Source organism: Burkholderia sp. MSMB1588, assembly GCF_001546925.1.
Taxonomy (GTDB): domain Bacteria; phylum Pseudomonadota; class Gammaproteobacteria; order Burkholderiales; family Burkholderiaceae; genus Burkholderia; species Burkholderia humptydooensis.
Genome location: NZ_LNJS01000001.1, coordinates 1,191,427 through 1,247,344, shown reverse-complemented (window position 1 = coordinate 1,247,344; position 55,918 = coordinate 1,191,427). Strand labels below are relative to the sequence as shown.

At 68.1% G+C, this 55,918-nt stretch carries 55 protein-coding genes and 2 pseudogenes (1 of these 57 cut by a window edge); 18 read left to right on the top strand and 39 right to left on the bottom strand.

Annotated elements, in window-relative coordinates; all coding sequences use genetic code 11:
• The first annotated feature begins 179 nt into the window (after positions 1-179).
• On the top strand, positions 180-623 hold the full coding sequence (locus WS92_RS35870) for a hypothetical protein (RefSeq protein ID WP_009911936.1): 444 nt from the start codon (positions 180-182) through the stop codon (positions 621-623).
• Positions 624-728: 105 nt separating this feature from the next.
• Here the strand turns inward: WS92_RS35870 and ppx are convergent, their stop codons facing one another.
• Positions 729-2,243: an exopolyphosphatase gene (gene ppx / locus WS92_RS17410; protein ID WP_059929544.1), complete on the bottom strand. Its 1,515-nt coding sequence runs from the start codon at positions 2,241-2,243 to the stop codon at positions 729-731.
• A gap of 275 nt (positions 2,244-2,518) precedes the next feature.
• On the opposite strand from ppx, the gene ppk1 reads away from it, so the two are divergent.
• Entirely contained in the window at positions 2,519-4,579 is a 2,061-nt protein-coding gene (ppk1, locus tag WS92_RS17405) for a polyphosphate kinase 1 (protein WP_006026357.1), read from the top strand.
• Positions 4,580-4,690: 111 nt separating this feature from the next.
• On the opposite strand, the gene phoR is transcribed toward ppk1, so the two are convergent.
• From phoR to WS92_RS17350, 11 genes are all read right to left on the bottom strand, one after another.
• Positions 4,691-6,001 carry a phosphate regulon sensor histidine kinase PhoR gene (phoR, locus tag WS92_RS17400; RefSeq protein WP_006026356.1) on the bottom strand — a complete coding sequence of 437 codons (1,311 nt, stop codon included), beginning with the start codon at positions 5,999-6,001 and terminating at the stop codon, positions 4,691-4,693.
• Between the two features lie 68 nt (positions 6,002-6,069).
• Positions 6,070-6,771, bottom strand: a complete 702-nt coding sequence (gene phoB / locus WS92_RS17395) for a phosphate regulon transcriptional regulator PhoB (protein ID WP_059929628.1) — start codon at positions 6,769-6,771, stop codon at positions 6,070-6,072.
• Between the two features lie 28 nt (positions 6,772-6,799).
• Entirely contained in the window at positions 6,800-7,504 is a 705-nt protein-coding gene (gene phoU / locus WS92_RS17390; protein WP_006026354.1) for a phosphate signaling complex protein PhoU, read from the bottom strand.
• Between the two features lie 20 nt (positions 7,505-7,524).
• Positions 7,525-8,373, bottom strand: coding sequence for a phosphate ABC transporter ATP-binding protein PstB (gene pstB, locus WS92_RS17385; protein WP_015602404.1), 849 nt, complete (start codon positions 8,371-8,373; stop codon positions 7,525-7,527).
• A 15-nt stretch (positions 8,374-8,388) separates the two neighbouring features.
• Positions 8,389-9,282, bottom strand: coding sequence for a phosphate ABC transporter permease PstA (pstA, locus tag WS92_RS17380; protein ID WP_059929546.1), 894 nt, complete (start codon positions 9,280-9,282; stop codon positions 8,389-8,391).
• On the bottom strand, positions 9,279-10,265 hold the full coding sequence (pstC, locus tag WS92_RS17375) for a phosphate ABC transporter permease PstC (protein ID WP_041861723.1): 987 nt from the start codon (positions 10,263-10,265) through the stop codon (positions 9,279-9,281). Before pstC ends, pstA begins: the two co-directional genes overlap by 4 nt.
• A gap of 106 nt (positions 10,266-10,371) precedes the next feature.
• Positions 10,372-11,400: a phosphate ABC transporter substrate-binding protein PstS gene (pstS, locus tag WS92_RS17370; RefSeq protein WP_006026351.1), complete on the bottom strand. Its 1,029-nt coding sequence runs from the start codon at positions 11,398-11,400 to the stop codon at positions 10,372-10,374.
• A gap of 424 nt (positions 11,401-11,824) precedes the next feature.
• Positions 11,825-13,183, bottom strand: a complete 1,359-nt coding sequence (gene glmM, locus WS92_RS17365) for a phosphoglucosamine mutase (RefSeq protein WP_059929549.1) — start codon at positions 13,181-13,183, stop codon at positions 11,825-11,827.
• A gap of 25 nt (positions 13,184-13,208) precedes the next feature.
• Positions 13,209-14,099, bottom strand: a complete 891-nt coding sequence (gene folP / locus WS92_RS17360) for a dihydropteroate synthase (RefSeq protein ID WP_006026349.1) — start codon at positions 14,097-14,099, stop codon at positions 13,209-13,211.
• Between the two features lie 112 nt (positions 14,100-14,211).
• A complete protein-coding gene (gene ftsH / locus WS92_RS17355; RefSeq protein WP_009911931.1) occupies positions 14,212-16,098 on the bottom strand; it encodes an ATP-dependent zinc metalloprotease FtsH in 1,887 nt (628 codons plus the stop codon).
• Positions 16,099-16,265: 167 nt separating this feature from the next.
• Complete coding sequence (locus tag WS92_RS17350) at positions 16,266-16,928, bottom strand: RlmE family RNA methyltransferase (protein WP_009911930.1); 663 nt, start codon at positions 16,926-16,928, stop codon at positions 16,266-16,268.
• A 192-nt stretch (positions 16,929-17,120) separates the two neighbouring features.
• Here WS92_RS17350 and WS92_RS17345 point away from each other — a divergent pair, with 192 nt between their 5' ends.
• Positions 17,121-17,666: a YhbY family RNA-binding protein gene (locus WS92_RS17345; protein ID WP_006026346.1), complete on the top strand. Its 546-nt coding sequence runs from the start codon at positions 17,121-17,123 to the stop codon at positions 17,664-17,666.
• A 67-nt stretch (positions 17,667-17,733) separates the two neighbouring features.
• Here WS92_RS17345 and WS92_RS17340 read toward each other — a convergent pair whose 3' ends face one another.
• From WS92_RS17340 to gloB, 8 genes are all read right to left on the bottom strand, one after another.
• On the bottom strand, positions 17,734-18,237 hold the full coding sequence (locus WS92_RS17340) for a DUF4149 domain-containing protein (protein WP_059929551.1): 504 nt from the start codon (positions 18,235-18,237) through the stop codon (positions 17,734-17,736).
• Complete coding sequence (gene greA / locus WS92_RS17335) at positions 18,237-18,713, bottom strand: transcription elongation factor GreA (RefSeq protein WP_006026344.1); 477 nt, start codon at positions 18,711-18,713, stop codon at positions 18,237-18,239. The genes WS92_RS17340 and greA overlap by 1 nt, the downstream gene beginning before the upstream one ends.
• 119 nt (positions 18,714-18,832) lie before the next feature.
• Positions 18,833-22,087, bottom strand: coding sequence for a carbamoyl-phosphate synthase large subunit (gene carB, locus WS92_RS17330; protein WP_059929553.1), 3,255 nt, complete (start codon positions 22,085-22,087; stop codon positions 18,833-18,835).
• Between the two features lie 51 nt (positions 22,088-22,138).
• Positions 22,139-22,798, bottom strand: coding sequence for a leucine efflux protein LeuE (gene leuE, locus WS92_RS17325; protein WP_006026342.1), 660 nt, complete (start codon positions 22,796-22,798; stop codon positions 22,139-22,141).
• 31 nt (positions 22,799-22,829) lie between these two features.
• Positions 22,830-23,975, bottom strand: coding sequence for a glutamine-hydrolyzing carbamoyl-phosphate synthase small subunit (gene carA / locus WS92_RS17320; protein ID WP_009911923.1), 1,146 nt, complete (start codon positions 23,973-23,975; stop codon positions 22,830-22,832).
• A gap of 415 nt (positions 23,976-24,390) precedes the next feature.
• A complete protein-coding gene (locus WS92_RS17315) occupies positions 24,391-25,620 on the bottom strand; it encodes an MFS transporter (protein WP_059929555.1) in 1,230 nt (409 codons plus the stop codon).
• A 147-nt stretch (positions 25,621-25,767) separates the two neighbouring features.
• Positions 25,768-27,363 (bottom strand): transglycosylase SLT domain-containing protein, encoded by a 1,596-nt coding sequence (locus WS92_RS17310; protein WP_059929630.1) that lies wholly within the window; start codon positions 27,361-27,363, stop codon positions 25,768-25,770.
• A gap of 152 nt (positions 27,364-27,515) precedes the next feature.
• Positions 27,516-28,322, bottom strand: a complete 807-nt coding sequence (gloB, locus tag WS92_RS17305; protein WP_059929557.1) for a hydroxyacylglutathione hydrolase — start codon at positions 28,320-28,322, stop codon at positions 27,516-27,518.
• Positions 28,323-28,342: 20 nt separating this feature from the next.
• Between gloB and WS92_RS17300 the strand changes: the two genes are divergently transcribed.
• From WS92_RS17300 to dnaQ, 3 genes are read left to right on the top strand one after another with little or no spacing between them, the layout of a single operon-like run.
• Positions 28,343-29,155 (top strand): class I SAM-dependent methyltransferase, encoded by an 813-nt coding sequence (locus WS92_RS17300; RefSeq protein WP_009911917.1) that lies wholly within the window; start codon positions 28,343-28,345, stop codon positions 29,153-29,155.
• A complete protein-coding gene (gene rnhA / locus WS92_RS17295; protein ID WP_006026336.1) occupies positions 29,152-29,598 on the top strand; it encodes a ribonuclease HI in 447 nt (148 codons plus the stop codon). Before WS92_RS17300 ends, rnhA begins: the two co-directional genes overlap by 4 nt.
• A gap of 56 nt (positions 29,599-29,654) precedes the next feature.
• Positions 29,655-30,380, top strand: coding sequence for a DNA polymerase III subunit epsilon (dnaQ, locus tag WS92_RS17290; RefSeq protein WP_015601831.1), 726 nt, complete (start codon positions 29,655-29,657; stop codon positions 30,378-30,380).
• Between the two features lie 45 nt (positions 30,381-30,425).
• On the opposite strand, the gene WS92_RS17285 is transcribed toward dnaQ, so the two are convergent.
• Positions 30,426-30,758: a YnfA family protein gene (locus WS92_RS17285; protein WP_059929559.1), complete on the bottom strand. Its 333-nt coding sequence runs from the start codon at positions 30,756-30,758 to the stop codon at positions 30,426-30,428.
• A 521-nt stretch (positions 30,759-31,279) separates the two neighbouring features.
• On the opposite strand from WS92_RS17285, the gene proP reads away from it, so the two are divergent.
• A complete protein-coding gene (proP, locus tag WS92_RS17280) occupies positions 31,280-32,764 on the top strand; it encodes a glycine betaine/L-proline transporter ProP (protein ID WP_059929561.1) in 1,485 nt (494 codons plus the stop codon).
• 160 nt (positions 32,765-32,924) lie between these two features.
• Here the strand turns inward: proP and WS92_RS17275 are convergent, their stop codons facing one another.
• The 13 genes and pseudogenes from WS92_RS17275 to madL all read right to left on the bottom strand — a co-directional run bounded on the left by WS92_RS17275 (position 32,925) and on the right by madL (position 43,063).
• The gene (locus WS92_RS17275) at positions 32,925-33,554 is read right to left on the bottom strand and encodes a glutathione S-transferase family protein (protein WP_059929563.1); all 630 of its coding nucleotides are present in this window, start codon (positions 33,552-33,554) and stop codon (positions 32,925-32,927) included.
• Between the two features lie 220 nt (positions 33,555-33,774).
• Positions 33,775-34,656 carry an alpha/beta hydrolase family protein gene (locus WS92_RS17270; RefSeq protein WP_015601011.1) on the bottom strand — a complete coding sequence of 294 codons (882 nt, stop codon included), beginning with the start codon at positions 34,654-34,656 and terminating at the stop codon, positions 33,775-33,777.
• Positions 34,657-34,667: 11 nt separating this feature from the next.
• Positions 34,668-34,955 carry a hypothetical protein gene (locus WS92_RS36640; RefSeq protein ID WP_082743526.1) on the bottom strand — a complete coding sequence of 96 codons (288 nt, stop codon included), beginning with the start codon at positions 34,953-34,955 and terminating at the stop codon, positions 34,668-34,670.
• A pseudogene (locus WS92_RS32505) lies at positions 34,912-35,211 on the bottom strand (hypothetical protein). The gene WS92_RS36640 and the pseudogene WS92_RS32505 overlap by 44 nt, the downstream one beginning before the upstream one ends.
• Positions 35,212-35,281: 70 nt before the next feature.
• Complete coding sequence (gene mdcH, locus WS92_RS17265) at positions 35,282-36,220, bottom strand: malonate decarboxylase subunit epsilon (protein ID WP_059929565.1); 939 nt, start codon at positions 36,218-36,220, stop codon at positions 35,282-35,284.
• Entirely contained in the window at positions 36,217-37,326 is a 1,110-nt protein-coding gene (gene mdcB / locus WS92_RS17260; protein ID WP_162486748.1) for a triphosphoribosyl-dephospho-CoA synthase MdcB, read from the bottom strand. The genes mdcH and mdcB overlap by 4 nt, the downstream gene beginning before the upstream one ends.
• Entirely contained in the window at positions 37,323-38,057 is a 735-nt protein-coding gene (mdcG, locus tag WS92_RS17255) for a malonate decarboxylase holo-[acyl-carrier-protein] synthase (RefSeq protein WP_059929567.1), read from the bottom strand. Before mdcG ends, mdcB begins: the two co-directional genes overlap by 4 nt.
• Positions 38,032-38,757 (bottom strand): biotin-independent malonate decarboxylase subunit gamma, encoded by a 726-nt coding sequence (mdcE, locus tag WS92_RS17250; RefSeq protein ID WP_015600737.1) that lies wholly within the window; start codon positions 38,755-38,757, stop codon positions 38,032-38,034. The genes mdcG and mdcE overlap by 26 nt, the downstream gene beginning before the upstream one ends.
• The gene (locus tag WS92_RS17245) at positions 38,744-39,691 is read right to left on the bottom strand and encodes a biotin-independent malonate decarboxylase subunit beta (protein WP_059929569.1); all 948 of its coding nucleotides are present in this window, start codon (positions 39,689-39,691) and stop codon (positions 38,744-38,746) included. The genes mdcE and WS92_RS17245 overlap by 14 nt, the downstream gene beginning before the upstream one ends.
• Complete coding sequence (gene mdcC / locus WS92_RS17240; RefSeq protein ID WP_006026324.1) at positions 39,688-40,005, bottom strand: malonate decarboxylase acyl carrier protein; 318 nt, start codon at positions 40,003-40,005, stop codon at positions 39,688-39,690. The genes WS92_RS17245 and mdcC overlap by 4 nt, the downstream gene beginning before the upstream one ends.
• A 13-nt stretch (positions 40,006-40,018) precedes the next feature.
• Entirely contained in the window at positions 40,019-41,665 is a 1,647-nt protein-coding gene (gene mdcA / locus WS92_RS17235) for a malonate decarboxylase subunit alpha (protein WP_006026323.1), read from the bottom strand.
• 221 nt (positions 41,666-41,886) lie between these two features.
• Complete coding sequence (madM, locus tag WS92_RS17230; protein WP_006026322.1) at positions 41,887-42,654, bottom strand: malonate transporter subunit MadM; 768 nt, start codon at positions 42,652-42,654, stop codon at positions 41,887-41,889.
• 13 nt (positions 42,655-42,667) lie between these two features.
• On the bottom strand, positions 42,668-43,063 hold the full coding sequence (gene madL / locus WS92_RS17225; protein WP_059929571.1) for a malonate transporter subunit MadL: 396 nt from the start codon (positions 43,061-43,063) through the stop codon (positions 42,668-42,670).
• Between the two features lie 247 nt (positions 43,064-43,310).
• Between madL and WS92_RS17220 the strand changes: the two genes are divergently transcribed.
• Positions 43,311-44,171 (top strand): LysR family transcriptional regulator, encoded by an 861-nt coding sequence (locus tag WS92_RS17220; protein WP_171845225.1) that lies wholly within the window; start codon positions 43,311-43,313, stop codon positions 44,169-44,171.
• Positions 44,172-44,359: 188 nt separating this feature from the next.
• Positions 44,360-44,620 (top strand): DUF4148 domain-containing protein, encoded by a 261-nt coding sequence (locus WS92_RS17215; RefSeq protein ID WP_009911898.1) that lies wholly within the window; start codon positions 44,360-44,362, stop codon positions 44,618-44,620.
• Between the two features lie 41 nt (positions 44,621-44,661).
• Here WS92_RS17215 and WS92_RS17210 read toward each other — a convergent pair whose 3' ends face one another.
• Together WS92_RS17210 and WS92_RS17205 are read right to left on the bottom strand one after the other, a co-directional pair.
• Positions 44,662-45,579: a 3-hydroxyacyl-CoA dehydrogenase NAD-binding domain-containing protein gene (locus WS92_RS17210; protein ID WP_059929632.1), complete on the bottom strand. Its 918-nt coding sequence runs from the start codon at positions 45,577-45,579 to the stop codon at positions 44,662-44,664.
• A gap of 247 nt (positions 45,580-45,826) precedes the next feature.
• Positions 45,827-47,692, bottom strand: coding sequence for a phosphoenolpyruvate carboxykinase (GTP) (locus tag WS92_RS17205; RefSeq protein WP_059929574.1), 1,866 nt, complete (start codon positions 47,690-47,692; stop codon positions 45,827-45,829).
• Between the two features lie 33 nt (positions 47,693-47,725).
• On the opposite strand from WS92_RS17205, the gene WS92_RS36635 reads away from it, so the two are divergent.
• From WS92_RS36635 to WS92_RS17190, 3 genes are all read left to right on the top strand, one after another.
• Entirely contained in the window at positions 47,726-48,166 is a 441-nt protein-coding gene (locus WS92_RS36635) for a hypothetical protein (protein ID WP_242425359.1), read from the top strand.
• A gap of 154 nt (positions 48,167-48,320) precedes the next feature.
• Positions 48,321-48,758 carry an Hsp20/alpha crystallin family protein gene (locus WS92_RS17195; RefSeq protein WP_015602170.1) on the top strand — a complete coding sequence of 146 codons (438 nt, stop codon included), beginning with the start codon at positions 48,321-48,323 and terminating at the stop codon, positions 48,756-48,758.
• A gap of 31 nt (positions 48,759-48,789) precedes the next feature.
• Positions 48,790-49,191: an Hsp20/alpha crystallin family protein gene (locus tag WS92_RS17190; RefSeq protein ID WP_015601859.1), complete on the top strand. Its 402-nt coding sequence runs from the start codon at positions 48,790-48,792 to the stop codon at positions 49,189-49,191.
• Positions 49,192-49,203: 12 nt separating this feature from the next.
• Here the strand turns inward: WS92_RS17190 and WS92_RS32490 are convergent.
• Positions 49,204-49,443, bottom strand: a pseudogene (locus WS92_RS32490) (GSCFA domain-containing protein); the annotation flags it as partial.
• Between the two features lie 225 nt (positions 49,444-49,668).
• Between WS92_RS32490 and WS92_RS17185 the strand changes: the two are divergent.
• Positions 49,669-50,511 carry a class I SAM-dependent methyltransferase gene (locus WS92_RS17185; RefSeq protein ID WP_242425358.1) on the top strand — a complete coding sequence of 281 codons (843 nt, stop codon included), beginning with the start codon at positions 49,669-49,671 and terminating at the stop codon, positions 50,509-50,511.
• Positions 50,512-50,548: 37 nt separating this feature from the next.
• Positions 50,549-50,707, top strand: a complete 159-nt coding sequence (locus WS92_RS36630) for a hypothetical protein (protein WP_006026310.1) — start codon at positions 50,549-50,551, stop codon at positions 50,705-50,707.
• Between the two features lie 15 nt (positions 50,708-50,722).
• Here WS92_RS36630 and WS92_RS17175 read toward each other — a convergent pair whose 3' ends face one another.
• A complete protein-coding gene (locus WS92_RS17175; RefSeq protein WP_231755882.1) occupies positions 50,723-50,863 on the bottom strand; it encodes a DUF2970 domain-containing protein in 141 nt (46 codons plus the stop codon).
• A gap of 335 nt (positions 50,864-51,198) precedes the next feature.
• Here WS92_RS17175 and WS92_RS17170 point away from each other — a divergent pair, with 335 nt between their 5' ends.
• Together WS92_RS17170 and WS92_RS17165 are read left to right on the top strand one after the other, a co-directional pair.
• Positions 51,199-52,083 (top strand): class I SAM-dependent methyltransferase, encoded by an 885-nt coding sequence (locus tag WS92_RS17170; protein ID WP_006026309.1) that lies wholly within the window; start codon positions 51,199-51,201, stop codon positions 52,081-52,083.
• A gap of 252 nt (positions 52,084-52,335) precedes the next feature.
• A complete protein-coding gene (locus WS92_RS17165; protein WP_059929580.1) occupies positions 52,336-53,409 on the top strand; it encodes a DUF2242 domain-containing protein in 1,074 nt (357 codons plus the stop codon).
• A gap of 149 nt (positions 53,410-53,558) precedes the next feature.
• Here WS92_RS17165 and WS92_RS17160 read toward each other — a convergent pair whose 3' ends face one another.
• Positions 53,559-54,332 carry an SDR family oxidoreductase gene (locus tag WS92_RS17160; protein ID WP_015601248.1) on the bottom strand — a complete coding sequence of 258 codons (774 nt, stop codon included), beginning with the start codon at positions 54,330-54,332 and terminating at the stop codon, positions 53,559-53,561.
• A gap of 250 nt (positions 54,333-54,582) precedes the next feature.
• Here WS92_RS17160 and WS92_RS17155 point away from each other — a divergent pair, with 250 nt between their 5' ends.
• Positions 54,583-55,482, top strand: a complete 900-nt coding sequence (locus tag WS92_RS17155) for a LysR family transcriptional regulator (protein ID WP_006026306.1) — start codon at positions 54,583-54,585, stop codon at positions 55,480-55,482.
• Between the two features lie 181 nt (positions 55,483-55,663).
• Positions 55,664-55,918, top strand: the 5' portion of a protein-coding gene (locus tag WS92_RS17150; RefSeq protein ID WP_059929582.1) for a DUF2239 family protein. 414 nt of this gene lie beyond the right edge of the window; the window shows 255 of its 669 coding nt (coding positions 1-255); its start codon is at positions 55,664-55,666; its stop codon lies off the right edge, out of view.

Genomic DNA, 55,918 nt, shown 5'->3' with positions numbered 1-55,918 from the left:
GCGTTTTCGCTATCATCGGGCAAACGGCGCCGGCAAGCCGCGCCCGAACCGCAAGGTTCGAAAGAAAAGCCGTTCGAAAGGACCGCGCCTGCAATGCCGCGCCTTTCCCGCCCGACTCCGACCGAACGGCCCGCCTCGGGCCGTCGACAACCCGCCGCCTGCCCGGCGAGCGCCATCGCATGAACCACTCACTCCGCCCGATTGTTCGATTGCTGATCCCGATCGCGACGCTTGCGACCGCGTCGTCCGCGTACGCCGACTCACAAGCGCTCGACGCCGCACTCGACTGCTCATCGACAGGCCACGCGTTCGTCGCGCCGCTCGTCGCCAGCGGCGCGATCCGCTCGCAGCCGATGCACGTCGAAGCGAACTCGATGAATGCATTCCGCACGAACCGTTCGCTGACCGCCTACGGTTTCCCGATCTACGTCGTGCTCGGCTATCAGGAGAACGACCCGCTCTTCACGCATGGCGACGGCGAGCCGATCGGCGACTGGGCATATGGCGTCGTCGTCCGGGGCTCGATGCAAGCGGTGGAGGCGAAGGTGCGCGAGGCGGGCAGCCGGGCGGTCGTCAAGGATGCGTTTCCGTTTCTGACGGCGATCGTCTGCACGTCGCCGTGAGCGCGCCGGCATACGACGGCCGACAGCCCAATGCGCGGGCCGGCCCGCCGCGCGGCCTGGCCGCGCCGCCCGCCGTGCGGAGGCGCCGCGGGCGGCGCAACCGGATCACGCGCCCGTATAGACGACGCGATACGGAATGCCGACCTTCTCCCACTCGGCAGCCTCCTGACTGAGGCTGTAGTCGGTGAGCGGATTCTGCTGGACCCACGCGCTCGGCAGGTGCACCTCGTAGCCGCCCTTTTTCATCTGCGCGACGCTGATGTCGGGCAGGCCGGCGTCGTTCCGGCGCCGGCACAGCAGCGACGCGAGGCGCAGGCAGAACAGCAGCGGCCATTCGACTTCGCGCGACTGCGACAGCTTGCCGAGCTTGCCCGCGTGCCCGAGCACGAGCGCGGCGAGCCGCGCCTGGTCGGTGCGCGAGAAACCCGGCATGTCGGCGTTGCTCGCGATGTACGCCGAATGCTTGTGGTACGCGCTGTGCGAAATCGACAGCCCGATCTCGTGCAACGCGGCCGCCCAGCCGAGGAACGTGCGGCTTTCGTCGCGAGCCTCGCCTTCGGGCTCGTCGAGCTGGTCGTAGAAACGCGCGGCGAGCGTGCCGATGCGCGCCGCCTGCGCGCGATCGACGCCGTAGCGGCGCGTGAAGCCGTCGACCGTCACCGCGCGCATGTCCTCGTGCTGCGTGCGGCCGAGCAGGTCGTACAGCACGCCCAGGCGCAGCGCGCCGTCCGTCGTGTCGACGTAGTCGATGCCGAGCTCCTCGAACACCGCGAGCATGATCGACAGCCCGCCCGCGAGCACCGGCACGCGATCGGGCTTCAGCGCGACGAGCTTCAGCCGGTTCACGTTCTCGGCCTTGATGAGCGCGCGCTTCAGGCGCTCGAGCCCGCCGCGCGAGATGCCGTGCGACACGCCCGCGTCGTTGAAGCCGTTCGCCTCGACGAGCTCCGCGAGCGCGCGCGCGGTGCCGGACGAGCCGATCGCCTGATCCCACCCCGCCTTCTTGTATTCGCCGGAAATGATCTGGATTTCGCGCTTCGCGGCGAGCTCGGCCTGGCGCATCGTGTATTCGTCCACGTTGCCGGCCGGAAAGAACGCGCGGCTGTGACTCACGCAGCCAATGTAGAGGCTCTCCATCACGAGCGGCATGTAGTGCTGGCCGATGATGAACTCGGTCGAGCCGCCGCCGATGTCGACGACGAGCCGCTTGCCGGTGTTCGCCGGCACCGAGTGCGCGGCGCCCGCATAGATGAGGCGCGCTTCCTCGCGGCCCGCGATCACCTCGATCGGAAAGCCGAGCGCCGCCTCCGCCTCGGCGAGAAACTCGCCGGCGTTCTTCGCGACCCGCAGCGTATTGGTCGCGACCGCGCGCACGTGATCGGGATGAAAATCGCGCAGCCGCTCGCCGAAGCGCTTGAGCGCCTCCCACCCGCGCTCCTGCGACGCGCGATCGAGCATCTTGTCGCGGGACAGGCCCGCCGCGAGCCGCACGGGCTCGCGCAGCGCGTCGACGGGATAGATCTGGCTGCCGGCGGGCGTCTCCTCGACGCGCCCGACAATGAGCCGGAAGCTGTTCGAGCCGAGATCGACGGCAGCCAGTAGATGCGGGGATGTAACCATCGAGGGGGCTCCGTTCTCGCCTGGTGCGTGCAGGCGATGCTGCGCGCACCGAAAAGATCAAAGGCGCCATTTTAAGCGCTGCGCGCCTTCCGGTGTCGGCCGCGAGCCGGCCGACACATGCTTTCATTGTATCCAGAGGACGCTTTTATGAAATCCCAGGTTTTCGAGCGTATGATTTGCCGACAAACATCAAACTGTCATCAGCACGTCATCGCACCGTGAGAATTTCCGAGCGACCTTTCGAGTCTGCGCCTGACCTTCCGTATTCTCTGCCGATGTCCCTTCGTTATCCGCTTCTGAATCGCGAGCTCGGCATCCTCGGCTTCAACGAGCGCGTGCTCGCCCAAGCCGCCGATCCGCACGTCCCGCTCCTCGAACGCCTGCGCTTCATCTGCATCACGAGCAGCAACCTCGACGAATTCTTCGAAGTCCGGATGGCCGGCCTTCAGGAGCAGATGCGCGACAATCCGGGCGCGCTCGCGCCGGACGGCATGTCGCTGCAGCATGTGTACGACCTCGTCGTCGAGCGCGCGCAGCGGCTCGTGCACCGGCAGTACACGATGCTGCACGAAACGATCCTGCCCGCGCTCGAACAGGAAGGCATCTATTTTCACGGCACCGAGACATGGAGCGACGCGCAGATCGAATGGGCGCGCCGCTATTTCTTCGACGAGCTGCTGCCCGTTCTCACGCCGATCGGCCTCGATCCCGCGCATCCGTTCCCGCGCGTGCTGAACAAGAGCCTGAACTTCGTGATCGAGCTCGAAGGCCGCGACGCGTTCGGCCGTCAGGCGGTGATGGGCATCGTGCAGGCGCCGCGCGCGCTGCCGCGCCTCGTGCGCGTGCCGCAGGAACTGTCGGGCTTTCAGCACGGCTTCGTGCTGCTGAGCTCGCTGATGCAGCGCTTCGTCGGCGAGCTGTTTCCGAAGCTCGTCGTCAAGAGCTGCAACCAGTTTCGGATCACGCGCAACAGCGAGCTCTTCGTCGACGAGGACGAAATCACGAACCTGCGCGTCGCGCTGCAGGGCGAGCTGCCCGCGCGCCATCTCGGCAATGCGGTGCGGCTCGAGGTGTCGGCCGACACGCCGCCGCATCTCGTGCGGCGCCTGCTCGACGAAAGCGGCCTGACCGAGAAGGATTGCTATCGCGTCGACGGCCCCGTCAATCTCGTGCGGCTGATGCAGTTGCCGGATCTCGTCGACCTGCCCGAGCTCAAGTTCACGCCATTCCTGCCGGCGATCCCGCCCGCGGTCGCGAACGCGCCGTCGATGTTCGACGCGATCGATCGCGGCGACATCCTGCTGCACCACCCATACGAGAGCTTCCAGCCGGTGCTCGAACTGCTGCAGCAGGCGGCGCGGGACCCGAGCGTCGTCGCGATCAAGCAGACGATCTACCGCACGGGCACCGATTCGCCGCTGATGGACGCGCTGATGGAAGCCGCGCGCAACGGCAAGGAAGTGACGGTCGTGGTCGAGCTGCTCGCGCGCTTCGACGAGGAGACGAACATCAACTGGGCCGCACAGCTCGAATCGGTGGGCGCGCACGTCGTGTACGGCGTCGTCGGCCACAAGTGCCACGCGAAGATGATGCTGATCGTGCGCCGCGTGACGCAAGGCGGCAAATCAATGCTGCGCCGCTACGCGCACCTCGGCACCGGCAACTATCATCCACGCACCGCGCGCGTCTACACCGACTTCGGATTGATGACGTCGGAGCCCACGATCTGCGAGGACGTGCATCACGTGTTCCAGCAATTGACGGGCATCGGCGGCGAGCTGAAGCTGCACGAGATGTGGCAATCGCCGTTCACGCTGCACCCGCGGCTGATCGAGCACATCCGCGCGGAAGCCGGGAACGCGCGCGCCGGCAAGCGGGCACGGATCGTCGCGAAGATGAACGCGCTGCTCGAGCCGACCGTGATCGCCGAACTCTACGAGGCGTCGCAAGCCGGCGTGAAGGTCGACCTGATCGTGCGCGGCGTCTGCGCGCTGCAGCCCGGCGTGCCGGGGCTGTCGGAGAACATCACGGTGCGCTCGATCGTCGGGCGCTTTCTCGAGCACCATCGGATCTATTACTTCCACGCGGACGGTGAAGAGCTCGTCTATCTGTCGAGCGCCGACTGGATGGATCGGAATCTGTTCCGTCGTGTCGAAGTCGCGTTCCCGGTGCGCGAGCGCAAGCTGAAGCGCCGCGTGATCGCAGAAGGGCTGTCGGTGTTCCTCGGCGACAACCAGTCCGCGTGGCTCATGCAGAGCGACGGCCACTATCGCCGCCGCCGTGCGGGCAAGGCGCCGCGCAACGCGCAGCTCGGGCTCCTCGCGAAATTCTGCTGACGGGCGGCGGCGCGGCGCGTTTTCCGCCGAGTCGAAAACCCTTGACGGAGAAGCACGACACCCTCCGGCGCGGCGCAGGCGCCGGGCGCACCGCGCCGCACGCGCGTCACGTCACGCCGCATGCCGCCGGCTGATCGTCCGATGCGCGGGAAAGCGCGCGGCAAACGTGCTGCCGCGCCCTTCCTCGCTCTGGATCGCCAGTTGCGCATCGTGCCGTTGCAGCACGTGCTTGACGATCGCGAGCCCGAGCCCCGTGCCGCCCGTGTCGCGCGAGCGGCTGCGATCGACGCGGTAGAACCGCTCGGTGAGCCGCGGCAGATCGGCGGCCGGGATGCCGAGCCCGCTGTCCGTGACCGAGAACACCGCCTGCGCGCCGTCACGCCGCCATTCGACGCGGATCGTCCCGCCCTCCGGCGTATAGCGGATCGCATTCGTCACGAGATTGCCGAGCGCGCTGAAGATCTCGGTCTGCGCGCCCGTCACCGCGAGTGTCTCGTCGACCTTGAACGTGATCTCGTGATGCCCGTTCGACAGCGTCTGCGCATCGTCCTTCAGGTGATCGAGCACCGTGCGCATGTCGACCGCGCGATCGGCAGGCGGCTTGCCTTCGCCCTCGAGCTTCGCGAGCACGAGCAGATCGGTGACGATGTGCCGCATCCGCGACGCCTGCTGCTCCATCAGCTCCAGATAGCGCGCGCGCTCGTCGTCGGACAGCGGCAGCTCGCGCATCGTCTCGAGAAAGCCCGACAGCACGGTGAGCGGCGTCTTCAGCTCGTGCGACACGTTCGCGACGAAGTCGCGCCGCATCGCGTCGGTGCGCTCGAGCTCGGTGATGTCCTGCGTGAGCAGCAGCTTGCGATTCTCGCCGTATGGAAACACCTGCACGGCGAGCACGTTCTGCCGGTTGCCGCCCATGCCGCGCATCACGAGCGTCTCGTCGTAATGCTGGCCGTTCAGGTAGCGGACGAAATCCGGATGGCGGACGAGATGCGTGATGTGCTGGCGCAGGTCGCGCTTCGTGTCGAGTCCGAAGTGCACTTCGGCGATCGCGTTGCACCACTCGATCTGATCGCGGTCGTCGAGCATCGCGACGCCGTTCGGCGACGCCTGGATCGCCTGGATGAAGCGCGAATGCTGCTGCTCGACCTGGCGCACCTGCGCGTGCCATTGCTTCGCGAGCTTGTGCAGCCGGTAATAGATCTCGCCCCAGATGCCCGGCGCGCTCGGCACTTCTCCGTAGACGGGTGCATCGAGCAGGCGCCAGAGGCGCTGCGTGTGAAACGTGCTGACGAAGCCCTGCACGACGAGCATCGCGAGCGCGAAAACGAGGCCCGGCACGGGGCCCGCGATTGCGCCGATGATCGCGCTGACGAGCGCGAGCAAGACGAGCGACACCAGAAAGCGCGCCCAGATGATGTTCATGATACGGCGCCCGACGAAAGAGGAAAACGATGGCACGCTGCGGCGCAGCCCCTCGCGCCGCGCGCCCGTTACACGTGTTTCGCGAGCCGGTAGCCGCTGCCGCGCACGGTTTCGATCATAGCATCGCAGCCGGCCGGCTTGAGCGCGGCGCGCAGCCGCTTGATGTGCACGTCGACCGTGCGCTCCTCGACGAACACGTGGTCGCCCCAGACCTGGTCGAGCAACTGCGTGCGGCTGTGGACGCGCTCCGGATGGGTCATGAAGAAATGCAGCAGGCGGAACTCTGTCGGGCCGAGATCGAGCTTGATCTCGCTGCCGTCCCCCTGCGCGGCGACGCGATGCGTCGCCGGGTCGAGCCGCAGCCCGTTGATCGACACGACGTCCTCGGTCAGTTGCGGCGCGCGACGCCGCAGCACTGCCTTGATCCGCGCCATCAGCTCCTTCGGCGAGAACGGCTTCGTCACGTAGTCGTCCGCGCCGATCTCGAGGCCGAGCACCTTGTCCTGCTCGTCGCCGCGCGCGGTCAGCATGATGATCGGGATGTGCTTCGTGCGCTCGTTGTTGCGCAGGTCGCGCGCGAATGCGATGCCCGACTTGCCCGGCAGCATCCAGTCGAGCAGCACCAGATCGGGCAGCACGTCGCTGATCAGGCTCTGCGCCTGCTCCGCGTTGTAAGCGCGAATCGGGCAATGTCCCGCGTGTTGCAGGTTCACCGAAATCAATTCGGAAATCGCGGGCTCATCTTCGATGACGAGAATGTTGCTGGGCATCGGCACCTCGGTCCGTCCTTGTCGGCAGTTAGCTATTGGCTTCGCGATCGAGCAGGTCGCGCGGCTGGTGCCGCACGTCGGTGCCCTTCACGATGTAGATGATGAATTCGGCGATGTTCTTCGCGTGATCGCCGATCCGCTCGATCGCCTTCGCGATGAACAGATAATCGAGGCCGACCGAGATCGTCCGCGGATCTTCCTGCATGTACGATACGAGCTTGCGCACGAACGCACGGAATTCCTGGTCGATCTCCTTGTCGTCCTTGACGATCTGCGCGGCGGCGACGGTATCGAGGCGCGCGAACGCATCGAGCGCGCGGCGCAGGATCGTGACCGCCATGTCGCCCGACACCTTGATCTCGGCGATGTTCACGCCGCGCGCGGCGGGCTCGTCGACGAGACGGCGCACGCGCTTCGCGATCTTCTCGGCCTCGTCGCCCGCGCGCTCGAGGTTCGTGATCGTCTTCGAGATCGACATCAGGAGACGCAGGTCGCGTGCGGCCGGCTGCCGGCGCGCGATGATGTTGCCGCACTCCTCGTCGATCTCGACTTCCATGTGATTGAGGCGCTCCTCCGTCTCGATCACGCGCTCGGCCGCGTTGCGGTCGAACTCGTTCAGCGCATGCATCGCTTCGGTGATCTGCGCCTCGACGAGGCCGCCCATTTCGAGCACCTTCGACGACACCGCGTTGAGATCGGCGTCGAACTGGCTCGACAGATGTTTATCCGACATTGTTGCCCTCCGTCACCCGGTCAGCCGAAGCGGCCCGTGATGTAGTCTTCCGTTTCCTTGCGCACCGGCTTGATGAAGATCTTCTCCGTTTCGCCGAACTCGATCAGCTCACCGAGATACATGTACGCGGTGTAGTCCGAGCAGCGCGCCGCCTGCTGCATGTTGTGCGTGACGATGACGACCGTGTAGTCGCTCTTGAGCTCCGCGATCAGCTCTTCGATGCGGCCCGTCGAGATCGGATCGAGCGCCGAGCACGGCTCGTCGAGGAGCAGCACCTCGGGCCGGATCGCGATGCCGCGCGCGATGCAAAGACGCTGCTGCTGGCCGCCCGACAGGCCGTAGCCGCTCTGGCCCAGCTTGTCCTTCACTTCATTCCAGAGCGCCGCCTTCGTGAGCGCCCATTCGACGCGGTCGTCCATCTCCGAGCGCGTAAGCCGCTCGAACATCTTCACGCCGAACGCGATGTTGTCGTAGATCGACATCGGGAACGGCGTCGGCTTCTGGAACACCATGCCGATGCGCGCGCGCAAGAGCGAGATGTCGAGCTTCGACTGCAGCAGGTTCTCGCCGTCCATCACGATCTCGCCTTCCGCGCGCTGCTCCGGGTAGAGCGCGTACATCTTGTTGAACGTGCGCAGGAGCGTCGACTTGCCGCAGCCCGACGGGCCGATGAACGCCGTCACCTTCCCCTCGGGAATGCTCAGGTTGATGTTCTTCAGCGCGTGGAAATTGTTGTAGAAGAAGTTCAGGTTCTTGACTTCGATCTTCGCGTTGAGCGGCGCGAGCGGACGCTGCCCCGCCGCCGCGCCGACGCCGGCCGGCCCCGTGGCGAGTTTCGAGGGATCGAGGTGGCTTTCTGCCATGTTCATCGGATTGCTCCGCCGTTACTTTTTCGAGAAGATCGAGCGCGCGAGGATATTGAGTCCCAGCACCCCGAGCGTAATCAGGAACACGCCCGCCCATGCGAGCGACTGCCATTCCGCAAACGGGCTCATCGCGAACTTGAAGATCGTGACGGGCAGGTTCGCCATCGGCTGGTTCATGTCGACCGAGAAGAACTGGTTCGACAGCGCGGTGAAGAGGAGCGGCGCGGTTTCGCCGGCAATCCGCGCGACCGCGAGCAGCACGCCCGTGATGATCCCGCCCACCGACGCGCGCAGCGTGATCTTCAGGATCATCCGCCACTTCGGCGTGCCGAGCGCAAAGGCAGCCTCGCGCAGCGCATTCGGCACGAGCTTCAGCATGTTTTCGGTCGTGCGGATCACGATCGGGATCTGCAGCAGCGCGAGCGCGATCACGCCCGCCCAGCCGCTGAAGTGGCCGGATTTCGCGACGACGAGCGCGTACACGAACAGACCGACGACGATCGACGGCGCCGACAGCAGGATGTCGTTGATGAAGCGCATCACGCTCGCGAGCCAGCTCTTCTGGCCGTACTCGGCGAGATAGACGCCCGCGAGAATGCCGATCGGCGTGCCGACGAACGTCGCAAGCGCGACGAGCAGCAGGCTGCCGACGATCGCGTTCGCGAGCCCGCCGCCCGCCGTGTTGGGCGGCGGCGTCGATTCGCTGAAGAGCGTGAGCGACAGCCCGTCGATCCCCAGATGCAGCGTCGTGTAGAGAATCCAGACGAGCCAGAGCAGGCCGAACGCCATCGCGGCGAGCGACGCGGTCAGCGCGATCACGTTGGTCGCCTTGCGGCGGCGCTGCAATCGCGCGCGCATCGCGTCGAGCACGGCGCCGTCCGGACCCGGCATGTTGACGATCGGCGCGCTCATTTGCGGCCCTCCCCGCGTTCGAGGCGCAGCAGCATCAGCTTCGAGATCGCGAGCACGATGAACGTGATCACGAACAGGATCAGGCCGAGCTCCATCAGCGCGGACGTGTGCAGCCCCGGCGCCGCTTCGGCGAATTCGTTCGCGAGCGCCGACGTGATGCTGTTGCCGGGCGAGTACAGCGACACGTTGTCGAGCAGGTTCGTATTGCCGATCACGAACGTGACGGCCATCGTCTCGCCGAGCGCGCGGCCGAGGCCGAGCATCACGCCGCCGATCACGCCCGTCTTCGTGTAGGGCAGCACGATCTTCCACATCACTTCCCAGGTCGTGCAGCCGATGCCGTATGCGGACTCCTTCAGCAGCACGGGCGTCACCTCGAACACGTCGCGCATCACCGATGCGATGTACGGAATGATCATGATCGCGAGAATCACGCCGGCGGACAGGATGCCGATGCCGATCGGCGGCCCCTGGAACAGCGCGCCGATGACCGGAATCGGGCTCAGCAGCGCGCCGATGGGCTTCTGGAAATACGTCGCGAAGATCGGCGCGAACACGAGGAGGCCCCACATCCCGTAGACGATCGACGGGATCGCGGCGAGCAGTTCGATCGCGACGCCGAGCGGCCGGCGCAGCCAGACGGGCGCGAGCTCGGTGAGAAAGAGCGCGATGCCGAAGCTCACGGGCACCGCGATGACGAGCGCGATGATCGACGTGACGACGGTCCCGTAGATCGGCACGAGCGCGCCGTATGTATCCGAATTGGGGTCCCATTCCGAGTGCCACAGGAACGGGAGGCCGAATTTTCCGATGGTCGGCATCGACGCGATGATGAGCGACACGATGATGCCACCGAGGAGGAGTAGCGTCACGATGGCCGCGAGGCGCGTGAGGCCGCCGAACACGATGTCGCCGTAACGGCTCGGCGCGCGCATGGGCGCCTGGTCGCCGGATCGTGTCGACGCGAAAGGAATGTCAGACATGGGAGCCTGTTTCTCAATGACGGGCGGCTTGCGTCGCCCGCCTGTACCGCACACGCCGCCCGGCCCTGCAGCCGGGCGGCGAACCGCTATGACGCTGCCGTCAAGCTTACTCGGCGACCGTCTTGCCGGCCGCGTCCGTCACCTTCGCCTTCCACTGCTTGCGGATTTCCGTCTCGACCGACGCCGGCAGCGAGATGTAATCCAGATCGTCCGCCGCCTTCGCGCCGTTCTTGAACGCCCAGTCGAAGAACTTCAGCGTCGCCGCGCCTTGCGCCGGCTTGTCCTGCTTCGCGTGCAGCAGCACGAACGTCGCGCCGACGACCGGCCACGCTTCCTTGCCCGGCTGGTTCGTCAGGATCTGGTAGAACGACTTCGACCAGTTCGCGCCGGCGGCAGCGGCCTTGAACGTCTCGGTCTTCGGCTCGACCACGGTGCCCGTCGAGTTCTTCAGCGCGGTGTAGACCATGTTGTTCTTCTTCGCGTACGCCCACTCGACGTAGCCGATCGCGCCCGGCAGACGCTGCACGAATGCCGCGACGCCGTCGTTGCCCTTGCCGCCCGTACCCGTCGGCCAGTTGACGGTCGTGCCCTCGCCGACCTTCGACTTCCACTCGTCGTTGACCTTCGACAGGTAGTTCGTCCAGATGAAGCTCGTGCCCGAGCCGTCCGCGCGGCGCACGACCGCGATGTCCGTATCCGGCAGCTTGACCTTCGGGTTCAGCGCCGCGATGGCCGGATCGTTCCACTTCTTGATCTTGCCGAGATAGATCTCGCCAAGCACCTCGCCCGACAGCGCCAGTTCGCCCGCCTTCACGCCCGGCACGTTGATGACGGGCACGACGCCGCCCACCACCGTCGGGAACTGGAAGAGGCCTTCCTTCGCGAGTTCGTCATCCTTCAGCGGCGCGTCCGAGCCGGCGAAATCAACCGTCTTCGCGATGATCTGCTTCAAGCCGCCCGACGAGCCGATGCCCTGATAGTTGACCTTCACGCCGCCCGACTGCTGATAGTCGGCTGCCCATTTCGTATAAATCGGCATGGCGAAGGTGCTGCCTGCGCCCGTGATGTCGGCATGTGCGGCGACCGCGAAAAGCGCGCTGGCGAGACCGGCGAACGCGGTTTGCATCAATTTCATGAGACCTCCAGTGTGTGAGCGGATGACTACGGCACCGCGAAGATTAGGGGCTGCTCATGACAGTAATGTGACAATCGATGAACCTCGTATGACAGTAACATGACTTAATTGAAAGGCGGCAGCGCCGTCTGTCAGGGGTGCCCGCGAGCGCGAGCGGACCGCCTGTAGAGCGTAGGAAAAAATTCACGCAAAGGAAAAGCCGGCGTTGGCGGAGGATCGCGGGCGGACCGCATCGCCGCGATCGATGCGCGCCTGCCTTTTGTTTTTCTATTAGCCGGACGAATTTTCGAGGGGATGCGCGGTAACGCCGCGGGGCCGCCGATTCGTCCCGGATCGGCGACCCCGCTATATGAGGTCCAGCTTCGGCTTCGACTCCGGTCCGGCCCCGCCCGACCGCACCGGCGCCGGCGCGAGCGCGCCGCGCTTACGCTGTCGCCTGCCTGACCGCGTCGGCGATCGCCTCCGCATGATGGTTCGCGTCCGCTGCCTGCCGCGCCTCGACCATCACCCGCAGCACGGGTTCCGTCCCCGACGCGCGGATCAGCACGCGGCCGCTGCCGGCAAGCGCCTGCTCGGCCGAATCGATCGCGCGGCGGATCGTGTCGCTGCCCTTCCAGTCGGCGCCCGGCTTCATCCGCACATTGATCAGCTTCTGCGGAAACAGCGTGACGCCCTCCAGCATCTGAGCGAGCGTCTTGCCGCTGCGCTTGAGCGCCGCGAGCACGAGCAGCGCCGAGACGATCCCGTCGCCCGTCGAATGCCGATCGAGCGACAGAATATGGCCCGAGCCCTCGGCGCCGAGCTGCCAGCCGCGCTCACGCAACTGCTCGAGCACGTAGCGATCGCCGACCGCCGCCCGCACGAACTGCACGCCCGCATCTTTCAGCGCGACCTCGACGGCGAAATTCGTCATCAGTGTGCCCACCGCCCCTTCGACTTGACCGTTAGTTGCAATGCGATCCTTGACGAGCACGTACAGCAGTTCGTCGCCGTTATACAGCCGCCCGGTGTGGTCGACGACGAGCAGGCGATCCGCATCGCCGTCGAGCGCGATGCCGAGATCGGCGTGATTCGCGCGCACCGCGCGCATCAGCGCGTCGGGCGCCGTCGCGCCGACGCCGTCGTTGATGTTGAAGCCGTTCGGCGCGACGCCGATCGGGATCACGTCCGCGCCGAGCTCGTGAAACACGTGCGGCGCGACCTGATACGCGGCGCCGTGAGCGCAATCGACAACGAGCTTCATCCCGCGCAGATCGAACGCCGCCGGGAACGTGCTCTTGCAGAATTCGATGTAGCGGCCAGCCGCGTCGTCGAGACGCCGCGCCTTGCCGAGCCCGTCCGACGGCGCGCATTCGAGCGGCTTGTCGAGCCACGCCTCGATCTCGGCCTCGATCTCGTCCGGCAGCTTGTTGCCGTCGGCCGAGAAGAACTTGATGCCGTTGTCGTGATACGGATTGTGCGACGCGCTGATCACGACGCCCGCCGACAGCCGCAGCGCGCGCGTCAGATACGCGACACCCGGCGTCGGCATCGGGCCCGCGAGCATCACGTCGACGCCCGCCGCGGAAAAGCCAGCCTCGAGCGCGGCTTCGAGCATGTAGCCCGACACGCGCGTGTCCTTGCCAATCAGCACCGTCGGGCGAGCGCCCGACGCCGCGCGCCCGGGCGCGCTCGCGAGCACCTTGCCCGCCGCGTAGCCGAGCCGCAACACGAAATCGGGCGTGATCGGCGCATCGCCGACCTTGCCGCGAATACCGTCCGTGCCGAAATAACGACGTCCCATGTAGAACCTTCCTCCTTGTTTCGACTTATTCGCGCCGCGCGGCATCGCGCACGGCGCTCCATACTTTCAGTGCGTCGACGGTCGCCGCGACATCGTGCACGCGCACGATCGCCGCGCCCCGCTCGGCCGCGCAGACCGCTGCGGCGACGCTCGCCGCGACGCGTTCGGGCGCGGGCTTGCCGATCAACGCGCCCAGCATCGATTTGCGCGACATGCCGGCGAGAATCGGATACGCGCGCCCGTCGGGCCGCGCGGGCGCCGTCCGCGGCAAATGAGCAAGCAGCGCATAGTTGTGTTCTATCACCGACTTGCCGAAACCGAACCCCGGATCGACGCTGATACGCCGCGAATCGATGCCGGCCTGCACGAGCGCGTCGGCGCGATCGGCGAGAAACGCGCGCACGTCGGCGACCACGTCGCGATAGTCGGGCTCGCGCACCTGCATCGTCTGCGGCTCGCCGAGCATGTGCATCACGCAGAGGCCGCACGCGCTATCGCGCACCGCGTCAATCGCGCCCGGCTGCCGCATGCCCCAGATGTCGTTGATCAGATCTGCGCCCGCGGCGAGCGACGCGCGCATCACGGCGGGCTTGTACGTGTCGATCGATAGCGGCACGTTCATGCCGCGCAGCGCTTCGACGAGCGGAATCACGCGCTCGAGCTCCTCGTCGAGCGGCACGGGCGGCGCGCCGGGGCGCGTCGATTCGCCGCCGATGTCGATGATGTCGGCGCCTTCGGCCAGCATCCGCTCCGCCTGCGCGAGCGCGGCGTCGCGGGCGACGTAACGGCCGCCGTCGGAGAACGAATCGGGGGTGACGTTGAGGATCCCCATCACGAGGGGCCGCTCGAAGGTCAGCGTGAAACGGCCGCACAGCAGCGGCTCGGGAACGGGAAAAACGGGATCGGAACTGGACACGGGCTGAAGCGTCGGATCGAACGCGATGGGAAGCGGCGAAAAGCGTCTGACAAGAAAGCAAAACGGGCCGGTGTGACAGCCACACCAGCCCGTGAACGAAAACCGCGATCGTTTATGCCGGCGCGGTGGCGTTGCCCGGCTTGACTTCGGCGCCGGACGAACCGCCCGACGAAGGATCGCCGGCCGGCGGCACGCTCTTCGGCGAGCGCGGCGGACGCCCTTCCATGATGTCGTTGATCTGATCGGCGTCGATCGTTTCCCATTCCATCAGCGCGGCCGTCATCGCCTCGACCTTGTCGCGGTTCTCTTCGAGCAGACGGCGAGCAAGGCCGTATTGCTCGTCGAGCACGCGGCGGATTTCCGAATCGACCTTCTGCTGCGTCGCCTCCGAGATCGTGCGCGTGAAGCCGCGCCCGAACGGACCGCCGTCGTTCTCGTCGTCGACGTAGACCATCGGCCCGAGCGCGTCCGTCATCCCGAAGCGGGCCACCATCGCGCGCGCGGTCTGCGTCGCCTTGTTGAAGTCGTCCGACGCGCCGGTGCTGACGAGATTCAGGAACAGCTCTTCCGCCACCCGGCCGCCGAACAGGATCGCAAGGCGGTCGAGCAGGTAGTCCTTCGAATACGTCTCGTTGTCGTGCTCGGGCAACTGCCACGTGACGCCGAGCGCGCGCCCGCGCGGGATGATCGTGACCTTGTGGACCGGATCGGCCTTCGGCAGCAGCTTTGCGATCACCGCATGGCCTGATTCGTGGTAAGCGGTCGCGCGCTTCGCCTCCTCGCGAATCACGGCCGACTTGCGCTCCGGCCCCATGAAGATCTTGTCCTTCGCGTCCTCGAAATCCTGCATCTCGACGATCCGCTTGCCGCGGCGCGCCGCGAAGAGCGCGGCCTCGTTGACGAGGTTCGCGAGATCGGCGCCCGAGAAGCCCGGCGTGCCGCGCGCGATGACCGCCGCATCGACGTCGTTCGCGATCGGCACCTTGCGCAGGTGCACACGCATGATCTGCTCGCGGCCGCGGATGTCCGGCAGGCCGACGTAGACCTGGCGGTCGAAACGGCCCGGACGCAGCAGCGCCTTGTCGAGCACGTCGGAGCGGTTCGTCGCGGCGATCACGATCACTCCCGAATTCGCCTCGAAGCCATCCATCTCGACGAGCATCTGGTTCAGCGTCTGCTCGCGCTCGTCGTTGCCGCCGCCCATGCCGGCGCCGCGATGACGGCCGACCGCGTCGATTTCATCGATGAACACGATGCACGGCGCATGCTTCTTCGCCTGCTCGAACATGTCGCGCACGCGGGCCGCGCCGACGCCGACGAACATTTCGACGAAGTCCGAGCCCGAGATGCTGAAGAACGGCACCTTCGCCTCGCCCGCGATCGCGCGCGCGAGGAGCGTCTTACCGGTGCCGGGAGGCCCGACGAGCAGCACGCCGCGCGGGATGCGGCCGCCGAGCTTCTGGAATTTCTGGGGATCGCGCAGGAAATCGACGAGCTCGGACACTTCCTCCTTCGCTTCGTCGCAGCCGGCGACGTCGGAGAAGTTGACCGCGTTGTTGTTCTCGTCGATCAACCGCGCGCGGGATTTGCCGAACGAGAACGCGCCGCCTTTGCCGCCTCCCTGCATCTGTCTCATCATGTAGAACCAGAACACGATGATGAGCAGCGTGGGACCGAGATAGTAGAGCGCGGAGACGAGCGCGTTCGGTTCGTCATCGGCCTTGCCGCTGACCTGCACGCCGTACTTCATCAGATCGCCGACCATCCAGATGTCGCCCGGCGACACGATCTGGTACTTCTGACCATCCGCGGGAGTGACGGTGAGGTTGCGCCCCTGCACGACAACGTTCTTGATCTTGCCGTTCTTCGCGTCATCCATGAACTGCGAATAGGAGACGCCTTCCTGGACGCGGGGCTTGTCGAACTGCTTGAACACCGTAAACAGCACCAGTGCGATCACCAGCCACACTGCTGCCTTCGAAAACATATTGTTGTTCAAAGCACCACTCCTTCACTCATAGACGAGCGCCTACATTTGCCTTGCGGCGCTCATCAGGCATTCTAATCCAGTCCGCAGCCCCTCGCCATAAGGATTCGCTACCGCGCCGACAGGCGCGCGGCACGGCTGGCAAGGGCTCCGGCGCATCCTGCCGCGCGATGCCACGTTCAGCGCGGCTGCTTCAGATGCCGACCCAAAATAAACGTTTCGGACGATTTGTCGCGGGAAGCTTTTGGCTTGCGCGGCGCCACCGTTTTAAATTGGTGCTTGAATTTCTCGACAATCTGGCTGTAGCCGCTGCCGTGGAAGCACTTCACCAAAAGGGCGCCATCCGGTTTCAGATGGTTTTGCGCGAATTCGAGCGCCAGATCGCAGACATGCTCGATCCGCGCCGCGTCCGCGACCGCCACGCCGGACAGGTTGGGGGCCATGTCAGAAATTACAAGGTCGACCGAGCGCCCTGCGAGGACTTCCTCCAATTGGTGCAGCACGCTCTCCTCGCGGAAGTCGCCCTGGATGAAATGGACGTCGGCGATGGGCTCCATCGGCAGCATGTCGAGCGCGACGATCGTGCCGTCGATGCCGCCTTCGCGCACCGCGTCTCGCCGCGAGCCCTGCGCGAGCTTGTTGCGCGCGTACTGGCTCCAGCTCCCCGGCGCCGCGCCCAGATCGACGATCACCTGGCCCGGACGGATCAGCTTGTCCTGCTCGTCGATCTCCTTCAGCTTGTACGCGGCGCGCGCGCGGTACCCTTCCCGCTGCGCCATTTTGACGTACGGGTCGTTGATGTGGTCGTGCAACCAGGATTGGTTAAAGCGGTTCTTTGCCATGCGATGGAGAGATTGCTGCCAATTGCTTCGTGAAGCCGCGCTTTTGGCGGATAATACGGGTCTTATTGGCGCGGCTTTCGGCCCCGAGGGGCCCAAGCCGCGATTTTACGTGGTTTCGGCACGCCGCCGCGGAAAAGCTTCGTCGCTCGTCCCGGCCCGCCGCCGTCAATTTGATTCGAATTCCTCATTCCGATGCCCGCCCTTTCGCTTTCCCCCGCCGAGCGCTCCGCGCTGCGTTCCGAAGCCCATGCGCTCAAGCCCGTCGTGCTGATCGGCGCCGAAGGGCTGACCGACGCCGTGCTCGCCGAGATCGAGGTCCACCTCGCCGCGCACCAGTTGATCAAGATCCGCGTGTTCGGCGACGAACGCGACGAGCGCGTCGCGATCTACGACGAAATCTGCGATCGCCTGAACGCCGCGCCGATCCAGCACATCGGCAAGCTGCTCGTGATCTGGAAGCCCGAGCAGGCCGAAGCGGCGCCGCAGCGCGGCCGCCGCGGCATGCCGAGCGCGCGCGAGGCGGCCCGCGCGGGCGCCGCGCAGCCCGAGGCCGCGAAGGGCCGCGCGCCACGCGTCGTCAAGGTGATCAAGCAATCGCCCAACGCGCCCGCCGTGCGCCGGCCGAAGCCGCAGGCCGTGCGCGTGCTCGGCAACGAGCGCGTGACGGCAGGCGGCAACGTGAAGCGCGCGAAAAAGCGCCAGTCGAGCGCGAAGCGCCAGCATCAGAACGAGAAGTGATCGCCGTCGGGCGCGTCGCGCGGCCGGATCGGCCCGCCGGCGGGCCCGCGCACCAACGCGCGCAGGCTCAGGCGCGCCGCTCGCCGCCGAGCGGGCTCGTGCCGCCCTGCCCCGGCAGCCGCCAGATCAGCCACACGCCGACGAGGCTCTCGACGAGATAGAAGAAGCTCGATATGCCGTGCAGCAGCGCGAAGCGCCCTGCATACGCGGTATGGCCGACATCCGTGCCCGCCTCGAGCGCGGCGACGCGCAGCGCGTTCATGAACGGCTGCAGCGCGAAATAGCCGACGAGCACGCAGCCGAGCATCGCCGCGAGCAGCCAGCGCAGCCGCCGGTACGCGTCGTGGCCGCGCCGCACGAGCAGATTCGACAAGCCGATCAGCAACACGCCGCACACCGCGCCGATCGTCGCCTCGATGCTGAACAGGCGCGCGGCGACGGAACCCGCCGCCGCCCGGTCGAGCGTCGCGAACAGCACCGGCGCGACCGCGTAGCCGATCGTCAGCAGGCTGCCGACCCAGACCGTCGCCAACAGGCGAAAGAGGCGATGCGGCGCCGCGGAACCGGCCATCAGATGTACAGCACCGAGATGATTTCGTACTCGCGCACGCCGCTCGGCGCCTGCACCGCCGCGACGTCGCCTTCGGACTTGCCGATCAGCGCGCGCGCGATCGGCGAGCTGACCGAAATCAGGCCGTGATCGAGATCGGCTTCGTCGTCGCCGACGATCTGATACTTGACCGTGTCGCCCGTCTCGAGATCCTCGAGCTCGACCGTCGCGGCGAATACCACACGGCCGTCGGCATCGACGACCGTCGGATCGATGATCTGCGCAGCCGACAGCTTCGATTCGATTTCTGCGATGCGACCCTCGATGAAACCTTGCTTTTCCTTCGCGGCGTCGTATTCGGCGTTCTCGGACAAGTCACCCTGCGCGCGCGCCTCGGCGATCGCGTTGATGACGGCCGGCCGCTCGACAGACTTCAGGCGCTGCAGTTCATCGCGCAGTTGATCTGCGCCACGCTTCGTCAACGGAATGGTGCTCATAAACGACTCAATAGCTAAAAACGGCCATATAAAAAATCACCGCGATTAAGCGCATTTCCGAAACATCGGAAACGCCGCTTAATCGCGGCACGAATTGTCTTCGACAGGTAACTGGAGGCTTAGTTTAGGCGAGCGTGCAGACCTTGTAAATCATAGACTTCCAAGTCCTTCAGGTACCGAAGCCCCTCCACCGCCGCGCGCGCGCCCGACATCGTCGTGTAATACGTGACCTTGTGCGCCTGCGCGCTCATCCGGATCGAACGCGAATCGGCGATCGCCGCGCGCGTTTCATCGACCGTCGTGAACACGAGCGCGATCTCGCCGTTCTTGATCATGTCGACGATGTGCGGACGGCCGTCCTTCACCTTGTTCACGACCTTCACCGGCACGCCCGCCGCCTCGATCGCGGCGGCGGTGCCGCGCGTCGCGACGAGCGGATAGCCGAGATCGTGCAGCATCTTCGCGACCTCGACCGCCTTCGGCTTGTCCGCGTCCATCACCGTGAGCAGCACCGTGCCCGACTCCGGCAGGCGCGAGCCCGCCGCGAGCTGCGACTTGAAGAGCGCTTCGCCGAACGTCGCGCCAACGCCCATCACTTCGCCCGTCGAGCGCATCTCGGGCCCGAGCACCGGGTCGACGGTCGGGAACTTGATGAACGGGAACACCGCTTCCTTCACGCTGAAGTACGGCGGCACGACTTCCTTCGTCACGCCCTGCTGCGCGAGCGTCTGGCCGACCATCGCGCGCGCGGCGATCTTCGCGAGCGGCAGGCTCGTCGCCTTCGACACGTACGGCACCGTGCGCGACGCACGCGGGTTCACTTCGAGCACGTAGATGACGTCTTCCTTCGAGCCGTCGGACTGCGGCACCTGCTGGATCGCGAACTGCACGTTCATCAGGCCGACCACGTTCAGCGCCTTCGCCATCGCGCCCGTCTGGCGCTTCAGCTCGGCGACGGTTTCCTTCGACAGCGAGTACGGCGGCAGCGAGCACGCCGAATCGCCCGAGTGGACGCCCGCCTGCTCGATGTGCTCCATCACGCCGCCGATGAACACGGCGTCGCCGTCGCAGATGCAATCGACGTCGCATTCGATCGCGTCGTTCAGGAAGCGGTCGAGCAGCACCGGCGAATCGTTCGACACCTTCACCGCCTCGCGCATGTAGCGCTCGAGGTCGCGCGGCTCGTGGACGATCTCCATCGCGCGGCCGCCGAGCACGTATGACGGACGCACGACGAGCGGGTAGCCGATCTCGTCGGCGAGCGCGAGCGCTTCGTCCTCGGCGCGCGCGGTGCGGTTCGGCGGCTGGCGCAGGCCGAGGTCCTGCAAGAGTTTCTGGAAGCGCTCGCGGTCTTCGGCCGCGTCGATCATGTCCGGCGACGTGCCGATGATCGGCACGCCATGCGCCTCGAGGTCGAGCGCGAGCTTCAGCGGCGTCTGGCCGCCGTACTGGACGATCACGCCAACCGGCTTTTCCTTGTCGACGATCTCGAGCACGTCCTCGAGCGTGAGCGGCTCGAAGTACAGGCGATCGGACGTGTCATAGTCGGTCGACACCGTTTCCGGGTTGCAGTTGACCATGATCGTCTCGTAGCCGTCCTCGCGCATCGCGAGCGCCGCGTGCACGCAGCAGTAGTCGAACTCGATGCCCTGGCCGATCCGGTTCGGGCCGCCGCCCAGCACCATGATCTTCTTGTTGTCGGTCGGCTGCGCCTCGCACTCTTCCTCGTAGGTCGAGTACATGTAGGCGGTCTTCGTCGCGAACTCGGCCGCGCAGGTGTCGACGCGCTTGTAGACCGGGCGCACGTTCAGCTCGAGGCGGCGCGCGCGCACGTCGGCGGGCGTCGCGCCGAGCAGCTTCGCCAGGCGCCGGTCGGAAAAGCCGCTTTGCTTCAGATAGTGCAGCTCGTCCTTCGTCAGGCTCGCGAGCGTGCGGCCGGCGAGCGCCTTCTCCTTCAGCACGATCTGCTCGATCTGCGCGAGGAACCACGGATCGATCGCGGTTTCCTCGAAGATCTGCTCGCGCGACATGCCGACGCGGAACGCGTCGCCCACGTACCAGATCCGGTCCGGGCCCGGCTCGCCGATCTCGCGGATGATCTCGTCGCGGCTCGTCGTCTTCTCGTCGAGGCCGTCGACGCCGACTTCGAGGCCGCGCAGCGCCTTCTGGAACGATTCCTGGAACGTGCGGCCGATCGCCATCACTTCGCCGACCGATTTCATCTGCGTCGTGAGACGCGAATCGGCCTCGCGGAACTTCTCGAACGCGAAGCGCGGAATCTTCGTGACGACGTAGTCGATCGTCGGCTCGAACGACGCCGGCGTCGCGCCGCCCGTGATCTCGTTCTTCAGCTCGTCGAGCGTGTAGCCGACGGCGAGCTTCGCCGCGACCTTCGCGATCGGGAAGCCCGTCGCCTTCGACGCGAGCGCCGACGAACGCGACACGCGCGGATTCATCTCGATGACGACCATGCGGCCGTCCTTCGGGTTGATCGAGAACTGCACGTTCGAGCCGCCCGTGTCGACGCCGATCTCGCGCAGTACCGCGAGCGATGCGTTGCGCAGGATCTGGTATTCCTTGTCGGTGAGCGTCTGCGCGGGCGCGACGGTGATCGAGTCGCCGGTGTGCACGCCCATCGGGTCGAGGTTCTCGATCGAGCAGATGATGATGCAGTTGTCGGCGCGGTCGCGCACGACTTCCATCTCGTATTCCTTCCAGCCGAGGAGCGACTCCTCGATCAGCAGCTCGCGCGTCGGCGACAGGTCGAGGCCGCGCTTGCAGATCTCCTCGAATTCCTCGCGGTTGTACGCGATGCCGCCGCCCGAGCCGCCGAGCGTGAACGACGGACGGATCACGACCGGGTAGCCGCTGCCGCCCGTGGCCGCCATGATCTCGCCGTGCACCTTGTTCGCCTCTTCCATCGAGTGCGCGATGCCGGACTTCGCGGAACCGAGGCCGATCTTCGTCATCGCGTCCTTGAACTTCTGGCGGTCCTCGGCCTTGTCGATCGCTTCCGGCGACGCGCCGATCAGCTCGACGCCGTACTTGTCGAGCACGCCGTGGTGGAACAGGTCGAGCGCGCAGTTGAGCGCGGTCTGGCCGCCCATCGTCGGCAGGATCGCGTCGGGGCGCTCCTTCGCGATGATGCGCTCGACGACTTCCCACGTGATCGGCTCGATATACGTGACGTCCGCCGTGTTCGGATCGGTCATGATCGTCGCCGGATTGCTGTTGACGAGGATGACCTTGTAGCCCTCCTCACGCAACGCCTTGCATGCCTGCGCGCCCGAGTAGTCGAACTCGCACGCCTGGCCGATGATGATCGGGCCGGCGCCGATGATGAGGATGCTGTTGATGTCTGTGCGTTTTGGCATGGCTCTTGGGATTCAAAAAATAATCGTTGATGCGCGATCCGCGAACGGCGCTCAGCTCATTGTCGCGAGCGCGAGCTTCACGGAAAAGCCGACGAACAGGCCGCCCACGCCGCCCGACGCGCCCGCCGCGAGCTTGCGGCGGCGGCGGAAGTGATCGGCGAGGCGCGCGCCCGTGAAGATCAGCGTGCTCAGATACACGAAGCTCGCGAGTTGCGCGATCGCGCCCAGCACGACGAACGTCAGCGCCGGATGCGCGTAGGCCGGATCGACGAACTGGATGAAGAACGAGATGAAGAACAGGATCGCCTTCGGATTCAGGAGGCTCACGACGAGTGCCTTGCGAAACGGCCGCTCGCCGTCGACCGCGCGCGGCGCATCGGCGCCCGCGTCAGCGGGCCGCGCGAGCTTGCGCCACGCGCCGCGCAGCATGCCGAGCCCGATGTACAGCAGGTACGCGGCGCCGCCGTACTTGACGACCGAGAACAGCAGCGGGTTCGCCTTCAGGAGCGACGCGACGCCCGCGGCGGACAGCACCATCAGCACGGTGTCGCCGAGGAACACGCCGCACGCGGCGCGGTAGCCAGCTCTCACGCCGCGCTGCGCGGCGAGCGACAGCACGTACATCGAGTTCGGCCCCGGCAGCAGAATGATGAACACCACGCCGAACACGTAGGTCCAGAGATCCGTGATGCCGAGTGCGTGACCGAACATGATGCGAGACTCCGTAACCGATGCGATGGGCTCAGGCGCTGCGTGTCTTCGCCGCGTCCATCAGCGCGGTGAAGCGGTCGAACAGATAGCCGATGTCGTGCGGGCCGGGCGATGCTTCCGGGTGGCCCTGGAAGCAGAACGCGGGCTTGTCGGTCAGCTCGAAGCCCTGCAGCGTGCCGTCGAACAGCGAGACGTGCGTCGCGCGCGCGTTCGCGGGCAGCGAATCGGCGTCGACCGCGAAGCCGTGGTTCTGCGACGTGATCACGACGCGGCCGTTCGCGAGATCCTTCACCGGATGGTTCGCGCCATGGTGGCCCGTCTTCATCTTGAGCGTCTTCGCGCCGACCGCGAGGCCCATGATCTGGTGGCCGAGGCAGATGCCGAAGGTCGGCACGCCGCGCTCGATGAATTCCTTCGTCGCGGCGATCGCGTAGTCGCACGGTTCCGGATCGCCCGGGCCGTTCGACAGGAAGATGCCGTCCGGATTGAGCGCGAGCGCTTCGGCCGCGCTCGATTGCGCCGGCAGCACGGTCACGTGGCAGCCGCGCTCGGCGAGCATGCGCAGGATGTTGTATTTCACGCCGAAGTCGAACGCGACGACACGGTAGCGCGGCGTCTCCTGCATCCCGTAGCCGCTGCCGAGGCGCCACTCGCTCTGCTTCCACTCGAACGGCTTCGCCGTCGACACGACCTTCGCGAGGTCCATCCCCGCGAGCCCCGGGAACGAGCGCGCGAGCGCGAGCGCCTTCGATTCATCGTCGGAGCCCGTCAGGATGCAGCCGTTCTGCGCGCCCTTGTCGCGCAGGATGCGGGTCAGCTTGCGGGTGTCGATGCCCGCGATCGCGACGACGCCTTCGTCGCGCAGATAATCGCCGAGCGTGCTCGCCATCCGGAAGTTCGACGCGAGCGCGGGCAGATCGCGCACGATGAGGCCGGCGGCATGGACTTTCGTCGCTTCGACGTCCTCGGCGTTCACGCCGACGTTGCCGATGTGCGGATAGGTCAGCGTGACGATCTGGCGCGCATAGCTCGGATCCGTGAGGATTTCCTGATAGCCGGTGATCGCGGTGTTGAACACGACTTCGCCGATAGTATGGCCGGCCGCGCCGATCGAATAACCACGAAAGACCGTGCCGTCGGCGAGTGCGAGCAAAGCGGGAGAAAAAGACGGCAACACGGGGGGCTCCTTGGGGGACACCCTTGCCGCCGACCTGTCTATCCTGCCGCGCGCTCGCGGGCCGCGTGACGCATCACGCGCGCGTGGGCGCTTTCGCGCGCGGGCTTGCGGTCGAGCGCGAAACGGCGCGCGCAGGCGCGGGTTTCGCGGCATCGCCTGCGTCAAGCGGCGTGCGGCGGACGAACGGGATGAAGGAGGTAGGCGCTAGGGTGCGAGGTTGATTAGCACAAACTTTCAAATTATAGCGTGAAATTGGCCTTATCTTCAATCGATCAGCGCACTTTCCGCGCGCTTCGCGCCAGCCGGGCGGAACTCGGCTGCGCGAAGCGCCGAGCCGGCGCGGCTCGCCTCCCCTCTTTCAGTGTCGCTTGGTTGTATGCGGCGACGATCGATTCGTCAAGCCGATATTCATTCCTCAGCCGATTCGCGCCGCCGGCCTGTCGAGCGCGCGATCGGGCAGCACGTACCAGACCGCGCTCGCGATCTGCAGCGCGACGAGCGCGCCCCAGGCGCTCAGGTGCGCCGCGGCCGGATAATGCCCGGCCTGCGTCGGCCAATGCGACAGCACCGCGCCCACGCCGACCTGAAAGCCGAAGATCAGCACGAAGATGACGAGGGTGAGCGTCGTGTTCGCGCGACCGATCAGGTGCACGGGGAAGTATTCGGCCAGCACGGCGTAGCTCAGAATGCCGACGCCTCCGAATACGCCGTACGCCGCCCACAGCACCGTGGCGGGCAGCGGCGCGCGCAGCATGATCGCGAGCTGGGTTGCGACGAAAAGCGCCATCCCGAGCCCGCAGAACGCGTACAGCGATACGCCGCGCCGCTCGAGCCCGCGCGCCGCCGCGCCGAAGCCGACGCAGCCCGCCATCATCGCGAAGCCGAGCACCGACACGAGCGCAGCCGCGTCGCGCGGCGCGAAGCCGCTCACATCGCGCAGGTACGCGCCGACCCACAGCGACTGCATCGCGTAGAACACGCCCTGCGTGGCGACCGAGAACGAAGCGATCTTCCAGAAGGTCCGGTTCGTGACGATCCGCCAGGTGCCCGCGAATTGCTCGGCGACGCTCGCGTCGTGGCGGCCTGCCTGCGCGTCAGGGGCGAACGCCCACAACGCGGCCGCGACCGCCGCCGTGAACGCGCCGAGCCCCGCGCACACCGCGCGCCAGCCGGCGAAGCCGAGCAGCCATTCGAGCGGCGAGCCGACCGCGACGCCGCCCAGGCCGCCCACCGCCATCACGAAGCCGTTCAGAAGCGGCAGCCTGGCGACCGGGAAATGCTGCGCGAGCGCCTTGAACGCACCGCCGAGGCACACCGACACGCCGACGCCGATCAACAGCCGCCCCACCATCATCGCGCCGATGTCGTGCGCGGCGCCGAACACCCATGCGCCCGCCGCCGCGACGAGCAGCAACGCGGCGCTCACGCGGCGCGGGCCGTAGCGGTCGAGCAGCACGCCGGCCGGAATCTGCGCGCAGGCGAAGCCGAGGAAATAGAGACTCGTCAGCAGCCCGAGATCGGCGGCGGACAGACCGAGGTCGCGCGTGATGAGCGGCGCGAAGCCGAGATTCACGCCACGAAAGACATACGAAACGAAGTAGCCGATCGCGAACAGCGCGAACACGCGAAATTGCACGAGGGACATCAACGGTCACCGGTAAAGCGCCGGCCGACGAACCGACGGCGACGCGCACAAACGAAAACGCCGTCACCTGGGTGACGGCGTCCGGCGATGATAGTCGATTGCGCGCCGGCGGCCGGAAAGCCCCCGCGGCGCGCGCGCCCTTTCGTCTTACTTCTTCTTCGCCGTCTTGCGGCTCGAGGTCTTGGCGGGCGCGGCCTTCGCGCCGCTCTTCGCCGCGGCCTTCGCCGACGGCTTCGCGGCGACGGGCGCCGCCTTGCGGCCGCGGCTCGACGCCTTGCCGCCCGTATGCAGGCTCGCGCGCTCGATGTGGCCGCCCGCGACCGACGTCGCGATCCGCTCGGGCCCGGGCTCAGCCGGCACCGCGCGGCCGACGGGCACGTGCAGCACCATCGTCTGGCCCGGCATCACGACCGCGCGGCGCGTGCGGTTCCATCCGCGAAGCTGCGCGACCGACACGCCGTAGCGGCTCGCGAGCGCCTCCATCGACTGCTTGCGGCGCACGCGGATCAGCATCTTGCGCGTATCCGGCACGTCCGGCTCCATCGCGAGCACGCCGTTCTCGGCGACGTCGGCGCTGATGTCCTCGTCGTCGTCATCGGTGCGCGGCACGACGATCGTCGAGCCGGGCTTCAACCGCATGCCGGCCGGAATCTTGTTCACCTGCATCAGCGTGTCCGCGTCGACGCCGATCTTCTCCGCGATCGCGGCGGGCCGCGCGCGCTCGGTGACGGTGTACGCGGTCCACGACGACAGTTGGCCGTCGTACGACTTCAGGCTCTTCTCGAACGCCGACGCGTTGTCGAACGGCAGCAGGATCTGCGGCTGCGTCGCGCCGAGGATCACGGGCTTCGAGAACGACGGGTTGAGCGACTTGAATTCGTCGAGCGGCAGATTCGCGAGCTTCGCGGCGACCGTCACGTCGATGTCGCGCGACGTCGTGACCGTCACGAAATACGGGTGGTTCGGAATCTCCGGCAGCGCGAGGCCGTACTGCTGCGGGTTCATCACGATGTTCTTGACCGCCTGCAGCTTCGGCACGTAGTTGCGCGTCTCGTTCGGCATCCGCAGGCTCTGGTAATCGGTCGGCAGGCCGGCCGCCTGGTTGCGCGCGATCGCGCGCTGCAGGTTGCCCTCGCCCCAGTTGTACGCGGCGAGCGCGAGATACCAGTCGCCGAACATGTCGTGCAGGCGCGACAGGTAATCGAGCGCGGCGCTCGTCGACGCGAGCACGTCGCGCCGCTCGTCCTGCCACATGTTGCGCTTCAGGTTGAACGTGCGCCCCGTGGCCGGCATGAACTGCCACATCCCCGCCGCCTTCGCGACGGACAGCGCCTGCGGGTTGTACGCCGATTCGATGAACGGCAGCAGCGCGAGCTCGGTGGGCATGTGGCGCGACTCGAGCTCCTCGACGATGTGATACAGGTACTTCTGCGAGCGCTCGGTCATCCGCTGCACGTAGTCGGGACGCTGCGCGTACCAGGACGCCTGCATGTCGACGAGGTCGCTCTGCAGATCGGGCATCTGGAAGCCGCGGCGGATGCGCGCCCAGAGATCGCTGTCGGCGGTGGTGAGGTCGCCGACCGATTGCTTGTCGACGTCGACGGTTTCTTTTGCGGAAGCGGACTTGCGCAAGTAGTCCGAAGCGGCTTGCGGGTCGGAGGCTGCGGGATTTTGGGCAGTCGGCCCGGTGCCCGCGCACGCGGCGAGCGTCAGGACCAATAGCGCACTGAGGAGGAATCGCATGAAAATCTCGGCTTCCAACGGCTGGAAATTGCAGGCGATAGTACGAAAGTGCGTGCTTCGCGTCAATAAAAAGGCCGAAAAAACCCGCTAAATCGGATATTTGGGGCCGATTCTCCAGATTCCGGTTGAGCTTGACCCGACTGTCCGCGAGCTCAACGAAAACGGTTTTTCCACTCCCGCATCAGCGTGAATGCCGCGAGCCGGTCGGGCACCGCCTCGTGCAGTTGCGTTTCGAGCGTCGCGCGGATTGACGGGCTGTCCGCGCGCAGGAACGGGTTCACCGCGCGCTCGTGCGCGATCGTCGTCGGCAGCGTCGGCTCGTGGCGCGCGCGGCGCGCGAGCGCTTCGTCGCGCCACGCGGCGAGCGCCGCGTTCTCCGGCTCGCACGCGAGCGCGAACTGGATGTTCGACAGCGTGTACTCGTGCGCGCAATGCACGCGCGTGTCGCCCGGCAGCGCCGCGAGCGCGTCGAGCGACGCGAGCATCTGCGCGGGCGTGCCCTCGAAGAGGCGCCCGCAGCCGCACGAGAACAGCGTATCGCCGCAAAAGAGGTGTGGCGCGGCGTTGCCCGGCCCGGCCGGCTGGAAGTACGCGATATGGCCGCGCGTGTGGCCCGGCACGTCGATCACGTCGAACTCGAGCGCGGGCGAACCGATGCGCACGCGCTCGCCGCCCGTCACGCGGCGCGTGATGTGCTCGATCGCCTCGTGCGCGGGGCCGAACACCGTGAGCGGCTCGCCTTCGCGCGCGGTCGCGAGCAACTCGGCCACTCCGCCGACGTGGTCGCGATGGTGGTGCGTGAGTAAAATAGCGGTCAGCCGCCAGCCTCGCGCGTCGAGATGGCGGCGCACCGGCGCGGCTTCGCCCGGATCGACGGCGACCGCATGGCGGCCATCCGACACGAGCCAGATGTAGTTGTCGTCGAATGCCGGCACCGGCACGTATTCCAGCTCGTTCATGGGCGCGCAATCACCGAGATATGTCTGACCGTTCGATTATAGACTGGCCCGCCTGGACCGACTCCCCGCCCGGGCGCTACGTGCTCGGCTGGGAACAGGCGCAGCTCGACCGCACCGTGTCCGACGTGTTCGGCTTCCACGCGCTGCAGCTCGGGCTGCCACAGCTCGACGCGCTGCGCGAGAACCGCATGCCGTGCCGCGGCCTCGTGCTCGATCCGGCGAGCGGCGCGAGCGCGCCCTATCATTATCCGTGGGCGCGCGAGGCGCGCAGCGCCGAGCACGCGCCCGCCGGGCGCAGCACCGTGTGGTGCGACCTGCTCGATCTGCCGTTCGAATCGCAAAGCGTCGATCTGATCGTGATGCCGCACACGCTCGAGTTCACGTCCGATCCGCATCGGCTGTTGCGCGAAGCCGAGCGCGTGCTGATGCCTGAAGGCCAGCTCGTGATCACGGGCTTCAATTCGCTGAGCCTCTGGGGCGCGCGGCATTCGGTCGGCAAGATGGCAAGGCGGCCGTTCGTCCCCGCCACGCGCGACCAGATCACCTTCATCCGGCTGAAGGACTGGATCAAGCTGCTCGGTTTCGATCTCGAGCGCGGCCGCTTCGGCTGCTACCGGCCGCCGCTCGCCACCGACAAGTGGCTGTCCCGCTACGCGTTCATGGAGGCCGCGGGCGACCGCTGGTGGCCGATCTTCGGCGCCGTCTACATGGTGACGGCGATCAAGCGCGTGCGCGGAATGCGGCTCGTCGGCCCGATCAAGATGAAGAAGCCGGTGCGCGCGCCGGGCCTCACGCCCGCCGCCACCCCGACCACCCACCAAGAACATTCATGACGTTGCAAACCATCGACATCTATACCGACGGCGCCTGCAAGGGCAACCCCGGCCCCGGCGGCTGGGGCGCGCTGCTGCGCTACGGCACGCAGGAGAAGGAACTCTTCGGCGGCGAAGCCGGCACGACCAACAACCGGATGGAGCTCACCGCGGTGATCGCCGCGCTCGCGGCGCTCAAGCGCCCGTGCAAGGTGGTCGTCCACACCGATTCGCAGTACGTGCAAAAAGGCATCAGCGAATGGATCCACGGCTGGAAAAAGAAAGGCTGGGTGACGGCCGCGAAGACGCCCGTGAAGAACGCGGACCTCTGGCAGCGGCTCGACGCGCTCGTCGCGCAGCACGACGTCGAATGGCGCTGGGTGAAGGGGCACGCCGGCCATCCGGAGAACGAGCGCGCGGACGCGCTCGCGAACCGCGGCGTCGAATCGCTCGCGCAGGCATGAGCCCGCTCGCGCCCCTCTTTCCGCTTCACGACTGACTCGAATTCCGTATTCCCGACATGCGCCAGATCATTCTCGATACCGAAACCACCGGCCTGAACGCCCGCGCGGGCGACCGCATCATCGAAGTCGGCTGCGTCGAGCTGCTGAACCGGCGGCTCACCGGCAGCAACCTGCACTTCTATGTGAATCCCGAGCGCGACAGCGATCCGGGCGCGCTCGCGGTGCACGGCCTCACGACCGAATTCCTGAGCGACAAGCCGAAATTCGCCGAAATCGTCGATCAGTTGCGCGACTTCGTCCGCGACGCGGAACTGATCATCCACAACGCGCCGTTCGACCTCGGCTTTCTCGACGCCGAGTTCGCGCTGCTCGGCCTGCCGTCCTTCACCGACCACTGCGCGGGCGTGATCGACACGCTCGTGCAGGCCAAGCAGATGTTCCCCGGCAAGCGCAATTCGCTCGACGCGCTGTGCGACCGGTTCGGCATCAGCAACGCGCACCGGACGCTGCACGGCGCGCTGCTCGACTCGGAACTGCTCGCCGAGGTGTATCTCGCGATGACGCGCGGGCAGGAAAGCCTCGTCATCGACATGCTCGACGAAGCCGGCGACGCGCACCGCAACAGCGACGAGCCGCGGATGGCGTTCAGCGGGCTCGACCTGCCGGTGCTCGCCGCGACCGGCGAGGAGCTCGCCGCGCACGAGGCGCAGCTCGACGCGCTCGACAAGTCGGTCAAGGGCGCGTGCGTGTGGCGCAAGGAAGCAGCGGCCGGCGAGGCCTGACGGGGCGGTGGGCGGCACGGCGCGCGCCGCCGCGCCGAACCGGTCTCACCCGCGCGGCTGGAGCGCGATCACCGACATCCCGGCGAGCGCGAGCGCCGCGCCCGCCGCATCCCAGCGCGACAGCGGCACGCCGTCGACGATCCTCAGCCACGCGAGCGCGACGGCGATGTAGACGCCACCGTACGCCGCGTAGGTGCGCGCGGCGGCGGCGGGATGCAGCGTCAGGAGCCACGCGAAGAGCGCGAGCGACAGCGCCGCGGGCGCGAGCAGCCACGCCGGCTTGCCGGCCTTCAGCACGAGCCACGGCAGATAGCAGCCGACGATCTCGGCGACGGCGGTCAAGACGAACAGCGCGGCGATCTTCGCGAGTGAGAGCATGCCGGAGAGCGCGCGAGACGCGCGTCGAAAACGCCGCGCGACGCCGCGGCAACGGGCGCGATCATACCCCACGCAGCGCCCGCGAAATCGGCACCCGATCGGCAATTTGCGCGATCCTCCGTTATCGTGCTATCATGTCGCTTCTTTCAACAGTCTACGTCTGTCATTTATTTCGGCCATCAGGCCGTCCGGCTTTACGCCGCAACGGGTTGACCGGAATTTCGCTCACAAGAAAGCACGCCTTCGGGCAGCTTTTTTCGTTTCGACGCCCTTGAAGGGCATTCAACCGGCCGCGCGCGCCACGCGATGCGCCGGTTCGCCGACCGTCTCCATGCGGCGGTCTTTTCTCACGAGTGCACGTGCGCGACAACCACCGGGTCCGCACCGATCGGCTTCCGTTATGGATTAAGCGCTTCATGCGCCCGGTCACGCTCGCGACCCTTGTCCGATCGCGAGCCGCACTCCCCGGCGAACCGTGCGCCCCGCCGCGCGATTCGGCCGCCGTCACAGGAGTTTCGACCTTGACTGCAACACCCGCTCCCTCTACTTCGTCCATTGCGTCCGCCGAAGGCGCATCCGCCGCTCCGCACGAAATCACCGTCGTCGACCAAGGCCTCCTGAAGCGCGCCGTCGGCGCGATGGCGCTCGGCAACGCGATGGAATGGTTCGATTTCGGCGTCTACAGCTACATCGCCGTCACGCTCGGCCAGGTGTTCTTCCCGTCGAGCAGCCCGTCCGCGCAGTTGCTCGCGACGTTCGGCACGTTCGCCGCCGCGTTCCTCGTGCGCCCGCTCGGCGGGATGGTATTCGGGCCGCTCGGCGACCGCATCGGCCGCCAGCGCGTGCTCGCGATGACGATGATCATGATGGCGGTCGGCACCTTCGCGATCGGCCTCATTCCGAGCTACGACTCGATCGGCCTCCTCGCGCCCGCGCTGCTCCTCGTCGCGCGCCTCGTGCAAGGCTTCTCGACGGGCGGCGAATACGGCGGCGCGGCGACCTTCATCGCCGAGTTCTCGACCGACAAGCGCCGCGGCTTCATGGGCAGCTTCCTCGAGTTCGGCACGCTGATCGGCTACGTGATGGGCGCGGGCGTCGTCGCGCTGTTGACGGCCTCGCTGTCGCACGACGCGCTGCTGTCGTGGGGCTGGCGCGTGCCGTTCCTGATCGCCGGCCCGCTCGGCCTGATCGGCCTGTACATCCGGATGAGGCTCGAGGAGACGCCCGCGTTCAAGCGGCAGGCCGAGGCACGCGAAGCTCAGGACAAGGCGGTGCCGAAAGCGCGTTTCCGCCGGCAGCTCGCGCAGCACTGGCGCGCGCTGCTGCTGTGCGTCGGCCTCGTGCTGATCTTCAACGTCACCGATTACATGGCGCTGTCGTACCTGCCGAGCTATCTGTCGTCGACGCTGCATTTCGACGAAGCGCACGGCCTCGTGCTGATCCTGATCGTAATGGTGCTGATGATGCCGATGACGCTCGCCACGGGCCGCCTGTCGGACGCCGTCGGCCGCAAGCCGGTGATGCTCGCCGGCTGCATCGGGCTCTTCGCGCTCGCGATTCCCGCGCTGCTCCTGATCCGCACGGGCGAGACGTCGCTCGTGTTCGGCGGCCTGCTGATCCTCGGCGCGCTGCTGTCGTGCTTCACGGGCGTGATGCCGTCGGCGCTGCCCGCGCTCTTCCCCACCGAGATCCGCTACGGCGCGCTCGCGATCGGCTTCAACGTGTCGGTGTCGCTGTTCGGCGGCACGACGCCGCTCGCCGCCGCGTGGCTCGTCGACGCGACGGGCAACCTGATGATGCCCGCGTACTATCTGATGGGCGCGGCCGTGATCGGCGCGATCTCGGTGCTCGCGCTGCCGGAGAGCGCGCGCCAGCCGCTCAAGGGCTCGCCGCCCGCCGTCGCGTCGCACCGCGAGGCGCACGCGCTCGCGCGCGAGATCAAGCGCCGCGAGGCGGCCGAGCGCGACGACGGCGGCTATGCGAGCGCGGCGGCGCTGCGCGCGTGAGATTCGAGCGCCGCGACGCGGCCGTGCAGGCGCGTCGTTCGATGACGGACCGCGGAGGCGGCTCCCGCGATACCCAATGGGCGTGGCGGGGCCGCCTCCGCGTTTTTGCGCGTGGCGTGCAGCAGGCGGGGAAGCACGCCGCACGCCCGAACCGCCCCGCTCAATCGAGCGGCGTGCTCTCGAACTCCGGCAGCGCCTCCGCACGCGCGGACAGCGCGGCGAGCGCCGGATAGCGCGCCGGATCGATGCGCGCGAGATCCGGGTAGTCGCCCTTCATGAACTGCGTGAAGCGCCACGCGACCGCGACCGTCACGTCCGCCTGCGTGATCCGTTCGCCGACGAGCCAACCGCCCGCGCGCTCGATGCGCGCATCGAGCGCGCCGTACGCGGCGTCGAGCTGGCCGAGCACGCGATCGAGCCAAGGCTGATGCTGTTTTTCGCCCGGCCGCAGGCCATGCTCGTAGACGACCTGCACCGTCTTTTCGGCCGCCGCGAGCGCGAGGCCCGTCAGTTCCAGCACGCGCACGCGGGCCGGCGGATCGTCGGGCATCAGCCGCCGCTGCGGCGCGACGAGCCGGTCGAGGTAATCGACGATCAGCGACGAATCGACGAGCATCGTGCCGTCGTCGGTAAAGAGCGTCGGCGCCTTCACGACCGGATTGAGCGACTTGAACGCGTCGAACTGGCGAAACACCGATATCGAGTGATGCTCGAACGGCAGACCAAGCAGCTTCGCCGAAATCGCGACGCGGCGGACGAACGGGGAATCCAACATGCCAATCAGCTTCATCGGTAACGCTCCGCGTGACGTGGGGGGACCGACGACTTTAGCGCGTCGCGCGCGCTTCGCCTAGCGCCTGTTCACGTTCATGACGGGCTTGCGCCGGCCGCCCGCCGAGGCCACGTGACGCGATACGACATGATCCGGTTTGGCCGGGCCGGGCCGGGCCGGGCCGGACCGGGCCGGACCGGGCCGGGCTCGGCTCGATGCGCGCGGCCGCGCGAGCCCGTCACTGCTCGCGCAGCCACGCCGCGCCGAGCGGCCACAGCGCGCGATTGTCGTCGCGGAAATAGCCGAAGTGGCCGATCGCGTGCTGTCGGCGATCCGGCGAGATCTCGCGATGCTCGACCTGCGCGCTCGAATAGAAGCGATGCAGCGCCTGCACCGCGGCGGGCGGCGCCATCCAGTCGTCGCTGACCGTGTACGCGAGAATCCGGCCGCGGAAGCCGCGAAAGTGCTCGCGCAGCGGGCGGCCTGCGCCGTCGACCAGATAGTCCGGGTGGCGGCACCAGCGCGCCCACTCGCGCATCACGCCGGATGGCAGATCCGCGCCGCGCGCGAGGCCGGCGCGCCGCGCCGGCAGATGCGACAGCACGCCGCCCAGCACCGGCACGATGCCGAACCACAGCGGCGCGAGCATCAGCCGGCGCGGCCACGGCCAGAGCCGCCAATAGCCGCTCGGACAGCAGATCGACAGCAGCGCCGCCGCGCGGCCGTTGTTATAGGCGAGGCCGAACATCTGGCCGCCGACGCTGTGCGCGACCGCGAGCAGCCGATGCGACGGCGCGCGCGCGGCCAGGTGATCGAGCGCAGCCGGCAGATCGGCCTCGCCCCAGTCGCGCAGCGACGCGGCGTCGGCCTCGGCGGGCGGCTTGCGCGAATCGCCGACGCCGCGATAGTCGTAGGTCAGCACGGTGAAGCCGTCGCTCGCCAGGAAGCGCGCGTAGCGCTCGTAGAAGCCGCGCGGCACGCCGAGCGCGCCGTTCATCAGCACGCTGCGGCCGTTGCTCGCCGACGGCGCGCCAGGCGCATAGAAAGTCCCCGTCAGCAGCCGGCCGTCCAGTGCGGCAAACCGTGTCGTCTCGGCCGTGATCGGCGGTCGTTCGTGCATCGACATCCTCGCTATCGAGCGGCTATTGTGCAAGCGAACGCGATCGGCCGCCAGCCGCCCTCCGATTCGACGGCGCGGCGGCGAACCGGAACCGGTTGCGGCAGCCGCGCCGGTCCGACCGGCGCGGCGAAGTCAGCGACGCTGCCCAACGCGGGCATCGCGACGCACGCGACGGCGCGACACGTCCCGCGCTCACGCCGCCCACGGCCAGCGCGCAGCCAGCAATCTGCGCCCGCGCGCCGTGGCCGTCGCCCGTTATCGGCGCGCCAGGCCGTAGAGCCGCCAGAATTCCGTCGCATGCGACCGCGCGAGCTGCGGCGCGCGATAGAACACGTTGAAGTTGCCCGCCGCGCGCTCGTCGCGGGTCTGCGCGAAGCTCGCGCTGCCGAGCACGACCGCATCGTCGCGCCGCCCACGACCAGCACGCGCGCGCGTGCGCGGTGGATCAGATCGACTTCGACCTCGGTCGAGCCGGCGTCGGCCAAACGCCGAAGCTGCGCATAGCAATGCGCAGAAAGATGAGAAAACGGGAGCGAGACGAACGCGGTAGGTCATGGGGCGGCAATTGTAGCCACCTCCCGTTTCGTTGCAAACCGTTTTGCCGAGAAGCGGCGCGCGACGCGCGCTATGCGTCGAGATCGACACGGGAAAGCCACGCGCGCACGCCGTCCCACGAGCGGAAATCGGCCAGGCTGCGCGCCGGCAGCGCGGGATACGCGGCGGCCGCCATCTCCGCGAGCGCGCGGCCCGGACCGAGTTCGACGAACGCGCGCGCGCCCGCCTCGACGCAGCCCGCGACGCACGCGGCCCAGTCGAGCGGCTCGGCGATCTGGCGCGCGAGCTTGTCGACGCCCGCCGCAACGTCGAGCACCGGCGCGCCGTCGATGCCGGACACGAGCCGCGTGCCGGGCGTCGGCGCGCGCGCGATGCGCGCGCCGTCAAGCGTCGCGCGAAACCGGGGGACGGCGGCATCGAGCCAGCGCGTATGCGACGCGACACGCACGCAGACGGGCGCGACGCGCACGGCGCCGCGCGCGCGCGCGGCCGCCGCGAGCGCGTCGAGCGCCGCGTGCGGGCCGGCGAGCACGTACGCGTCGCCCGGGTTGACGATCGCGACCGCGGCGCCGTGCGCGGCGCACGATGCGTCGACGACGTCGCGCGCGAGCCCGCGCACGAACAGCATCCGCGCGTCGCCGTCGCTCGCCGCGTCCATCGCGCGTGCGCGCGCCGCGACGAGATCGAGCGCGTCGCGCGCGTCGACGAGCCCCGCGACGCTCCACGCGGCGACCTCGCCGACGCTGTAGCCCGCGACGCAGCGCCGGCGCGGCAGCAGCGCGTCGAGCCGCGCCATCGCGGCCACCGCCTGCAGCGTGCAGACGAGCTGCGCGGCGAAGTTCTCGCGCAGCGCGTCGTCGCCAGCGTCGCGCGTCCAGGCGCGCGGGTCGGCGCCGAGCAGCGTCGCCGCATGCGCGAAAAGCGGCTCGGCTTCCGGCACGTCGGCCGTCAGCTCGAACATGCCGGCGCGCTGGCCGCCCTGCCCCGAACAAAGAATCGCAATCGTCATTGCAAGCCCTCTGCGTCCAGTGCGGCGACGAACAGGCTCATCGCGAGCAGGTCCGCCGCGCCGCCCGGGCTCAGCCGGCGCGCGACGAACGCGCGATGCGCGGCGGCCGCGCGCGCGCGCCAGTCGAGCGCGCCCACGCCGCCCGTTGCGAGAAATTCGCGCGCGGTTCGTTGCGCGAAGTCGAGGCCGTCGCGACCGCCCCGATGCAGCAGATTCGTGTCGTCGAGCGCGGCGATCAGCGCAAAGCACGCGTGCACGCGCGCCGCCTCGGCATCGTCGGGCGCGAGCCGCGCACCGTCGCGCAGCGCCGGCACGCCGACCGCGTAGACGCGCGCGAAGCCGGCCGCCGCTTCCGCGCGCGCGCCGCCCGCGCCGTAGCGGCGGCCGGCGCGTTCGCCGTGACTGTCGGCGAGGCGCGGACCGCCGACGATCTCGCCGCCCCAGCGCGCGGCGACAAGCGCGCCGAGTGTCGCGCCGGCGTGTGGTGCTGGTGCGTATCGCTCGCGTTCCGGCGATGCGCGCAGGCCGGCGCCCGCGCACAGCAGGCCAAGCCCGAATATCGCGCCGCGATGCGTGTTCACGCCGCCGGTTGCCGCCAGCATCGCGCGCTCCGCGCGCAGGCCGATCTTGCGCAGCGTCGGCATGTCGGCGTCGTGCGCGCCGGCGTCGGCAAGCTCGGCGAAGAACGGCGCGAGCGCCGCCGCGCTGCGGTAGAAGGTGTCGGCCGTCATGTCGTCGTGGCTGCCCGCGTCGACGTGGCTCACGAGACCGGGCTTCGGCCACGTGTCGATCTCGAGGCGCAGGCAGCGCGTCGCTTCGGCGGCGATTGAAGTTGCTGTCGGCGCCGGCGTTGCCGGCCGATGCGGACCGAGCGCCGGATAGCCGCGACGTCCTGAGCCAGTCCACGCATCAGATCCGCCTGAAGCGTCCTGCATGGCCGGAAAGTGCCGGGAAACGTACACGTTCGATACAGCAACGGCGCTCGACGCATTCGACGCGCCCAGCAGCGTACCCTCCACGCTCGCGCCGTCAAGCGCGCGCGCCGAATCCCGACGCATCGCATCGCGCCGGGCCGCCTTCGCCGCCGCGCATGCGGCCCGCTTCATCGCCACGCCTCCAGAAACGTCTGCGGCGCGGCCAGCTCGACGCCCGTCGCCGTTTTCATCGCGACCTCGCGCTCGCCTGCGTGCAGCTCGCGCCAGTTCACGCCCGTGCCGTCCGCGCAAAGCAGCTCGCCGTCGATGCGCATCGACGCATGTGCGTCGATCTCGGCGAGCGCCGCGAGGAACGACGCGATCGCGGCGCGGCGCGACAGCGTCGAAGACAAAGGCAACGACGGCGACGAACACGAAGACGAAGACGAAGCCGGCCTCGAGGGCATCAGCAAAACGTCGAGATCCGATCCGTCGCCCAGATAGCGCAGCCCCGTCAGCGTCTGCCACGCCAGGCTGCCGAACACGCGACAATCGACGCGATGCGCGTCGGCGAGCGCGCGCAGCCGCGCAAGCGTCGGCCGCCATGCGGGCGGCGCGTCCCGATCGACGTCGGCAAGCGTCGGCAGCGCGCACACCTCGCCGATCTGCTCGCGCGCGGCCGCGAGCGCGATGCGCCGCTTCCCCGCCGACGGCGGCAGCGGCAAGCCGAGCGGCACACCCGCTTCGCACGGCGAGCGCCGCCGCACGACGAGCGGCCAGCCGCGCACCGCCCAGTCGCGCACGAACGGCTGCGCGCCGGCACCCTCGTGCGCGGCGAGCAACGCGGGCCACGCATCCGCGCGCACGCGCACGAGCGCGTGCCGCACGAGCGGCGCGTCAGCGGCCGGCGCGCGCGAGTTCATACACGCGTTGCGCGACGTCGGCCGCGACGGGCCGGCCGCCGCGCTCGGCGCCGAGCCGGTCGCGCCGGTCGGTGCGGTCGGTCGGCCGCGCGACGATCGCGGCCAGTTGTTCGGCGAGCGAGCGCGCCGGATCGAGCACCGCATCGACCGCGCCCGTCTTCGCGAAGTTCTCGAGCCCCGGCGCGAACACCGCGGTCGACCGCGCCTTCTCGCGCAGCACGTCGACGGACAGCTTCGTCACGCGCGACATCGCCTGCAGATCCATCACCTCCGGCTCCGCGCCGGGCAGCGCGACGAGCGTGCGGGTCGCGAGCGCCGTCGCGATGAACGCGCCCGCCGCCGCATGCCCGTACAGCACGCCGATCGTCGGATGACCGAGCGCGTCCGCGTGCAGCAGGCACTTCGCGAGATGCGCGAGGCACTCGTTCAGGCCGAGCAGTTCGTCTCGCTTGCTCATCCGCTGGCTGTCGCCGTCGACGAGCACGAGAATCGGCGTATCGCCGCCGCGCCGGATCGTCGCGAGCACGCGCCCGGCGAGCGCAAGCGCGCCGTCCACGCCGAGCGCCGCACCATGCGCGACGCCGATCACGTCGACCGCGCGCCCCGCGAGCGCGCCGCGCCCGGCGAGCAGGCCGCCGGCATCGGCCGCGATGTCGTGCCCCGACGGAAACAGCGAAGCCAGCACGTCATCGAGCGTCATTGCGCACCTCCGTCAGCCGGTCCGCCAGCGCCGCGAACGCGGCGGCGTCGAGCGCGGGAATCGCGTTCGCGTCGGGCGCGCCGAGCGCGCGCCACACGTCGAGCGCGTCGTCGCAGTCGCCGAAACGCGCAAGGCGCCCGGCGAGCCGCGCATGCTCCGCTTCGAGCGTCGCCGTGCCGAACCCCTCGCCCGCGCGCACGCGCGCGAGCAGCGCGATCGCCGCATCGCGAAACGCGTCGATCGTATCGTCGACGAAGCGCTCCGCGCCGCCGACGAGCCGCCGATGCTTGCCGCCCATCGTGCGCCAGACGAGCCCGCGATCGCGCGAATCGAACTCGTCGACGCCGCGCCGGCTCTCGATCACCTCCGGCCCGGACACGCCGATGCGCCCGGCCTCCGACACCGCGAGCGCCGAGCAGCACGCGGCGATGATCCCGCCGCCGCCGTAGCAGCCGGCGCGCCCGCCGACGAGCCCGACGACGGGCACGCCCGCCGCGCGCGCATCGATCACCGCGTGCACGATCTCGGACACCGCGATCTCGCCCGCGTTCGCCTCCTGCAGCCGCACGCCGCCCGTGTCGAACAGGATCAGCACGGGCGCGGCGCGCAGCTCGCGCGCCGCGCGCAGCAGGCCCACGAGCTTCGCGCCGTGCACCTCGCCGAACGCGCCGCCCATGAAGCGCCCTTCCTGCGCGGCGACGAAGACGGGCGCGCCGGCGAGCGTCGCGCGGCCGACGATCATCCCGTCGTCGAACTGCTGCGGCAAATCGAAGAGCGGCAGATGCGGGCTCACGAGCCGCGCTTGCGGGCCGGCGAACTCGTCGAACGAACCGGCGTCGACGAGCCCCGCGAGCCGCTGCCGCGCCGACGCCTCGAACCAGCTCGCGCCCGCCGGCGCGACCTTCGGATGCAGGGTCGTGGCGGCCGCGTTCATCGCGCGTCTGCCTCGATCGCGCGCACCGCCTGCGCGAGCCGCAGCGACACCATGTCGGGCCGCGCGCCGCCGTCGTTGACGGACAGCCGCAGCCCGCCCGGCGAGCGGCGCTCGACGAAATCGGCGACGACCGCCTGCCACACGTCGCCGAAGCCGACGGCGGCCGTGCGGATGTCGACTTCGCATGCGTTGCCGGGCAGCACGCGCTCGACGAGCACTTCGAGATTGCCCGACGCGACGACGCCGACGAGCGCCCACTCGGCGTCGCCCTTCGCGCGCTCGCGCGCGGTGTGGCGATAGTTCAACTGTTCCATTGCGAAACGCTCCTCACCAATTGCGGAATCGGGCGGGCGGCGCGTAGAGGCCCCCCGACCAATGCACGAGATCCTTGATCGACCGCGCGGCGAGGAGCCGCCGGTCGGCGTCGAGCGGATCGATGCCGAGATCCTCCGGGCGCCGGATCGCGCCGCGCTCGCGCAGCCGCTCGACGAGCCGGCGGTCGCGGCCGCGGCCGATCTCCGTGTAGCCGGCCACGCCGCGAATCGCGTGCTCGCGCTCGTCCGCGTCGCGGCAGAGCAGCAGGTTCGCGATCCCTTCCTCGGTGACGATGTGCGTGACGTCGTCGCCGTACACCATCACGGGCGCGAGATCGAGCGCGAGCTTGTCGGCGAGGCGCAGCGCGTCGAGCTTCTCGACGAACATCGGCGCGTTCTTCTCGCCGAACGTCTCGCCGATCTGCACGACGAGCTTGCGCCCGCGCCGCAGCGCCGCGGGCGTCGCCGGATCGGCCTCCTCGCCCGCCTTGATCCACGGCTCGCTCGGATGGCGCCGGCCGCGCGCGTCGCTGCCCATGTTCGGCGCGCCGCCGAAGCCCGCGATCCGCTCGGCCGTCACCGTCGACGAGTGGCCCGCGAGATCGATCTGCAGCGTCGAGCCGATGAACATGTCGCACGCGTAGAGGCCCGCCGTCTGGCAGAACGCTCGGTTCGAGCGCAGCGACCCGTCGCTGCCCGTGAAGAAGACGTCCGAGCGCGCGCGGATGTAATCGTCCATGCCGACTTCGGAGCCGAAGCAATGGATCTGCTCGACCCAGCCGGATTCGATCGCGGGGATGAGCGTCGGATGCGGGTTCAGCGCCCAGTGCGTGCAGACCTGCCCTTTCAGGCCGAGCCGCTCGCCGTAGGTCGGCAGCAGCAGCTCGATCGCAGCCGTGTTGAAGCCGATCCCGTGATTGAGACGCTTCACGCCGTAGCGCGCGTAGATGCCCTTGATCGCGAGCATCGCGGTGAGGATCTGCGTCTCGGTGATGCCGGCCGGATCGCGCGTGAAGAGCGGCTCGACGTAGAACGGCCGTCCCGCCTCGACGACGAAGTGCACGCGGTCGCCCGGAATGTCCACGCGCGGCACGCGATCGACGATCTTCTCGACCTGCGCGATCACGATGCCGTCCTTGAACGCGGTCGCCTCGACGACGGTCGGTGTGTCCTCGGTGTTCGGGCCGGTGTACAGGTTGCCGTCGGCGTCGGCGCTCACCGCGGCGACGAGCGCGACGTGCGGCGTCAGATCGATGAAGTAGCGCGCGAAGAGCTCGAGATACGTATGCACCGCGCCGAGCTCGATCTTGCCGCCGAACAGGAGCTTCGCGATCCGTTGCGATTGCGGGCCCGAGTACGCATAATCGAGCCGCTTCGCGATCCCGCGCTCGAACACGTCGAGATGCTCGGGCAGCACGACGCCCGATTGCACCATGTGCAGGCCGTGCACCTTCGCGCCGTCGACGGCGGCGAGCGCCGCGGCGAGCAGGTCCGCCTGCTTCTGGTTGTCGCCTTCGATGCAGACGCGCTCGCCCGGCCGCAGCACCGCTTCGAGCAGCGCGGTCGCGTCGCGCGCGGCCACCCGCTTGCGCTGCGCGAGCGGCGCGGCGGCGGCGAGGCGCGCCGCGCGCGCGTCGCGGGCGTCGTTCCATCCCGTCATAGAGTCGTCTCCTGCGAAATCCGTCCGGTAGGTTCGCGGCATTGTAAGCCGCGCCGCCGCGGCGATTGATGAAGTTGGGCGATGCGACTCAGTGGCGTGCGCGATGGATCGGCGGGGCCGCGGCGCGCACGCCGATGGCCGACCTCGCCGCGCGCGATTTCACGGGCGACTTCATAGTCGACTTCGCAGTCGACTTCGCAGTCGACTTCGCGGCCGAGACGTCACGCCCCGATCGCCGCCTTCGTCGCGAAAAACAGCAGCGACGGCCCGAGCAGGCACCCGACGCCCGTATGGAAGGTCGCGATCAGCGCGCCGTACGGCACGAGCCGCCGGTCGGTCGCGGCGAGCCCGGCGCTCACGCCGCTCACGGTGCCCGCGAGCCCGCCGAAGATCATCGCCGCGCGCGGCGTGCGCAGCCCCATGAAGTTCGCCGCGAACGGCGTGCCGACCATCACGATGATCGCCTTCACGAGGCCCGTCGCGATGCTGAGCGCGATCACGTCGGAGCTCGCGCCGATCGCCGCGCCCGTTACGGGCCCGACGATGTACGTGACGGCGCCCGCGCCGATCGTCGTCATGCTGACCGCGTCCGAATAGCCGAACGCGCGCGCGACGCTCGCGCCGACGACGAACGGCAGCACCGTGCCGAGCAGCAGCGACACGACGCCGATGAGCCCCGCCTTGCGCGCCTCCGCGGGCTGCACCTCGAACGCGGTCGCGACGATCGCGAAGTCGCGCAGCATCGCACCGCCCATCAGGCCGACGCCCGCGAAGAGCGGCACGTCGGCGATGCCTTTCTCGCCGCCCGTGCACGCGCCGCCGACGTAAGCGAGCGCGAGGCCGATCACGATCGCGATCGCCGAGCCGTGCACGCGGCCGAGCGTGAGCTTCCTCGACAGCGCCGCCGACGCGAACATGATGCAGCCGACGAGCGCGAACGACGCGACGAGTCCGTTGTGCGCGACGACCTTTCCGAGCATGTCGATCATGGCCGCCTCCCGCTCAGTTCTCTTCGGGCTGCGGCAGCGCCGCGAGCGCCGTGGCGTCGCGGCCGACGCGCGCGAGCACCGCGATGCAGACCGCGCACACGGCGACCGCGCCCAGCGCCGACAGGAGCGCGACGGGCCCGCCCTTCAGCGCGGCGACCACGTTCTGATTGGCCGCCATCGCGACGACGACCGGGATGTACATCGCGCCCCAGAACGCGATGCCGGACTCGGCCTCCTTCGGCAGCCAGCCGCGGCGATGCAGCGCGAGCCGCAGGCCGATGAGCAGCAGCATCGCGATGCCGACGCCGCCGACGTTGGTCTTCGCGCCGATCGCGGCGCCCAGCAGATCGCCGAGGAAAAGTCCGGCCAGATGGCAGAACGCGAGCAGCGCGGTTCCGTAGATGAGCATGCTTGTCTCCTGAGTCCTGATTCCTGATGACGGATCGTCGCGGCGCGAGCGCCGCGGCCCGGCGGCTCGTCGTGCGAAGCGCGTTCTCGGGCGGTAACGGCAATACATCGGCAATAGCGTGAAAACCCGACGGCCCGCCGCGCCGGCTTGCCGTAGACTGGCGGCGGCGGGGGCGTCGCCGGCGCGCGCCACGCACATCGTAGTCCCGCCGCCCTCGGCCATTTATGAAGTTGTCGAATTCGATTCAGTGGGTTTAGCAATGCGTCCGTTACCGCCTGAACTGCTGCGCAGTTTCGTCGCCGTCGCGCAGACGGGCAGCTTCACCGCCGCGTCCGAGCGCGTGAACCTGTCGCAATCGACGGTCAGCCAGCACATCCGCCGCCTCGAAGAGCTGCTCGACCGGCCGCTGTTCGAGCGAGACACCCGCAACGTGCGCCTCGCGCCCAATGGCGAGGCCCTCTTTCGCTACGCGGTGCGCATCCTCGATCTGATGGACGAGGCGGTCGCATCGGTCTGCGGGCCGCCGCTGTCGGGCAAGGTGCGGCTCGGCCTGTCGGAGGATTTCGCGCTCACGCACCTGACGGCCGCGCTCGCGAGCTTCCTGCAGCGCAACCCGGAAGTCGAGCTCGAGATCGCGACCGGCCTGTCCGGCGACCTGTTCGACGCGCTCGACGCCAGCCGGCACGATCTCGTGTTCGCGAAGCGGATCGCGGGCAGCCGGCGCGGCCGCGTGATCCGCACCGAGCCGCTCTACTGGTGCACGGGCCCCGATTCGCCGCTCACGGGGCGCGAGCGCGTGCTGCCGCTCGCGCTGCATCCGCAGCCGAGCGTGTCGCGCAAGCGCGTGCTCGAGACGCTCGACGCGATCGGCCGGCCCTACCGGATCGCGGTCGCGAGCACCAGCATCGCGGTACTGCGCGCGGCGGCGAGCGCGGGGCTCGGCATCAGCGCGTTCGCCGGCTACGTGATCCCACACGGGCTCGCGAAGCTCGAAGCCGATCTGCCGCCGCTCGGCGATCTCGAATACGTGATCGACCGGCCCGCGAACGCGTCGCGCCCGGCGCTCGCGCTCGAAGCGACGCTCGTCGCCGCGGCGCACGAGTTCTGAAGGAACGCGAAAGAAAGGCCGCGAGCAAGCCGCGAAGGCCACGTCACGCCCGCCGGCCGGTCAAGCCTGACCAAATCGCCATGAAGCGGTCATCGTCCGCTCAGGCGCGCCTGTCCAGAATGCGACTCACCGGCACGCGAAGTCGCCGCGCTTCGCGTGCCGATCCCGTCACCTTTCTGGAGCTCTCGATGAATACGCTTCGCTTTCTCGCCGCGGCAGCAGCCGTCGCGGCAGCCGCGCTGACCGCCACGGCGGCGCTCGCGTCGACGCCCGACGCGCCGCAAGGCAAGACCCGCGCGCAGGTGCGCGCCGAGCTGATCCAGGCGTACCGCGACGGCGTGATCCCGACGTCGGACGGCGACTATCCGCCGAGCCAGGCGACGATCGATGCGAACCGCGCGCGCCTCGCGGCGACCCATCCCGCATGGGCGCGCGAGCAGCAACAGTAGCCGCGCCGGCGGCGCGCGGCTGCCGGCGGGGCGGGCGACGCTTACGGCAGGAAGCTGCTGCGCCTCGCGTCGATCAGCTCGACGAGCAGACGGTCGCGCTCCGCGCCTAGTGCGCGCATCGAATGCGCGCCCTGGATCTCGCGCAGCGCGTCGATCAACTGGCGATCGACGTCGGGCGAGAACGACGGCGCGCCGAGATCGCTCCACCAGCTCGCCATCGGGCCCGACAGGTGATCGAGAAAATGCGCGATGCCGCCCTCGCCGCCGCCGAGATGGTAGATGAGGCTCTGCCCCATCAGCCCCCAGCGCAGGCCCGGCCCCCACGACACCGCCTTGTCCGCGTCCTCGACGCTCACGACGCCTTCGCCGACCAGGTGATACACCTCGCGAAAGAGCGCGGCCGCGAGCCGGTTCGCGACGTGGCCCGCCATCTCCTTGTTGAGCACGATCGTCACCTTGCCGAGACCGTCGTAGAAGCGCTTCGCCTGCGCGATCGCGCCGGCGGACGTCGCCGCGCCGCCGACCAGCTCGACGAGCGGAATCAGATGCGGCGGATTGAACGGATGCGCGATCAGGCAACGCTCGGGATGCGCGCCGCATGCGCTCTGGATGTCCGACATCCTGAGCCCGGACGAGCTCGATGCGACGAGCACGTGCGCGGGCAGCCGCGCGTCGATCCGGCGATACAGGTCGCGCTTGAAGTCGAGGCGCTCGGGGCCGTTCTCCTGCACGAAATCGGCGCCGTCGAGCGCCGCGTCGAGCGTCGGCTCGAACGCGACGCGCGGCGCGAACGTTCCGGCGCGCTCGCCGAGAAAATTCGCGAGCGCGGCGTCGAGCCGCTCGCGCGCGTCGGGCGCCGGATCAGTCACGGCGACGTCGAAGCCCTTCGACAGATAGAACGCGGTCCAGCTCGCGCCGATCACGCCGGCGCCGACGACGGCGATCCGTTGAATCTTCATGGGCAGGTCTCCTGGATGGGCGAATGTGCGGACGATTGTCGCATCGAACGACGACGGCTGCGCGACGCGCCGCGCCGGCTCGGATGCCGCCGAATGCGCGAGGCCGCCCGCGCGCATTCGGCCGCTCCAGCACATTCGTCGGGCGCAAAAAAACCGCATGAGCGCCGAAGCGTCATGCGGTTGTTTCGATTCGCGCGGTTCGGCGGTGCGCCCAATCAGCACTCGATCGACGCGCGCGCGTCGTCGCTCAGCCGCCGAGCCTTGCTTCGATCTTCGCCTTCGTTTCGGCTAGCGCGCCCGGCAGCCGCGCGCCCAGCTTGTCGAACAGCTCCGCGTGCAGCGCGAGCTCGGCGCGCCATTCGTCAGGATTCATCGACGTGACCTGCGCGTACTGCGCGGGCGAGAACGCGAGCCCCGTCCAATGCAGATCCTCGTAGCGTGGCGTCACGCCGAACGCATGCTCGACGCCCTCGCCGCGGCCGTCGATCCGGTCGAGCATCCACTTCAGCACGCGCATGTTCTCGCCGAAGCCCGGCCACGCGAAGCGGCCGTCCGCGTCCTTGCGGAACCAGTTCACGCAGTAGATCTTCGGCAGCGTCGCGCCCGATGCCGCGAGCTTCTCGCCGAGCGCGAGCCAGTGCGCGAAGTAGTCGCTCATGTTGTAGCCGCAGAACGGCAGCATCGCGAACGGATCGCGCCGCACGACGCCCTGCTGCCCCGCCGCCGCCGCCGTCGTCTCCGAGCCCATCGTCGCCGCCATGTACACGCCTTCGCGCCAGTCGCGCGCCTCGGTGACGAGCGGCACCGTCGTCGAGCGGCGGCCGCCGAAGATGAACGCGTCGATCGGCACGCCGGCCGGGTCCTCCCAGTCGTCGTCGATCGACGGGCACTGCGACGCGGGCGCCGTGAAGCGCGAGTTCGGATGCGCGGCCTTGCGGCCCGTCTCGCGGCCGATCTCGGGCGTCCATGCATTGCCCTGCCAGTCGGTGAGCCGCGCGGGCGGCGTATCGGTGAGCCCTTCCCACCAGACGTCGCCGTCTTCCGTCAGCGCGACGTTCGTGAAGATCACGTTCTCCTTCAGCGTCGCGAGCGCGTTCGGATTCGTCTTCTCGCCCGTGCCCGGCGCAACGCCGAAGTAGCCCGCCTCCGGGTTGATCGCGTACAGGCGCCCATCCTTGCCGGGCTTGAGCCACGCGATGTCGTCGCCGATCGTCGTCACGCGCCAGCCTTCGAAGCCCTTCGGCGGAATCAGCATCGCGAAGTTGGTCTTGCCGCACGCGGACGGGAACGCCGCGGCGATGTGGTACTTGCGGCCTTGCGGCGACGTCACGCCGAGAATCAGCATGTGCTCGGCGAGCCAGCCCTCGTCGCGCCCCATCGTCGACGCGATCCGCAGCGCGAAGCACTTCTTGCCGAGGAGCGCGTTGCCGCCGTAGCCCGAGCCGAAGCTCCAGATCTCGCGCGACTCGGGGAAATGCACGATGTACTTGGTCGGACTGCACGGCCACGGAACGTCCTGCTCGCCCGCCGCGAGCGGCCGCCCGACGCTGTGCACGCACGGCACGTACTCGCCGTGCTCGCCGAGCGCGTCGAGCACGGCGCGCCCCATGCGCGTCATGATCCGCATGTTGGCGACGACGTACGGGCTATCCGACAGCTCGACGCCGATGTGCGCGATCGGCGAGCCGAGCGGCCCCATCGAGAACGGCACGACGTACAGCGTGCGGCCGCGCATCGCGCCGCGAAAGAGGCCGTTCAGCGTCGCGCGCATTTCGGCGGGCGCGATCCAGTGATTGGTCGGGCCCGCGTCGTCGCGATGCTCGCTGCAGATGAACGTGCGGTCTTCCACGCGCGCGACGTCCGACGGATCGGACAGCGCGAGAAACGAGTTCGGCCGCTTCGCCGGATTGAGGCGCACCATCGTGCGCCGTTCGACCATCTCGTCGCAGAGGCGGTCGTACTCCTCTTGCGAACCGTCGCACCAGACGACGCGATCCGGCTCGGTCAGCTCCGCGATACGCGCGACCCAGTCGATCAGGCCGCGGTGCTTCACGTATTCGGGAACGTCGATCGGAACGGTGCGCGTCGCCGCGACCACGTTGCTTCGGGTCATGAGAGTGTCTCCGTGTTGTAGAACCAGAATTCCGTGCGTGCGCGGCGCGACGGCGCGCGCGGCGACGCGCGCAGCGGCGCTATGCGATGGCTGGGGGCGACGCATGCGCGTGTCGCGCATCGTGATCGTCGCATTCCACGTTCCGACTCCGACAATGGCGGAGCGTTCGTTTTTTTAGGGTTGGGAACGACTGAATCGCCGAGCTTGCTCATGCACCTGCCATACGATCAAGGTGAAAGCCAGCATACCATCGCGGCGCGCCCGGCGGCGTTGCGCCGCAACAAGGCGCGGCCCGCGCACGCGCGGCGCGGCTGCGTCGCGACGAACGCGCGCCGGGCCGCCCGCCGAACGCAATTGGAGCAATCCAGCATGCGGACGATAGGCGCCGACGCGGGTTTTCACCGACGGCCGCGCGCGGGCGGCGAGCGCCTGCTGCGCGCGCTGTCCGACGCCCGATTGTCGAACGCCTCTTGAAATCGCCTTCGCCGCGCCTATCTTCGAAACGCCGACGCAGCCGCCCCCGCGCGCTGCTCGCTTCGACCGATTTGTCGCGGTCCGGCAAACGAACCGGTACGTATGCACATACCGCCGATGCGTTCGCAGGGCCTCGTTCCAGGAGGACACGACCATGAGCGATCTCTATTTCGGCGCCGATCTCTTCAGCGAATTCGATCGTCTGCATCGGCAGATGACGAACCTGCTCGGCGGCTTCCCTTCCAGCATTCGAGCGAGCCGTCTCGGCGGATTCCCGCCACTGAACATCGGCACGACCGAGGATTCGATCGAGATCGTCGTGTTCGCGCCCGGCATGCGCGCGGCCGATTTCGACGTGTCGATCGACAAGGGGCTGCTCGCGATCAGCGGCGAGCGCAAGGCCGCGCAACGCGCGGAAGGCGACGTGCGCGCCTATGCGCAGGAGCGCTACAGCGGCGCATTCCGGCGCGTCGTCGAACTGCCGCAGAACGCCGATCCCGACAAGATCCGCGCGCGCTACGAGAACGGCTGCCTGCTGATCAGCGTCGGCAAGCGCGAAGCGTCGAAGCCGCGTGCGATCACCGTGCAATGAGCCCCGTCAGTCCCGAATCAAGGAGTCGATCGTGAACACCAGCCATCCAGCCGCAGCACGTCAATCCACCGCGCCGGCCCGCCGCGACGCGAGCGATGCGCCGCGCGCGCTCACGGTCACGCCGGCCGTCGACGTGTACGAAGACAAGCACGGCGTGACGCTATGGGCCGATCTTCCCGGCGTGCCGAAGGAGCGCCTCGAAGTGAAGGTCCACGACGGCCATCTGTCGATCGACGCGCACGCGGCGCTGCCGATGCCGGCGGGCCTGCGCGCGCAGCACGTCGAGGTGCGCGAACCGCATTTCACGCGCACGTTCCAGTTGAGCCCGGACTTCGACACGTCGAAAATCGAGGCGAATCTTCAGGATGGCGTATTGAAGCTGACGATTCCGCGGCGCGACGAAGCGCGCCCGCGGCGCATCGAAGTGATGTGATGCGACGTGAAGCGGCTGCCGCATCGGGCGCACCGTATACAGATTGCCGAAGCGCGCGGAAAACATGCCGTAGCCGAATCGCTTGCGCTCGTCGGCCTGCAGATGCGCGCCGGCTTCCGGCACGAAGTAATTGAAGCCGATGCCGGACAGCCGCCGCGAGATGCGCTGCGCGAAGCAACTGCCCGCGGTGCTCACCCTTTGCTGCGCGCTGATCCTGAATTTCGGCTCGACGACCGGATCGAACGCGTGCATGTCGACATTGGCGACCGCCTTGCGCCAGAACTGGTGAGGCGGCAGATGCTCTGCGCGATCGTGCAGCCGAGATCCAATTAAAAATATACCGATTCGGATTTCGAATCATTCCCATCCGTCAATTCGCCGGTGAATTCGATGTTTTTTTGGGCAGGCATGCAATGCCGGCAGCAACCATCCCGATAAAAGCCAGACGAATATGCTCGTGCCGGCCCGTCGGTTTCCATGCGCGACGTCAATCCGGCTTGCCGATGCAACCATGCGAATGCATTTCGCAAGAATGCAAAATTTCCGCTGCTTCAGCGTAGAATGCCGCAACCAATTTCGGTCCTACCCGGGAGAAAAATGGACATCCGCAATCGGGATATTGCGTCGTTCAACAAAATCAATATTGGTTGCGGGCATGACAAGCGGCCGGACTTTCTGAATGTCGATACGGACCCCGCCTGCCAGCCCGACATCCTGATTTCCGACAATGACTACGGCGGACTGCCGCGGCGGCATTTCGCCGCGGCGCTCGCGAAAGACGTGCTCGAGCACATCCCGCGCGGAGATACGGCGAACGTGGTGCTCGAATGGGCGGACCTGCTGTCGCCGGGCGGCACGCTCGAGCTGCGCACATCCAGCCTCCTCGGTATCGCCCGGCTGATGGAGCAGCATCCGAATTACGCCGACCAGGCGAACTACGCCGCCGGACTGTTCGGCAATCAGACTCATGCCGGCGAATTCCATTGCACGGCGTTTACCGAAGCGACGCTGAAGACCCAACTGATCGCGGCCGGCTTCGAGATCGCGAGCTTCGAGCTCGTCGACCATTGGCGCTTCGCGGTGCGCGCGATCAAGCAGACGGACTGGACGAAGCTGGCCGCCGCCGCGGCCGGAGAATCCAATCGCGCGTTCGTCGATATCGCGTATCGCGAGATCCTGTTTCGCGAGCCCGAAGCGTTCTTCCTCGAAATCGATCTCGCCGCGCTCGACGGCGGCACTTACTCGCGGCGCGATTTCGTCAAGAAGCTCCACGGGTGCGAGGAGCGCCGTCTGCGCGTCGCGATGAAGCACGGGTTGTAACCGCGCCGCTTGCGCGCGCACCGCCGCGACTTTTCTTTTGCCACCTCGCATTGGACAATGTGCGGCCAAGCTTCGCGCGCGCGAACGCTCGGGCTACTACGTCGTGCACGGCGCGCAGGCGAGCGCCCGCGCGAACGACGCGATCCGCACCGTCGGCGAGCTCGTCGCGCAGCCGTCCGTGCGCAAGCGGCGCTGACGGGCCGCGGGCCGCTCAGCGCGTCACGGTGGCCGAGATCTTCGCGATCGCGAACAGGAACCCGCCGAAGCACGCGGCGAGCAGGATCGCCATCACCGGCACCCACGGCAGCTTCACCGACGCGAGATCGGCCTGATGCTCGGCCCCCTTGCTCACGCCGAAGAGACTTCACAACACCATGCGCATCATTCTCGTCAGCCCCATCGCCATTCTCCGCCATCGCGGCCCGCGGAAGGATCGGACCGCATCTCGTGCGCACCACGTTAGCGTCGCGCGACGAGCGATGAAAGCAGCAGTTCCGGACTGTTCTCGCGCAGCAGACGGGTTCGCGGCTTCGCGCTCACCGGGCTCGAGCATGACAAAACGCCTTCGACATCCGCTGTCCATCAGACAATTCAAGTTGTAATATTCTGAAATTCCGGAAGCTCGCATGCTGCGTTCGCTCCGGATATCGAAAATCCAGCGGCCATGAGCCGCGAGGGGGAGCGTCGATGATCGATGGTTTCTATCGGATGTCGAACCAGACGGAATCCCGTCAGCTTTATCCCGTTCAGGAATACATCGATCAGCAAAACATGCCGCCGAAGGAGGGACTGCGCGGCATCTGTCCCGTCTGCGGCTCCGAGGCCAGCTTCACGAAATTCACGGAAAACCTGCGCGAGTCGGGGACGTGCTCGCATTGCGGCTCGTCGAGCCGTCAACGGCAGATGGCGCTGATGCTCCGGCGGCGCTTTCATGTCGGGCCGATCGGTCCCATCGAATTCCCGCGCGGATTTTGTGTGTACAACGCGGAATCGAACGGCCCGTTGCACAAGCGGCTGTCGAAATTGCCGGGGTACGTCTGCTCCGAGTATTTCGGGGATCGCTATCGCAGCGGCGAGATCGTCAAGGGCGTCCGGCACGAAGACCTCCAGAAGCTCTCCTTTCGTGACGCGTCGGTGGACGTCGTCCTGTCGAGCGACGTGCTCGAGCATATGCCCGCGCCCTACGACGCGCACCGCGACATCTTCCGCGTGCTGAAGCCAGGCGGCCGCCACATCTTCACCGTTCCCTTCAATCCGTCGAGATACGAAGACGACGTGCGCGCCCGGCTCGTCGACGGCGAGATCGAATATCTGGCCGAAAAGCAGTTCCACGGCGACCCGGTTCGTCCCGGCGAGGGCATTCTGGTCTGGACCATCTTCGGCGTCGACATGCTGCACAAGCTCGAGCAAATCGGCTATGTCGCGCGAGCGTGGAATCTCTACGAACCGGAACACGGCATCGTCGGCAATTGCAATACGATTTTCGAAGCGTACAAGCCGGATGCCGGCAAGGGCTTTCAGGCGCTTCACGGCATCCGCGATCTCTATCGTTCGCTGACGTCGAAGCGCTGAGCCGCCTCCTGGACGCTCGCGATATTTCGCCGAATCAAGCTTGCGGGGCGCATTCATGCTGCCGCGCACCAGGAAAATCTATAATAACGGGCTTGCCATGCCACATCGCGTCGGCCGACGCCGCATGCGGCAGGCCGCACCGATCACCCCGCGCCGGTTCGCCCGCGCCACCGCGCCGATCGGCAGCGCCGAGCCCGCGCATCTGCCAGGGCCGGATTGCGCTGCACGTGGCCGGCCACTTCGAATTACGCCATGCACAACCGATTCCGACCGTTTCTCGTTGCGTCCGCCGTGGCGATCGCGACCGTGCTGTCCGCCTGCTCGTCGGCGCCCAAGCCTCTTTACCAGCAGGAACAGTTCGACGCGACCGCGAGCCCGTACGCGCGCACGTTCCACGAAAAATCGGCTGCGACGTGCGAAGCCGCGCGCCGCGCGCTGCTGAGCCAGGGCTACATGGCGAGTGCGACGCGCGCGGATGCGGTCGAAGGCAGCAAGAACTTCCAGCCGAGCAACGATTCGCACGTCGTCATCGAATTTCACGTCGTCTGCGCGGACGCGGACGTCGACGGCGCGTCGAGCATCGCGTATGTGAACGCCGTGCAGGACCGCTACTCGCTGAAGAAGAGCAACACGTCGGCAAGCGTCGGCCTGAGCGTGTTCGGCTCGCTGTCTCTGCCGATCGGCTCGAGCGACGACGCGATGGTCAAGATCGCGAGCGAAACCATTCCCGCCGGCGTGTTCTACGAGCGCTTCTTCAATCTCGTCGACCATTTCCTGAAGATCGACCCGGCGCGGCGCGACAAGGCGGCCGTCAAGGCAGCCGAGAAGGAACGCGTCGCGCCGCTGCCCGAACCGGCGGAGACTGCCGAAGGCGCGCCGATGAAGCTGAAGACGCCTGTCGCGCCGACGCCGCCTGCGGAGCCCGTGCATCCGTCCGCGCCCGAGACGAACGCCGCGCCAGCGCCCGCTTCGGCTCAGGCCGCTGCGTCGGCGCCCACGGCCGCGTCGACGCCGACACCTACGCCCGCATCGGCACCCACACCGGCTTCCGCCCCGACGCCGGCTTCCGCGCCCGCCCCGGCGCCAGCGGCGAGCCCGGCGTCGTCGATCGCGCCGGCGGCCGCGCCGCTCGCATCGGCAGATCAACCGGAGCGGGTGGAGAAATCGATCTCGACAACGGCAACGGCGACGATGCCCTCTTCGACGTCCGCTTCGACATCCGCTGCGACATCGACGCCAGCATCGGCACCGGCATCGGCCGCCGCGCTGCCCCCGATGTCGCCCGACGCGACGCAATCCGCCCCGCGCGACATCAACGCGAACTGAGCCCGCCGTCCCGGCGCCCGCACTGCCTCGGGCGCGCCATCGCCATCGCCATCGATCGGCGCAGCGGAGCGCGCGACGGGCGTGGGGCGTGGGGCAAGGTCCGCTGCTCGCCGCAAGACTTCGCCGCGCCCCGCCACCGCCGACTCCGCTTACTTCGTCGTATACCCGCCGTTGATCAGGATCGTCTGGCCGGTGATCCACCAGCCGTCGCTGACGAGGTGGCGAATGAACGGCACGACGTCCTCGATGTCGGTCAGGCCCGTCCTCGAGAATGCCGACAGCGCCGCGGCCGTCTTGTGATACGCGACCGCGTCCGCGCCTTCGGCCGGATAGAAGAACGGCGTATCCATCGGGCCGGGGCCCACCGCCGTCACCGAGATGCCGCGCGCGCCGTACTCCTTCGCCGCCGCGCGCGTGAAGTGCTCGACGCTCGCCTTCGTCCCCGCGTAGGCTGCGTAGAACGGCGTGAATGCGCCGAGCAGCGACGTGACGAGCGTGACGATCTTGCCGTTGTCGTTCACGTGCTTGCCCGCTTCCTTCAGGAAGAAGAACGCCGTCTTCGAATTGACGGCCGCCATCTCGTCGTATTCGGCCTCGGTGATCTCGACGAACGGCTTCTTCAGCACCTTGCCGACGGTGTTGATCGCGATGTCCGGACGGCCGACCGCAGCCGCCGCGTCGGCGAACAGCTTCTCGACGGCGCCCGCCGTCGTCAGATCCGCCTGCAACGCGACCGCTTGCGCGCCGGCCGCCTTGACCGCCGCCACGGTCTCGTCCGCGGCGCCCCGGGATGCCGCGCTGTTGTAGTGAATCGCGACCGCCTTCGCGCCTTGCGCGGCGAGATCGCGCGCGATCAGCCCGCCGAGGTTCTTCGCGCCGCCCGCGATGATGACGGTTTTGCCCTTGATGCCGTGGTCTGCCATGTTTGCTCTCCGTTTTGACGCGCGGTGCCGTCCGATACGGCCTCGCATGCCTTCGGATGATATAGTCCAAAAAATCCTTATAAAGCCGTCACTTCTGACATCACCCGTCAGAAAATTCGACCAATTGTCGGTTAGCCCACGTTCCACCCCGCAACGATGACCCCGCTCGCCCCCGCACTCGCGCCCGCGCCGCCCGCCGCATCCGGTACGGCGGACATGCCGTCCCTCCCGCGTCGCCACGGAGCCGCCGATGGACCGCATTGACCTCTTCCGCGTGTTCGCGCGCGTCGTCGAATGCGCGAACTTCACGCGCGCGGCCGATACGCTCGGGATGCCGCGCTCGTCGGTATCGGCGGCGATCCAGGAGCTGGAAGGCCGCGTCGGCGCGCGGCTCTTGCACCGCACCACCCGCAAGGTGACGCCGACCCAGGACGGCGCCGCGCTCTACGAGCGCTGCCTGCGCCTGATCGCGGACGTCGAGGAAACCGAAAACCTGTTCCGCCATTCGATCGTCGGGCCGAGCGGCACGCTGCGCGTCGACATGCCAGGCCGCATCGGACGCCTGATCGTCGCGCCCGCGCTGCCCGGGTTTCTCGACCGATATCCGCAGATCAGCGTCGACCTCGGCGTCACCGATCGCGCGGTGAACCTGATCGAGGAACGCGTCGACTGCGTGCTGCGCGTCGGCACGCTGAGCGATTCGGGCCTCGTCGCGCGCGCGATCGGCGACCTGCCGCTCATCAACGTCGCGAGCCCCGCCTATCTCGCGCGCCACGGCGTGCCGCACACGCCCGCCGATCTCGAGCGCCATCAGCCCGTCAACTACGCGTCGCCGTCGAACGGGCGCATCGCGCCGTGGGAATGGACCGAAGGCGATGCGGTGAGGCGCGTCGCGCTGCGCGGGCGCGTGACCGTCAACAGCGCGGAGGCGTACATCGCGTGCTGCCTGTCGGGGCTCGGCCTCATCCAGATTCCCGCGTACGACGTCGCTGCGCACCTGCGCGCGGGCGAGCTCGTCGAAGTGCTGCCGAACCATCGCGCGGCGCCGATGCCGATGACGCTGCTGTATCCGCACCGGCAGCATCTGTCGCGACGCTTCCAGGTATTCGCCGAATGGCTGGAGGCGCTGCTGCGGACGAAGGTGCTGTAGGCGTCGAAACGCGCCTCCGCATCGAGCGCCGCCTCGCGCCTCGCGCCTCGCGCCGCACGGCGCACGGCGCACCGCCCGACAGGCGCGGCGGCCGGACAACAAATATTACCCGGATATTATTGACATCCAATTTATGCCCGGATATAAATATCGCATTGTTCCGATCAATGAGACCGATGCGATGACGAACCCTCATCTTCCCTCCCATACCGCGTTCGACGGCTACCGGCGCCTCGCGGCCGGCCCGTTGCCGGCGGTCGCGCTCGCGATCAAGCGGGCTGTCGCCAGCGACGCGATCGGCGGCGCGATCCTGATCTTCGACAACGCGACCGGCCGCTCGATCGACATCGACACGCGCGGCTCGGACGACGAAGTCGCCGCCCGCTACGCGCAAGCCGCGACGCCCGGCGAGCCGGCTGATGCGAACCACGAAACC

What these genes read in the sequence shown, in the direction of transcription:
- WS92_RS17165 (WP_059929580.1), top strand. Translation starts at nt 52,336, where the DNA reads ATGCACAACCGATTCCGACCGTTTCTCGTTGCGTCCGCCGTGGCGATC.
- pstC (WP_041861723.1), bottom strand. Translation starts at nt 10,265, where the DNA reads ATGTCTGACATTCCTTTCGCGTCGACACGATCCGGCGACCAGGCGCCC.
- glmM (WP_059929549.1), bottom strand. Translation starts at nt 13,183, where the DNA reads ATGGGACGTCGTTATTTCGGCACGGACGGTATTCGCGGCAAGGTCGGC.
- phoU (WP_006026354.1), bottom strand. Translation starts at nt 7,504, where the DNA reads ATGTCGGATAAACATCTGTCGAGCCAGTTCGACGCCGATCTCAACGCG.
- phoR (WP_006026356.1), bottom strand. Translation starts at nt 6,001, where the DNA reads ATGAACATCATCTGGGCGCGCTTTCTGGTGTCGCTCGTCTTGCTCGCG.
- WS92_RS17215 (WP_009911898.1), top strand. Translation starts at nt 44,360, where the DNA reads ATGAATACGCTTCGCTTTCTCGCCGCGGCAGCAGCCGTCGCGGCAGCC.
- madM (WP_006026322.1), bottom strand. Translation starts at nt 42,654, where the DNA reads ATGATCGACATGCTCGGAAAGGTCGTCGCGCACAACGGACTCGTCGCG.
- WS92_RS17210 (WP_059929632.1), bottom strand. Translation starts at nt 45,579, where the DNA reads ATGAAGATTCAACGGATCGCCGTCGTCGGCGCCGGCGTGATCGGCGCG.
- pstS (WP_006026351.1), bottom strand. Translation starts at nt 11,400, where the DNA reads ATGAAATTGATGCAAACCGCGTTCGCCGGTCTCGCCAGCGCGCTTTTC.
- dnaQ (WP_015601831.1), top strand. Translation starts at nt 29,655, where the DNA reads ATGCGCCAGATCATTCTCGATACCGAAACCACCGGCCTGAACGCCCGC.
- WS92_RS17315 (WP_059929555.1), bottom strand. Translation starts at nt 25,620, where the DNA reads ATGTCCCTCGTGCAATTTCGCGTGTTCGCGCTGTTCGCGATCGGCTAC.
- WS92_RS35870 (WP_009911936.1), top strand. Translation starts at nt 180, where the DNA reads ATGAACCACTCACTCCGCCCGATTGTTCGATTGCTGATCCCGATCGCG.
- mdcE (WP_015600737.1), bottom strand. Translation starts at nt 38,757, where the DNA reads ATGACGCTCGATGACGTGCTGGCTTCGCTGTTTCCGTCGGGGCACGAC.
- WS92_RS17245 (WP_059929569.1), bottom strand. Translation starts at nt 39,691, where the DNA reads ATGAACGCGGCCGCCACGACCCTGCATCCGAAGGTCGCGCCGGCGGGC.
- madL (WP_059929571.1), bottom strand. Translation starts at nt 43,063, where the DNA reads ATGCTCATCTACGGAACCGCGCTGCTCGCGTTCTGCCATCTGGCCGGA.
- WS92_RS17340 (WP_059929551.1), bottom strand. Translation starts at nt 18,237, where the DNA reads ATGGCCGGTTCCGCGGCGCCGCATCGCCTCTTTCGCCTGTTGGCGACG.
- WS92_RS17345 (WP_006026346.1), top strand. Translation starts at nt 17,121, where the DNA reads ATGCCCGCCCTTTCGCTTTCCCCCGCCGAGCGCTCCGCGCTGCGTTCC.
- greA (WP_006026344.1), bottom strand. Translation starts at nt 18,713, where the DNA reads ATGAGCACCATTCCGTTGACGAAGCGTGGCGCAGATCAACTGCGCGAT.
- WS92_RS17185 (WP_242425358.1), top strand. Translation starts at nt 49,669, where the DNA reads ATGCGCGACGTCAATCCGGCTTGCCGATGCAACCATGCGAATGCATTT.
- WS92_RS17170 (WP_006026309.1), top strand. Translation starts at nt 51,199, where the DNA reads ATGATCGATGGTTTCTATCGGATGTCGAACCAGACGGAATCCCGTCAG.
- mdcG (WP_059929567.1), bottom strand. Translation starts at nt 38,057, where the DNA reads ATGAACTCGCGCGCGCCGGCCGCTGACGCGCCGCTCGTGCGGCACGCG.
- mdcA (WP_006026323.1), bottom strand. Translation starts at nt 41,665, where the DNA reads ATGACGGGATGGAACGACGCCCGCGACGCGCGCGCGGCGCGCCTCGCC.
- mdcH (WP_059929565.1), bottom strand. Translation starts at nt 36,220, where the DNA reads ATGACGATTGCGATTCTTTGTTCGGGGCAGGGCGGCCAGCGCGCCGGC.
- mdcB (WP_162486748.1), bottom strand. Translation starts at nt 37,326, where the DNA reads ATGAAGCGGGCCGCATGCGCGGCGGCGAAGGCGGCCCGGCGCGATGCG.
- pstB (WP_015602404.1), bottom strand. Translation starts at nt 8,373, where the DNA reads ATGAACATGGCAGAAAGCCACCTCGATCCCTCGAAACTCGCCACGGGG.
- rnhA (WP_006026336.1), top strand. Translation starts at nt 29,152, where the DNA reads ATGACGTTGCAAACCATCGACATCTATACCGACGGCGCCTGCAAGGGC.
- leuE (WP_006026342.1), bottom strand. Translation starts at nt 22,798, where the DNA reads ATGTTCGGTCACGCACTCGGCATCACGGATCTCTGGACCTACGTGTTC.
- WS92_RS17155 (WP_006026306.1), top strand. Translation starts at nt 54,583, where the DNA reads ATGGACCGCATTGACCTCTTCCGCGTGTTCGCGCGCGTCGTCGAATGC.
- WS92_RS17160 (WP_015601248.1), bottom strand. Translation starts at nt 54,332, where the DNA reads ATGGCAGACCACGGCATCAAGGGCAAAACCGTCATCATCGCGGGCGGC.
- WS92_RS36640 (WP_082743526.1), bottom strand. Translation starts at nt 34,955, where the DNA reads ATGCGACGGAATTCTGGCGGCTCTACGGCCTGGCGCGCCGATAACGGG.
- pstA (WP_059929546.1), bottom strand. Translation starts at nt 9,282, where the DNA reads ATGAGCGCGCCGATCGTCAACATGCCGGGTCCGGACGGCGCCGTGCTC.
- WS92_RS17300 (WP_009911917.1), top strand. Translation starts at nt 28,343, where the DNA reads ATGTCTGACCGTTCGATTATAGACTGGCCCGCCTGGACCGACTCCCCG.
- gloB (WP_059929557.1), bottom strand. Translation starts at nt 28,322, where the DNA reads ATGAACGAGCTGGAATACGTGCCGGTGCCGGCATTCGACGACAACTAC.
- WS92_RS17350 (WP_009911930.1), bottom strand. Translation starts at nt 16,928, where the DNA reads ATGGCAAAGAACCGCTTTAACCAATCCTGGTTGCACGACCACATCAAC.
- ppk1 (WP_006026357.1), top strand. Translation starts at nt 2,519, where the DNA reads ATGTCCCTTCGTTATCCGCTTCTGAATCGCGAGCTCGGCATCCTCGGC.
- carB (WP_059929553.1), bottom strand. Translation starts at nt 22,087, where the DNA reads ATGCCAAAACGCACAGACATCAACAGCATCCTCATCATCGGCGCCGGC.
- mdcC (WP_006026324.1), bottom strand. Translation starts at nt 40,005, where the DNA reads ATGGAACAGTTGAACTATCGCCACACCGCGCGCGAGCGCGCGAAGGGC.
- WS92_RS17195 (WP_015602170.1), top strand. Translation starts at nt 48,321, where the DNA reads ATGAGCGATCTCTATTTCGGCGCCGATCTCTTCAGCGAATTCGATCGT.
- phoB (WP_059929628.1), bottom strand. Translation starts at nt 6,771, where the DNA reads ATGCCCAGCAACATTCTCGTCATCGAAGATGAGCCCGCGATTTCCGAA.
- WS92_RS17310 (WP_059929630.1), bottom strand. Translation starts at nt 27,363, where the DNA reads ATGCGATTCCTCCTCAGTGCGCTATTGGTCCTGACGCTCGCCGCGTGC.
- WS92_RS17205 (WP_059929574.1), bottom strand. Translation starts at nt 47,692, where the DNA reads ATGACCCGAAGCAACGTGGTCGCGGCGACGCGCACCGTTCCGATCGAC.
- WS92_RS17275 (WP_059929563.1), bottom strand. Translation starts at nt 33,554, where the DNA reads ATGAAGCTGATTGGCATGTTGGATTCCCCGTTCGTCCGCCGCGTCGCG.
- WS92_RS17285 (WP_059929559.1), bottom strand. Translation starts at nt 30,758, where the DNA reads ATGCTCTCACTCGCGAAGATCGCCGCGCTGTTCGTCTTGACCGCCGTC.
- ppx (WP_059929544.1), bottom strand. Translation starts at nt 2,243, where the DNA reads ATGGTTACATCCCCGCATCTACTGGCTGCCGTCGATCTCGGCTCGAAC.
- WS92_RS17270 (WP_015601011.1), bottom strand. Translation starts at nt 34,656, where the DNA reads ATGCACGAACGACCGCCGATCACGGCCGAGACGACACGGTTTGCCGCA.